General features: G+C 68.0%; 56 protein-coding genes and 1 pseudogene (1 of these 57 cut by a window edge). 24 read left to right on the top strand and 33 right to left on the bottom strand.

The window, feature by feature from the left end; translation table 11 throughout:
- From C447_RS07620 to C447_RS07615, 3 genes are all read right to left on the bottom strand, one after another.
- Window positions 1-848: the 5' portion of a pentapeptide repeat-containing protein gene (locus C447_RS07620; protein WP_007692552.1), read on the bottom strand. Its footprint begins 196 nt before the window's first position; the window shows 848 of its 1,044 coding nt (coding positions 1-848); its start codon is at window positions 846-848; its stop codon lies off the left edge, out of view.
- Between the two features lie 136 nt (window positions 849-984).
- Complete coding sequence (locus C447_RS17905; RefSeq protein WP_153300716.1) at window positions 985-1,155, bottom strand: hypothetical protein; 171 nt, start codon at window positions 1,153-1,155, stop codon at window positions 985-987.
- 115 nt (window positions 1,156-1,270) lie between these two features.
- Window positions 1,271-2,611, bottom strand: coding sequence for an NRAMP family divalent metal transporter (locus C447_RS07615; protein WP_049904422.1), 1,341 nt, complete (start codon window positions 2,609-2,611; stop codon window positions 1,271-1,273).
- A gap of 361 nt (window positions 2,612-2,972) precedes the next feature.
- Between C447_RS07615 and C447_RS07610 the strand changes: the two genes are divergently transcribed.
- Window positions 2,973-3,446, top strand: coding sequence for a universal stress protein (locus C447_RS07610; RefSeq protein ID WP_007692550.1), 474 nt, complete (start codon window positions 2,973-2,975; stop codon window positions 3,444-3,446).
- A gap of 43 nt (window positions 3,447-3,489) precedes the next feature.
- Here C447_RS07610 and C447_RS07605 read toward each other — a convergent pair whose 3' ends face one another.
- Complete coding sequence (locus C447_RS07605; protein WP_007692549.1) at window positions 3,490-5,208, bottom strand: formate--tetrahydrofolate ligase; 1,719 nt, start codon at window positions 5,206-5,208, stop codon at window positions 3,490-3,492.
- Window positions 5,209-5,534: 326 nt separating this feature from the next.
- On the opposite strand from C447_RS07605, the gene C447_RS07600 reads away from it, so the two are divergent.
- Complete coding sequence (locus tag C447_RS07600; RefSeq protein WP_007692548.1) at window positions 5,535-5,810, top strand: 4a-hydroxytetrahydrobiopterin dehydratase; 276 nt, start codon at window positions 5,535-5,537, stop codon at window positions 5,808-5,810.
- Window positions 5,811-5,881: 71 nt separating this feature from the next.
- Here C447_RS07600 and C447_RS07595 read toward each other — a convergent pair whose 3' ends face one another.
- Both C447_RS07595 and C447_RS07590 read right to left on the bottom strand, forming a co-directional pair.
- Window positions 5,882-7,066 carry an MFS transporter gene (locus C447_RS07595; protein WP_010612640.1) on the bottom strand — a complete coding sequence of 395 codons (1,185 nt, stop codon included), beginning with the start codon at window positions 7,064-7,066 and terminating at the stop codon, window positions 5,882-5,884.
- A 232-nt stretch (window positions 7,067-7,298) separates the two neighbouring features.
- Window positions 7,299-9,440 (bottom strand): DUF11 domain-containing protein, encoded by a 2,142-nt coding sequence (locus tag C447_RS07590; RefSeq protein WP_237713448.1) that lies wholly within the window; start codon window positions 9,438-9,440, stop codon window positions 7,299-7,301.
- Window positions 9,441-9,806: 366 nt separating this feature from the next.
- Here C447_RS07590 and C447_RS07585 point away from each other — a divergent pair, with 366 nt between their 5' ends.
- Window positions 9,807-10,247, top strand: coding sequence for a DUF5518 domain-containing protein (locus C447_RS07585; RefSeq protein ID WP_007692543.1), 441 nt, complete (start codon window positions 9,807-9,809; stop codon window positions 10,245-10,247).
- The gene (locus C447_RS18320) at window positions 10,196-10,675 is read left to right on the top strand and encodes a hypothetical protein (protein ID WP_160162922.1); all 480 of its coding nucleotides are present in this window, start codon (window positions 10,196-10,198) and stop codon (window positions 10,673-10,675) included. The genes C447_RS07585 and C447_RS18320 overlap by 52 nt, the downstream gene beginning before the upstream one ends.
- A gap of 206 nt (window positions 10,676-10,881) precedes the next feature.
- Here C447_RS18320 and C447_RS07575 read toward each other — a convergent pair whose 3' ends face one another.
- The 3 genes from C447_RS07575 to C447_RS07565 form a co-directional block, all read right to left on the bottom strand.
- On the bottom strand, window positions 10,882-11,049 hold the full coding sequence (locus C447_RS07575) for a hypothetical protein (protein WP_007692541.1): 168 nt from the start codon (window positions 11,047-11,049) through the stop codon (window positions 10,882-10,884).
- A gap of 102 nt (window positions 11,050-11,151) precedes the next feature.
- Window positions 11,152-11,424: a hypothetical protein gene (locus C447_RS07570; RefSeq protein ID WP_007692540.1), complete on the bottom strand. Its 273-nt coding sequence runs from the start codon at window positions 11,422-11,424 to the stop codon at window positions 11,152-11,154.
- A 150-nt stretch (window positions 11,425-11,574) separates the two neighbouring features.
- Window positions 11,575-13,908 carry a DEAD/DEAH box helicase gene (locus C447_RS07565; protein ID WP_007692539.1) on the bottom strand — a complete coding sequence of 778 codons (2,334 nt, stop codon included), beginning with the start codon at window positions 13,906-13,908 and terminating at the stop codon, window positions 11,575-11,577.
- 315 nt (window positions 13,909-14,223) lie between these two features.
- Here C447_RS07565 and C447_RS07560 point away from each other — a divergent pair, with 315 nt between their 5' ends.
- Window positions 14,224-14,433 carry a hypothetical protein gene (locus tag C447_RS07560; RefSeq protein WP_007692538.1) on the top strand — a complete coding sequence of 70 codons (210 nt, stop codon included), beginning with the start codon at window positions 14,224-14,226 and terminating at the stop codon, window positions 14,431-14,433.
- Window positions 14,434-14,477: 44 nt separating this feature from the next.
- Here the strand turns inward: C447_RS07560 and C447_RS07555 are convergent, their stop codons facing one another.
- Both C447_RS07555 and C447_RS07550 read right to left on the bottom strand, forming a co-directional pair.
- Window positions 14,478-15,938, bottom strand: coding sequence for a ribonuclease H-like domain-containing protein (locus C447_RS07555; RefSeq protein WP_007692535.1), 1,461 nt, complete (start codon window positions 15,936-15,938; stop codon window positions 14,478-14,480).
- Between the two features lie 681 nt (window positions 15,939-16,619).
- Entirely contained in the window at window positions 16,620-17,966 is a 1,347-nt protein-coding gene (locus C447_RS07550; RefSeq protein ID WP_007692533.1) for an NAD(P)/FAD-dependent oxidoreductase, read from the bottom strand.
- A gap of 120 nt (window positions 17,967-18,086) precedes the next feature.
- On the opposite strand from C447_RS07550, the gene C447_RS07545 reads away from it, so the two are divergent.
- Entirely contained in the window at window positions 18,087-19,043 is a 957-nt protein-coding gene (locus C447_RS07545) for a D-2-hydroxyacid dehydrogenase (protein WP_007692532.1), read from the top strand.
- A gap of 27 nt (window positions 19,044-19,070) precedes the next feature.
- Here the strand turns inward: C447_RS07545 and C447_RS07540 are convergent, their stop codons facing one another.
- The 8 genes from C447_RS07540 to cofD all read right to left on the bottom strand — a co-directional run bounded on the left by C447_RS07540 (window position 19,071) and on the right by cofD (window position 25,780).
- A complete protein-coding gene (locus C447_RS07540) occupies window positions 19,071-20,024 on the bottom strand; it encodes an AEC family transporter (protein WP_007692530.1) in 954 nt (317 codons plus the stop codon).
- Window positions 20,025-20,183: 159 nt separating this feature from the next.
- Window positions 20,184-21,218 (bottom strand): aspartate-semialdehyde dehydrogenase, encoded by a 1,035-nt coding sequence (gene asd / locus C447_RS07535; protein ID WP_007692528.1) that lies wholly within the window; start codon window positions 21,216-21,218, stop codon window positions 20,184-20,186.
- A gap of 68 nt (window positions 21,219-21,286) precedes the next feature.
- Window positions 21,287-21,481: a 30S ribosomal protein S17e gene (locus tag C447_RS07530; RefSeq protein WP_007692526.1), complete on the bottom strand. Its 195-nt coding sequence runs from the start codon at window positions 21,479-21,481 to the stop codon at window positions 21,287-21,289.
- Window positions 21,482-21,534: 53 nt separating this feature from the next.
- Window positions 21,535-22,485, bottom strand: coding sequence for an acetamidase/formamidase family protein (locus C447_RS07525; protein ID WP_007692525.1), 951 nt, complete (start codon window positions 22,483-22,485; stop codon window positions 21,535-21,537).
- Between the two features lie 115 nt (window positions 22,486-22,600).
- Window positions 22,601-23,170 (bottom strand): DUF447 domain-containing protein, encoded by a 570-nt coding sequence (locus tag C447_RS07520; RefSeq protein ID WP_007692524.1) that lies wholly within the window; start codon window positions 23,168-23,170, stop codon window positions 22,601-22,603.
- Window positions 23,167-24,003, bottom strand: a complete 837-nt coding sequence (locus C447_RS07515) for a triphosphoribosyl-dephospho-CoA synthase (RefSeq protein ID WP_007692523.1) — start codon at window positions 24,001-24,003, stop codon at window positions 23,167-23,169. The genes C447_RS07520 and C447_RS07515 overlap by 4 nt, the downstream gene beginning before the upstream one ends.
- Entirely contained in the window at window positions 24,000-24,779 is a 780-nt protein-coding gene (locus tag C447_RS07510) for a tRNA-dihydrouridine synthase (RefSeq protein WP_007692522.1), read from the bottom strand. Before C447_RS07510 ends, C447_RS07515 begins: the two co-directional genes overlap by 4 nt.
- Window positions 24,779-25,780 (bottom strand): 2-phospho-L-lactate transferase, encoded by a 1,002-nt coding sequence (cofD, locus tag C447_RS07505; protein WP_007692521.1) that lies wholly within the window; start codon window positions 25,778-25,780, stop codon window positions 24,779-24,781. Before cofD ends, C447_RS07510 begins: the two co-directional genes overlap by 1 nt.
- Window positions 25,781-25,971: 191 nt before the next feature.
- Here cofD and C447_RS07500 point away from each other — a divergent pair, with 191 nt between their 5' ends.
- The 5 genes from C447_RS07500 (at window position 25,972) to C447_RS07480 (ending at window position 30,114) form a co-directional block, all read left to right on the top strand.
- On the top strand, window positions 25,972-27,099 hold the full coding sequence (locus C447_RS07500) for an NAD(P)/FAD-dependent oxidoreductase (RefSeq protein ID WP_007692519.1): 1,128 nt from the start codon (window positions 25,972-25,974) through the stop codon (window positions 27,097-27,099).
- Window positions 27,100-27,305: 206 nt separating this feature from the next.
- Window positions 27,306-27,806: a hypothetical protein gene (locus tag C447_RS07495; RefSeq protein ID WP_007692517.1), complete on the top strand. Its 501-nt coding sequence runs from the start codon at window positions 27,306-27,308 to the stop codon at window positions 27,804-27,806.
- Entirely contained in the window at window positions 27,760-27,999 is a 240-nt protein-coding gene (locus tag C447_RS07490; protein WP_007692514.1) for a hypothetical protein, read from the top strand. The genes C447_RS07495 and C447_RS07490 overlap by 47 nt, the downstream gene beginning before the upstream one ends.
- Window positions 28,000-28,071: 72 nt before the next feature.
- Complete coding sequence (locus C447_RS07485) at window positions 28,072-28,971, top strand: ferritin-like domain-containing protein (protein WP_007692512.1); 900 nt, start codon at window positions 28,072-28,074, stop codon at window positions 28,969-28,971.
- 72 nt (window positions 28,972-29,043) lie between these two features.
- Entirely contained in the window at window positions 29,044-30,114 is a 1,071-nt protein-coding gene (locus tag C447_RS07480; RefSeq protein ID WP_007692509.1) for a hypothetical protein, read from the top strand.
- Window positions 30,115-30,149: 35 nt separating this feature from the next.
- Here the strand turns inward: C447_RS07480 and C447_RS07475 are convergent, their stop codons facing one another.
- The gene (locus C447_RS07475) at window positions 30,150-31,115 is read right to left on the bottom strand and encodes an aldo/keto reductase (protein ID WP_007692507.1); all 966 of its coding nucleotides are present in this window, start codon (window positions 31,113-31,115) and stop codon (window positions 30,150-30,152) included.
- Window positions 31,116-31,219: 104 nt separating this feature from the next.
- On the opposite strand from C447_RS07475, the gene C447_RS07470 reads away from it, so the two are divergent.
- Window positions 31,220-31,537 carry a cupin domain-containing protein gene (locus tag C447_RS07470; RefSeq protein ID WP_007692505.1) on the top strand — a complete coding sequence of 106 codons (318 nt, stop codon included), beginning with the start codon at window positions 31,220-31,222 and terminating at the stop codon, window positions 31,535-31,537.
- Window positions 31,538-31,579: 42 nt separating this feature from the next.
- Complete coding sequence (gene rimI, locus C447_RS07465; protein WP_007692503.1) at window positions 31,580-32,044, top strand: ribosomal protein S18-alanine N-acetyltransferase; 465 nt, start codon at window positions 31,580-31,582, stop codon at window positions 32,042-32,044.
- A 1-nt stretch (window position 32,045) separates the two neighbouring features.
- Here the strand turns inward: rimI and C447_RS07460 are convergent, their stop codons facing one another.
- Entirely contained in the window at window positions 32,046-33,236 is a 1,191-nt protein-coding gene (locus C447_RS07460) for a 3-dehydroquinate synthase II (protein ID WP_007692499.1), read from the bottom strand.
- Window positions 33,237-33,317: 81 nt separating this feature from the next.
- Between C447_RS07460 and C447_RS07455 the strand changes: the two genes are divergently transcribed.
- Window positions 33,318-33,983, top strand: a complete 666-nt coding sequence (locus C447_RS07455; protein ID WP_007692497.1) for an HAD family hydrolase — start codon at window positions 33,318-33,320, stop codon at window positions 33,981-33,983.
- A 59-nt stretch (window positions 33,984-34,042) separates the two neighbouring features.
- Window positions 34,043-34,216, top strand: a complete 174-nt coding sequence (locus C447_RS17895) for a hypothetical protein (protein ID WP_153300665.1) — start codon at window positions 34,043-34,045, stop codon at window positions 34,214-34,216.
- Here the strand turns inward: C447_RS17895 and C447_RS07450 are convergent, their stop codons facing one another.
- Genes C447_RS07450 through trpC form a run of 4 tightly spaced genes read right to left on the bottom strand, consistent with a single transcriptional unit; the run spans window position 34,217 to window position 37,909 of the window.
- On the bottom strand, window positions 34,217-35,011 hold the full coding sequence (locus tag C447_RS07450) for a 2-amino-3,7-dideoxy-D-threo-hept-6-ulosonate synthase (protein ID WP_007692496.1): 795 nt from the start codon (window positions 35,009-35,011) through the stop codon (window positions 34,217-34,219). It lies immediately after the preceding gene.
- 23 nt (window positions 35,012-35,034) lie between these two features.
- A complete protein-coding gene (trpA, locus tag C447_RS07445) occupies window positions 35,035-35,886 on the bottom strand; it encodes a tryptophan synthase subunit alpha (RefSeq protein ID WP_007692494.1) in 852 nt (283 codons plus the stop codon).
- A complete protein-coding gene (gene trpB / locus C447_RS07440) occupies window positions 35,883-37,121 on the bottom strand; it encodes a tryptophan synthase subunit beta (RefSeq protein WP_007692492.1) in 1,239 nt (412 codons plus the stop codon). The genes trpA and trpB overlap by 4 nt, the downstream gene beginning before the upstream one ends.
- Before the next feature lie 29 nt (window positions 37,122-37,150).
- Window positions 37,151-37,909, bottom strand: coding sequence for an indole-3-glycerol phosphate synthase (trpC, locus tag C447_RS07435; protein ID WP_007692491.1), 759 nt, complete (start codon window positions 37,907-37,909; stop codon window positions 37,151-37,153).
- 94 nt (window positions 37,910-38,003) lie between these two features.
- Between trpC and C447_RS07430 the strand changes: the two genes are divergently transcribed.
- The 3 genes from C447_RS07430 to C447_RS07420 all read left to right on the top strand — a co-directional run bounded on the left by C447_RS07430 (window position 38,004) and on the right by C447_RS07420 (window position 40,601).
- The gene (locus tag C447_RS07430) at window positions 38,004-38,465 is read left to right on the top strand and encodes an MGMT family protein (protein WP_007692490.1); all 462 of its coding nucleotides are present in this window, start codon (window positions 38,004-38,006) and stop codon (window positions 38,463-38,465) included.
- 469 nt (window positions 38,466-38,934) lie between these two features.
- Window positions 38,935-40,338, top strand: coding sequence for an MATE family efflux transporter (locus tag C447_RS07425; RefSeq protein ID WP_007692489.1), 1,404 nt, complete (start codon window positions 38,935-38,937; stop codon window positions 40,336-40,338).
- Window positions 40,339-40,421: 83 nt separating this feature from the next.
- Entirely contained in the window at window positions 40,422-40,601 is a 180-nt protein-coding gene (locus C447_RS07420; RefSeq protein ID WP_007692488.1) for a hypothetical protein, read from the top strand.
- A gap of 57 nt (window positions 40,602-40,658) precedes the next feature.
- Here C447_RS07420 and dpsA read toward each other — a convergent pair whose 3' ends face one another.
- A complete protein-coding gene (dpsA, locus tag C447_RS07415) occupies window positions 40,659-41,216 on the bottom strand; it encodes a DNA starvation/stationary phase protection protein DpsA (RefSeq protein WP_007692486.1) in 558 nt (185 codons plus the stop codon).
- Between the two features lie 329 nt (window positions 41,217-41,545).
- Here dpsA and C447_RS07410 point away from each other — a divergent pair, with 329 nt between their 5' ends.
- From C447_RS07410 to C447_RS07395, 4 genes are all read left to right on the top strand, one after another.
- Window positions 41,546-42,763 carry an ABC transporter substrate-binding protein gene (locus C447_RS07410; RefSeq protein WP_007692484.1) on the top strand — a complete coding sequence of 406 codons (1,218 nt, stop codon included), beginning with the start codon at window positions 41,546-41,548 and terminating at the stop codon, window positions 42,761-42,763.
- Between the two features lie 11 nt (window positions 42,764-42,774).
- Entirely contained in the window at window positions 42,775-43,926 is a 1,152-nt protein-coding gene (locus C447_RS07405; RefSeq protein WP_007692481.1) for a FecCD family ABC transporter permease, read from the top strand.
- Between the two features lie 137 nt (window positions 43,927-44,063).
- The gene (locus C447_RS07400; protein WP_394295083.1) at window positions 44,064-44,981 is read left to right on the top strand and encodes an ABC transporter ATP-binding protein; all 918 of its coding nucleotides are present in this window, start codon (window positions 44,064-44,066) and stop codon (window positions 44,979-44,981) included.
- A gap of 182 nt (window positions 44,982-45,163) precedes the next feature.
- Complete coding sequence (locus C447_RS07395) at window positions 45,164-46,405, top strand: CaiB/BaiF CoA transferase family protein (RefSeq protein ID WP_007692479.1); 1,242 nt, start codon at window positions 45,164-45,166, stop codon at window positions 46,403-46,405.
- 46 nt (window positions 46,406-46,451) lie between these two features.
- Here C447_RS07395 and lonB read toward each other — a convergent pair whose 3' ends face one another.
- Window positions 46,452-48,488 (bottom strand): ATP-dependent protease LonB, encoded by a 2,037-nt coding sequence (gene lonB, locus C447_RS07390; RefSeq protein WP_029601820.1) that lies wholly within the window; start codon window positions 48,486-48,488, stop codon window positions 46,452-46,454.
- Window positions 48,489-48,655: 167 nt separating this feature from the next.
- Here lonB and C447_RS07385 point away from each other — a divergent pair, with 167 nt between their 5' ends.
- Both C447_RS07385 and C447_RS07380 read left to right on the top strand, forming a co-directional pair.
- Window positions 48,656-49,207: a nicotinamide-nucleotide adenylyltransferase gene (locus C447_RS07385; RefSeq protein ID WP_029601819.1), complete on the top strand. Its 552-nt coding sequence runs from the start codon at window positions 48,656-48,658 to the stop codon at window positions 49,205-49,207.
- Window positions 49,208-49,209: 2 nt separating this feature from the next.
- Window positions 49,210-49,971: an SAM hydrolase/SAM-dependent halogenase family protein gene (locus C447_RS07380; protein WP_007692472.1), complete on the top strand. Its 762-nt coding sequence runs from the start codon at window positions 49,210-49,212 to the stop codon at window positions 49,969-49,971.
- A gap of 11 nt (window positions 49,972-49,982) precedes the next feature.
- Here C447_RS07380 and C447_RS07375 read toward each other — a convergent pair whose 3' ends face one another.
- The 6 genes and pseudogenes from C447_RS07375 to C447_RS07350 form a co-directional block, all read right to left on the bottom strand.
- Window positions 49,983-50,585 (bottom strand): SAM-dependent methyltransferase, encoded by a 603-nt coding sequence (locus C447_RS07375; RefSeq protein WP_029601818.1) that lies wholly within the window; start codon window positions 50,583-50,585, stop codon window positions 49,983-49,985.
- 63 nt (window positions 50,586-50,648) lie between these two features.
- Window positions 50,649-52,214: a thermosome subunit alpha gene (gene thsA, locus C447_RS07370; RefSeq protein ID WP_029601816.1), complete on the bottom strand. Its 1,566-nt coding sequence runs from the start codon at window positions 52,212-52,214 to the stop codon at window positions 50,649-50,651.
- Window positions 52,215-52,352: 138 nt separating this feature from the next.
- On the bottom strand, window positions 52,353-53,345 hold the full coding sequence (locus C447_RS07365) for a glycosyltransferase family 2 protein (RefSeq protein ID WP_007692464.1): 993 nt from the start codon (window positions 53,343-53,345) through the stop codon (window positions 52,353-52,355).
- A gap of 66 nt (window positions 53,346-53,411) precedes the next feature.
- Window positions 53,412-53,993 (bottom strand): pyridoxamine 5'-phosphate oxidase family protein, encoded by a 582-nt coding sequence (locus C447_RS07360; protein ID WP_007692463.1) that lies wholly within the window; start codon window positions 53,991-53,993, stop codon window positions 53,412-53,414.
- A 57-nt stretch (window positions 53,994-54,050) separates the two neighbouring features.
- Window positions 54,051-55,379: an aminotransferase class III-fold pyridoxal phosphate-dependent enzyme gene (locus tag C447_RS07355; RefSeq protein ID WP_007692462.1), complete on the bottom strand. Its 1,329-nt coding sequence runs from the start codon at window positions 55,377-55,379 to the stop codon at window positions 54,051-54,053.
- A 113-nt stretch (window positions 55,380-55,492) separates the two neighbouring features.
- Window positions 55,493-55,819, bottom strand: a pseudogene (locus tag C447_RS07350) (methylmalonyl Co-A mutase-associated GTPase MeaB); the annotation flags it as partial.

Genomic DNA, 55,819 nt, shown 5'->3' with positions numbered 1-55,819 from the left:
GGACCGGCCGGCCCGTAGGCGATCACCGTCCCGGTGGCCGGTTCCCGGATCCCATCGGTGAAGGGAAACAGGAGCGCACAGGTCACGATGAGTACGAGGGAACTGACGACCACCCGTGAGGGGCTGGTTCCGTAGTGTGTCACCCAACGGGCCGCCTCCAGACGCACCGCTCGGCCGTAGTGTCCGCTCAGCCAGGCGACGCGGCGTCTGAGGTCCTTCTCGCGGAGGTAGTACCGTCGTTCGACCTCCGGGAGCGCGTTCTGGCCGAAGAGGCGCTGGAGTTCCTTGTAGGTCCAGATCGCCGCCTCCGCGGTCACCACCAGCGCCTCCCCCTCGACCGCTTCGAGGTCGTCGTCGTAGGCGACTCGGTCGCCGAAGCGGGTGTTCCGGTCGACGTGTGCCTCCCGAAAGACCGCCCGGTCGAAGAGCGCGTTCTCGAAACTCGCCCCCTGTACCTCCGTGTCGACGAACTCGGCGTCCTCGACGTTCGCCCCGTCGAAGACCGCCCCGCGTGCATCGGCGTTCCGGAAGTTCGCTCGGCGGACGTCCGTGCCGGTGAAGTCCGTCTTTCGGAGGATCGCTCCCGAGAGGTCGGCACCGATGAGCGTCCCATCGACGAACCAGTCGGCACCGGTGAGGAAGGCCCCGCGGAGAACGGCACCGTCGAGACGCTCGCCACGTTCGGCGGGGTGGGCTTCGAACGCCGCGCGGGGTTTTTCGTCCTCGTCGGCGTGCCAGACACAGCGCTCGCGTCCCGTCCACACCGGACGCCAGCAACACACCGCACCGACGTTCTCCCGTGTTATCACGGGCTGTTCGTAGCCACAGCGGTCGGCCGGTGTCGCCATCGCAACTCGGTTTCCCGCCCGACGGGATAGCCCTGTTCCCGGCGTGTGCCACCCGCGCGTTCGTCGCACGAACCGTTTCTCGCGGCGAAGAACCGAGCAACGCTCCACCGAGGCTCCGTCCCGGCCCGGCCGCTGCTCAGACCCGGCCGAGCGACGTACGCTTCGACGACATCCGGTCGTTCCGGGTCCGATCGGTCTCCGGTTCGGTGTGTTCGAGACGGATGTGGCGCTTCATCGGTCGGGCGTCGGTCGGCCCGATCTCGAAGACGCGGTCACAGAACGGACATCCATGGTACTGTGGCCCCATGACCGAGTGAGACGGCGTACCGGAATACGTGTGTGGCTTGCTCTGGCATGGTGACTCCGGGGGCCCTTCGTCGCTTCAACGGCTCCCTTCCACCGGACGGGGACGGTTGCGGGGATTACAGGCCGCCACCCGTGATGGCACCGACGACGCTCCGGGCCGAGGAGACCGCGAGCACGACCGAGAGAACGACGAGTATCGCACCGACGGCGTTCAGTGCCCGGCCGTTGACGTACTCGTCGAGCAGCGTCGAACTGTTCGCCGCCCAGAGGAGGCAGACCGTCGTGATGGGAAGCCCGACGACCGCGTTGACGGCGGGGAAGAGGAGTATCATGTCGACGACGCTCAACCCGAAGAGTATCGAGACGAGCGGCGACAGGCCGCCGATGGCGGTCCCGACCGCGTAGATCGCCCGGAAGACCTGGTCGGTATCGTCGACCTCGTGCCCGAGCGCCTGCGGGAGGATGTACGCCGGCGTCCACATGATCGGGACGATGCTGTTGAAGGCCGCGACGATCGAGCCGACGAGGAACAGGACGAGCGCCCACTCGCCGAGGATATCCGCGAGCGCGCGTCCGGGCGTGATGTACGTCGTGATCTCGGTGATCCCGGCGGGGCGAAGCACGGCCGCCGTCGCGACGACGATCGCGACCGTGACGATCCCGCCGATGGCGTAGCCCATCCCGAGGTCGCGGCGCATCGCCGGCAGCGCCGATTCGTCGGTCCAGCCCTTCTCCCGAACGAGGATGGATTCGAGGAAGAAGTTGGGCCAGAGCGCGGTCGTCCCGAGGATNTCGTCGGTCCAGCCCTTCTCCCGAACGAGGATGGATTCGAGGAAGAAGTTGGGCCAGAGCGCGGTCGTCCCGAGGATCCCGGCGACGAGGGCGAGCGCGCCGAGCTCGGGGATCCGGGGAACCATCCCGCCCACCATCCCGACGAGGGACGGCGAGCTCCCGCCGGCGACGACCACGTAGGCGATCAGGAGGCCGAACATCAGCGCGACCATCACCTTCTCGACCGCGTCGTAGCCGAGGATGCCGACCACGACGGCGACGACGGCACACAGCACCGCGAGCGGCATCCAGCCGACGGCGTAGCCCGCGCCAGCGAGGAGAACCGAGATACCCTTTCCGACGGCGGCCGTGAGTTCAAGCCCCCACGCGACACACCCCAGCGAGAGCACGACCGCGATGGCGGTGGCGGTCGGGGCTCCGAGCCGGTCGTGGACGAACACCATCAGTGGCTTCCCGAAGATGCCACACCTGGCGCTGATGTACTGGGCGATGAACCCGAGCACGACCGCCGCGACCACCGCCCAGAGCAGTGCGTAGCCGTACTGGACCCCGGCCGAACTCGCGATGAACACCGAGCCCGAACCGAAGTAGCTCGCGACCATCACGAACCCGAGACCGTATTCGTCGAAGAACCCCTCCAACGGCGTGTTCTCCATCACGTTCATGGTATCATCCTGGTTTTCGAGTCGAGAGCCGAACAGAAACGAAGCCGCCATCACTCCGATCCACCTCGTCGGTCGCCGGAGACCGAATAACTCCGGGGCGAACGGATGCGATACCCTCGCATAAACCTTGAGCTTTCGAGCGCGCTTCGCCGTTCCCGACGACCCCCCACGCGAACCGCTCGGGCCCCGACTCCATGGAACAGCCCCGAATCCCCGTTCAGGCCGTGGTCCGCCGAGGGTGCCTGCGCACTCCTGCTCAGCGGTTAAGCATGTGGGACGTGAACGAACCGTACGGAGCGGCTGGCTCGTACTGGCTCCCGAGGGGTCGGTCGCGGGCACACAACGGAGTTACCGATGTCAAATGTCAACTGCCAAAAACATTCTCGTCCCGATGGACGGGTCCCCACAAGCCGAGGCCGCGCTCGTTCACGCGCTCGCATTGCCTGACGTCACCATCACGTTGCTCACGGTCATCAACCCGTTCGACACCAGACCGGAGGAATCCGGCTATCACTCCCCGGTCGGCAGAGCGGGGATGCCGGGATACAGCGAGGAGTGGTACGAACCGACGAAGGAGCGCATCAGGGAGCGATTCTCGCAGGCCCAGGGGCGGGCCGATGCACGCGGCCTCACCCTCGCCACGGTCATCGAGTTCGGCGATCCCGCCCGCTCGATCGTGAAGTACTCGGAGCGAAACGGGATCGACCACATCGTCATGGGGAGTCACGGCCGGTCCGGCCTGTCGCGAATCCTGCGTGGGAGCGTCTCCGAAGCAGTCATGCGCCGTTCGGCCTCCCCGGTGACGGTCGTCCGTGACCAGCAGGCCGACGAGTAACGACACTGCGTGTCCCCGGGATCGACTCCGGGGACGGTCACCTTCAGAACAATCCCGAGACGGTTCCGTCGTCGTCGATGTCCATGTTGGCGGCGGCGGGGTCGTCGGGTAGCCCCGGCAGCGTGAGCACGTCGCTGGTGAGCGCGACCAGGAAGCCCGCGCCAGCGGAGGGATAGACCTCCTGGATTTCGAGGTCCCAGCCCGTCGGCGCACCCTTCTTCGAGGCGTCGTCGCTGAGCGAGTGGAAGGTCTTCGACATCACGACCGGGAGGTCACCGAATCCCAGTTCGTCCATGCGTTCGATGTCGTCGCGGGCGTCGCTCCCGATCGAGACCGAGTCCGCGCCGTAGATCTCGGTGGCGATCGCCTCGATCTTCGTCTCGATCGGGGCCGTCACGTCGTAGAGGAACTCGAACGTCTCCTCGTTCGTCTCGATGGCGGTCATGAGTTTCTCGGCGAGGTCCGCACCGCCCGCGCCGCCCTCCTCGAACACCGTCGACTCGGCCGCCTCGATGCCCAGGTCCTCCCGGCAGTGGTCGAGTACCGCTTCGACTTCTTCGGACGTATCGCCGGGGAACCGATTCACCGCCACTACGACTGGGACGCCGAACCCCTGAAGGTTGCGGACGTGAGCGTCGAGGTTCTCGAACCCCGCCCGCACCGCCTCGACGTCCGCCTCGTCGAGCGCGTCGAGGTCGGCGGGCCACATATCCTTGCCGTGGTACTTCAACGCGCGGACGGAGGCGACGAGCGTGACCGCCGCGGGCTCCATCCCACCGAGCCGACAGACGACGTTCATGAACTTCTCGGCACCCAGGTCCGAGCCGAATCCCGCCTCGGTAATGAGGTAGTCCGAGAGTTTTCGAGCCGCCTCGTCGGCGATCAACGAGTTGGTTCCGTGAGCGATGTTGGCGAACGGGCCGCCGTGGACGAACGCCGGCGTCCCCTCGATGGTCTGGACGACGTTCGGCTTGAGGGCGTCCTTCAGGAGGATCGTGACCGCCCCCGTGGCCTCGATGTCGTCGGCGGTCACGGCGTCCCCGTCCTCGTCGTACGCGACGATGATGCGCCCGACGCGCTCCTCGAGGTCGGCGAGGTCGTCGGCGAGACACAGCACGGCCATCATCTCGGAGGCCGCCGTCAGGATGAAGCCGTCCTCGCGGGGGATGCCCGTCGCCTCGCCGCCGAGCCCGATGACCGTCTCGCGAAGCGCGCGGTCGTTCATGTCGATCGCCCGGGGCCACTGGACCCGGTTGACGTCGATGTCGAGGTCGTTGCCCTGTTTGATGTGGTTGTCGAGCATCGTGGCGACCAGGTTGTGCGCCGAGGTGAGCGCGTGGAGGTCGCCGGTGAAGTGGAGGTTGATGTCCTCCATCGGCAGTACCTGGGAGTAGCCCCCGCCCGCCGCCCCGCCCTTGACGCCGAAGACCGGCCCGAGCGAGGGTTCGCGGACCGCCGCGAGCGCGTTCTCGCCGAGGTGGTTGAACGCCTGCGTCAGGCCGACGGTCGTGACGGTCTTCCCCTCGCCCATCGGGGTCGGCGTCATCCCGGTCACGAGGATCACGTCGCCGTCCTCGCGCTCCGAGTTCCGGAGCCGTTCGATGGCGTCGAACGTGAGCTTCGCGGTCTCGTCGCCGTAGAGCTCGAGGTCGTCCTCGGTGAGCCCGACCGGCTCGACGACCTCGGTGATGGGTCGCGTCTCGACCTGCTGGGCGATCTCGTAATCCGTCGGCACCTCGGTGGGTTCGTCTGACGACGCCATGATCGTCCGTGACTTACGGCGAGCCCCGTTTCAACTTTCGTGTGCAGTGAACCCCGCCTTTTTATAATGTGGTCCGTTCGAGGTCGTCCGCGCTCGGGGCATCGGGGACGTTCAACGCCACCGTGGCGGCGGGCACCACGAGCTCCTCGATACTGCCCATCGGCGACCGAGTGGCTACCGACGGCGGGAGAGACGTTCCCGAATCAACGACGCGTCCCGACCGCTTCGCGTAGTTGGGCTGTCGGTTTCGGTCGCGCGGTTGTCCACCGACGTTGCTTGAACGAGCCTGGCAAACCCTTATTCACCTGCTCCCCGGTTGTGATGACATGGCCGACACCCTCTCGGACGACGAGGTCGACGACCGTGCACCCGACGGATGGAGTCGGGACGGCGAGGCGATCGTTCGGACCTACGGGTTCGACGAGTATCTCGACGGCGTCGACTTCGCGAACGACGTCGCCGAGCTCGCCGACGAGGAGGTCCACCATCCGGAGATCACGATCCGGTTCGACGAGGTCGAAGTGCAGCTGACGAGCCACGAGGAAGGCGGTGTCACCGAGCAGGACGTGGAGATGGCGGAGCAGTTCAACGACCAGTACTGACGAGGTCGACACCGTAGTCCGCCGGGCTACCCACCCCCGTCGAACACGAAAGCGACCTCGATAGCCGGAGCTCAGTTCTCGTCGCTTCGGGGGATCGTCCTGATCGCAAACCAGACCACGCCGATGAGGAACGCGGCGACACCGGAGAGGAACAGCGTCCCTCGGTATCCCACTACGCCGGTGGCGGCGACGCTCAGCGGTGGACCGACCGTAGTCCCGAGCCGGAGCACGCTCGTTCGCACGCTCATGATGCTTCCACGGAAGTCGTCCGGGGCCAGTTCGTTCAGCGCGGTGTCCGTGATCGGTTCCGCGAGCCCCTGCCCGAACCCGAACAGGAGCAACGCGCCAGCGACGGTGGGGAGCGACTGGGCGTGTGCGACGACGACGAGCCCGACGCCGTAGCTCACGAACCCGAGCGCGATGGATTGGAAGCTCGTGAACGTGCGGAGGATCCGCCCGCTCTGTGTCGCGGTGGCTCCCATCGCGAGCGCTGGGAGTCCCAGGAGGAGACCGATACCGGCCGACGAGAGCTGGTAGCTGTCGTCGAGAAGGAAGGGTAGCAGCGTGAGCTGTGCCCCGTAGAGAACGACGAAGATCCCGAATATCGCCGTGTAGAGGACCGCGAACGGTCGCAACGGGGTGGGCCCCGTGAGGAACGCGTACACGCTCGGCTCGGCGTCGCTCTCGCTTCGTTCCGGCTCCTGGAGCACCGTGATCCCGGGGAGGATGATGACGAGCGCGAGGAGGAAGCAGGCGAACGGGACCGACCAGGCGATCGTCGCGAGCGCACCGCCGAGAAGTGGATAGCCGGCGGCACCGATCGCGAGGATCGCGGCGTTGGTCCCGATCAGAACGCGCCGCTCCTCGCCGGTGAAGAGGTCGCCCAGGAGCGTGATCGTGACCATCATGATCGCGCTGCTGGCTGCGCCCTGAATGCCCCGAAGCACGAGAACGAGCGTGAAATCGGGGACGAAGACGATCACACCGCCGCAGAGCCCGAAGACGGCGAGCGCCGGAAGCAGGACGGGTTTTCGACCGATCCGGTCGGCGACGACCCCGATCGGAATCGTGAGGAAGATCCCCGGGAGCGTGAACGCCGACAGCAGCAAACTGGCCTGCCCCTCCGAGATACCCCAGGCCTCCTGGACGGCCGGGAGTGCGGGGCTGATGAGGGAGACACCCATCACCGCGACGAGCGTGCTCGCGAATATCACGACGACGACCGGCGAGGACCGGAGTATCCGCGTCACTCTCATTTACTCTGTTCACCGTTCCGACTCGCGCTTCCTAAGCCATCCGTTGTCGTCCGGTCGATGCCACCTCCGTCTCGGACTGGTACGCTCGCTGGCGGATCCACTCACCATCGGGAGGGTGAAAACGGGATACCGGCCCGAAAGCGCTCGCCGAGAACTCGACCGTTCCCGGTCGGCGGAGACGGTACTATCCGAAACTGGGGAACGAAAAATGGGTCGCCGGTGGTGTCCAGCGTTACCGGTTCTCTCTGAAGAGCACGACGCTCCCCAGGAGTCCGAGCAGGGTCACGCCGCCGACCGCGAGCCCGCCGGTCGAGAGCGGGCCGACCGCGGACTGGGTGTCCGTGGTCGCCGTGGCGGCCGTTCCGTCGGTGCCAGCGTCCGTACTGGATCCAGTGGTGGCGTCGTCGCTGGCGTTGGTATCGCTGTCAGTGGCGTTGGTGGCGTTCTCGGACGTGTCGTCGACCGAGCTAGCACCGGCCGATGCGCCGCCCGAGAGCCCACCGAGGAAGCCATCGAGGTCGTCGCCGTCGATCGCGTTCCCGAGGTCCTCAACCGTGGTATCGTCGTTGTTGAGCGCGTCCCCGATGGACGCGAGCTCCAGGTCGCTCGTCGAGTCGAGCAGCGCCACGAGCTGGTCGGTCGTGAGTTCGGCCTGGAGGTCGTCGACTTGCGCGTCGGTGAACGCGTCGTTCAGCGCGGCGAGCTGGTCGTCCGTCAGCCCACCGTCGAGCGCGCTCACCAGCGTGATCGTCGCGCTGTCGGCGTCGTTGTCGGCGTTCGAGTCCTCGGGCGAGGAGGACGTCAGTTCGACGTCGTTGGTCGCGTTGAGCTCGGCGAGCGAGCCGTCGAGCAGACCCGCATCCGCCGAGACGGCGAGCGCGTCGAACGTCAGTGTCGCGGTCTCACCCGGTTCGAGCGTCCCGACCTCGAAGTCGCCGGTGGCGGCACTGAAGTCGCCCTGACTCGTGCTCGAATCGGTGACGAGGAACGCCGTCGTATCGAGGATGTCGTCGTTCGCGATGTCGGCGATCACGTCGTCGTCGTTGACCACGACGTCATCGGCGGTCGCGTCCCCGTCGTTGGTGACCGTCACGGTGAACGTCGCGGGTTCGTTCGCCTGCAGGATACCGCCGCCGTCGAGCAGACTGACCTCGACTTCGTCCGTATCCGTACTCTTCGAGACGCTGATGTCGGGGGCACCGTCGCCGTCCCCACCGTCAGTCGTCCCTGGCGTGGTGGTTTCGTCCCCGTCGCCGGCGTCGCCGTCGCCAGTGTCGACGTTGCCGGAGCCGTCACCGACCGTCGAGTTCTGGATGATCTGGGTGACCGTCGTGCTGTTGTCGATGTTGGTGACACTGTTGTCGACGTATATGCTGTTCAGGTTGAGCGTCTGGTCGCCGTTGACGGCGTTGTCGACGATCGTGCTGTTGTCGATCGAGTTGTCCTCGATCGCGGTGTTGACCTCGCTCAGGTCGAGGTAACCCAAGTCGAGGAGGATCTGCAACAGGGTGCTGTCGTCAATGTCGCCGACGGTCTGGCTGTTGTCGCCGTCGCCGCCGTCGGTGTCAGATCCGTCGTCGGTGTCCGAACCATCGTCGGTCGGTGCATCGGTATCCGATCCGTCATCGCTTCCGTCCGTTCCATCCGTTCCGTCCGTCCCGTCCGCACCGTCATCGCCATCGCTTCCATCCGTACCGTCCGTTTCATCCGCATCGTCTGCACCGTCCGCACCGTCAGTGCCGTCCGTTCCATCCGTTCCGTCCGCACCGTCAGTACCGTCCGTTCCGTCCGCACCGTCGGCTCCATCCGAGCCATCGGTGCCATCGTCGCCATCGCTTCCATCCGCACCGTCCGAGCCGTCTGCACCGTCAGTGCCGTCGGTTCCATCCGAACCATCCGCACCGTCGCTCCCGTCGTCCGCCGCGTTGAGCGCCTCGACCAGCGCGTCGACGTTGAGACCGCTGGTGTCGCCGCCGTTGATGTCGTTCTCGTCGACGATCCGGTCGATGTCGTCGTTGGAGACCGAGGTCCCCTCGACGTTGGTGACGATCCGGGTGACGGAGTCACGCGCGTCCTGGTTGCTCATCCCGTCGTTCTCCTCGTTCGCGACGTCCTGACCGTTGACGCGAACGTCGCCGTCGTCGACGGTGACGTCCACGCTGGCGCTCTCGTCGGTTTCGGCGCTGTCGCCATCATCGGCGGGGTCGGCCCCCGAATCACCGCCGTCGCCGGTACGTTCGGTGGTGATATCGCTGACCTCGCCGGTCTCGCCGTTGATGACGATCTCGACGGTGTTGTTGTCGCCGTCGATATCGACGACGTCGTTGTCCTCACCGGCACCGCAGCCGCAGTTCGTCGTGTTCTGTTCGGTCATATCGGCCTGGTTGCCGGTTCCTGCCGCGAAAGCGGGTATCATCGTCGTACCGAGAACGACGATGAGACACGCAACAAGGACGGGCCCCATCCCGAGTCGTGGAAGTCTTCTCCCCATCGTGAACATAAATAATCAATAACCACTTAGTTCTTTTCCCAACTTAGTAATTTAGATAATAATACTAACTTCAAAATTACTAGATTTGTCTCTCTTGTTTTTCTCTATTCTGTATTTGTGATAACTCTCTTCATCTGTATTCTTTCAGGGACCGGCCGCTCGGTGCTCGGCGGGCTCTCGCCGCCCGGGTGGGGCCGCTCCACGGGGTAGATTTATATCGCTCAAAGGAAACATTCTGGATAGAGACCCATGGCTACGTCGAGTTCCCGGCGACTCGATGGTATCTGGAAGTACGGACTGCTCGGCGGGGTCGGCTCGATCCCGCTGACGGCCGCGCTTTCGGCGTGGAGGGGCTCGGTCACCACCCTCTCCGGGAACGGGGTCCTCGCCGGTGCCACCCTCGCCGGCTATCTCGCCGCGAACGCTTCGCGAGAGGCGAGTCGTGCCGGTCTGATCGCGGGGGTCGTCGGTGGTGCCCCGTTCACCGTCTGGACGGTCGGGACGCTCCTCGGGATCCCGGACGGCACCGTCGTGGTGTGGTCGAACCCGGTCCCGGAGGTCGCACTGCTTCTTTCGGTAGCTTTCGCGCTGACGTTGCTCTCGATGATCGCGGGGGTCATCGGGGGCCTCATCGGCGGGTGGCTCTCGGGGAAGACCCACCCACGACGAACGAAGAGTGCGGGAAACTGAGGCAGCGCCGGCGGTCCGGTCGTAGCGCGGCGAAATCCTCACTCCACGGATTCGTTTCGAGAGGAGGCGGACCCGACACGTTCCTCGGCCACCGGCTCGTCCGCAGCCGTTTCGTCGACGTCCTCGGTTTCGACCTCGCGGTCGCCGAGCGGGTCGGGAACGTCGGCGGTGTGAGACCCGTCGAAGGCGTCTCGAACCCGTTCGACGAGGGACAGAGCAGCGCCATCGCTAGCAGGTACACCAGATATCCGGGTTCGTCGCCGCCCACCGACTCACGGAGGTTCTCGACGACGTCGATCCCGAACGAATCGAGGAGTATCGAGAGAACACCGAGACAGAGAACGGCGATCAGGACCGATTCGGGATCCGGGAGGGCTCCGCGGAGTCGGTCGACGACGTCGTCCCGCTCCATACCCATCGTATTCTGATGGGAGTGATGTATTTTCCGCCGTATCGCTCGGACGTATTCGGTGGCGGCTGGTTTCCTACGGAACACCGCTGTGAAGCGATTCCGCTCTCGACGATCGAGACGAATGCCGAGATCGTTGCGCTCGTTGCTCCGTTCGCGCTCGTCGGAGACAACGGGGTGCCGAAACCACGACCACGCTGTGGTCCGGTCGAGCCGGACGCCGATTCAGAGGTCGCGCGGCTGGACGGTCTTTCGGTCGTTGTCCTCCGCACGTCGGGCGGCATCGGCGAGGCGGTCCGAGACCGCCTCGTCGAGCGCATCGTAGAAATCCGAGGAGACGTTCATCCCTTCGAGCTGTTCCTTCACGGCCGATTGAACGATCAGGTCTGCCACACCCGGGAGTTCGTGCCGAAGGGGACTTATACCCTATCGAAGCACACTGAAAGTGTGAGTCGTCGAGCGACGCTGGTCCCTCCATGCGCCCCCGGGCGGCGCTCAGTCGTCGGTCGGCGTGATGTAGACGTCGTCCCCGACGTAGTAGATGTGGCCGCGCTGAAAGAGGACTTCCAGTGCGTGTTCCGCGTCGGCTTCAGTGAACCCCTCGTCGGCCACGAGGACTGCTGTGGCCTCGTCCTTCGTGAAATCCCCGCTCGAACGTCCCGCTTCGCTCCCCTCCCCGCTGTCCGGCTCGGTCGAATCCTCGGCCGCTGCCGAGAGGAGTTCGAGAGCGTCCTCGGCGACCGGCGGTAATCGACGCTCCCATCCCATACGTGATATTCGTCTCCAGCAACATGAACCTACGTCCGACGCCCGTCAGACGGGTCTCGGATCGAGGACGGTCGAACGGGTCGTGGGAACCACGGGGACCGGACGGCAGGTCGCGATGGCTTCGTCGGGAAAGCGACGGTCGAATCGTCGTCAGCGGTGGGTCGGTCGTTCGGGGAGGGTCCGCTCCAGCAGCTCGACCGCCATACTGCGATGGAGCGGACTGTTGTCGTCGCCGCAGTTGCTGTCCATCACGCACGCCGGACAGCCGTCCTCACCGTCGCAGTCACAGTCGCGGATCATGTCCCGGGTGTGCGTCGCGATCGTCTCGTAGTGATCGAAGATCGCGCGGCTGAACCCCAGTCCGCCGGCGACACCGTCGTAGACGAACCAGACCGGCCCGTCGAGTTCCGGATGTCGACACTGGCTGAGCCCGCCGAGGTCGCCCTTGTCCAACCTGAGTTCGAGCGGTGCCATCCCGATCGTCCCGTGTTCGGCGGCGTGGAGCCCGCCGAGGAGCACCTCCGGGTCGACGTCCATCCCCGTCCGCTCGTCGAGGTCGTCCATCGTTCCGTCGGGGAAGGCCACCCACACGAGCTGGGTCCGCATCTCGATCGGGTCGAGCCCCGTCGGGATCTGGAGGCCACCATCCCCTCGGCCGTACTCGATCTTCTTGTAGGCGTAGTAGTCGACGGTGACCGTCGCCTCGCCGTAGCAGAGCACGATATCGTTCCCGAGGGCACGCGAGTCCTGTCGGTCGAGATCGCCGATGGTGATCTCCGAGAGGGTCCGGGTGTAGTAGTTCGCGTTCGTCCGTTCCAGAAGGACGTACGGGTGGGCACCCTCCTCGTTCAGCTCGACGATCTCGTATTCGGTCCCCTTGTGCAGGTGGACGGCCCCCTCGTGGAAGTCCCGATAGGCGCGAACCCTGTCGATGGGTTCCATGTCGATGTCGCCGTTTTCGATCCGAACCTCGAACTGCTCGCTCTGCGTCGCGTACATCGAGATGTCCATCTGCGGGCGGTGCGGGCCGTCGTACTGGACACCGGATTCGAGGCGGCCGACCATCCGCCCGGCGCGACGCCACATCTCGACGGCGCGTTCGAGGCGTTCGTCGCCGAACCACCGGCCGTCGTCGTGGGTGAGCGGGATCTCCTCGGCGGCACAGAGGAGATGCCGTGCGTAGACGGGATCGTTCGTGGTGTCGACCACCGCGTCCTCGATGGTGTCGCCGAGGATGTACTCCGGGTGGTCGAGGATGTACTGGTCGATGGAGTCGTAGTTCGCGACGAAGACGCCCAGCGCATCCGAGAGCCCGCGCCCCGAGCGGCCGACCTGCTGCCAGAACGACTGGCGGGTTCCCGGGTAGCCGGTGAGTATCGTCGCGTCGACGCTCCCGATGTCGATACCGAGTTCGAGGGCGTTGGTCGAGACGATACCGTCGAGTTTCCCGCTCTTGAGTCTATCTTCGGTCTGTCGTCGGGTGTCCTTCCCGTGGCCGGCGTTGTAGGCTTCGACGTCGAGCCTGCCGGTCGAAACGAGGTCCTCGTCGGCGTTCCGGACCCGGCGCGCGTCGAGTTCGGTCTGCTTTCGCGACCGGGTGAACATCAGCGTCTGGAGGTCCCGGTCGGCGAGGTGAGCGAGGACGTCGCTGGCCTCCTCGTCGGCCGACCGCTTGACCTCCTCGCCGTTCTCGTCGGTCTCGGTGGGCGGGTCCCAGAAGACGATCTCGCGTTCGCCGTGCGGCGAGCCGTCCTCGTCGACGACCCGGACCGTTTTCGCCGTGAGCGATTCGGCGTGTTCTTTCGGGTTACCGATGGTCGCGGAGGTGAGGGTCACCTGTGGGTCCGCGTCGTACCTATCGAGAACGCGCCAGAGACGGCGGATCACCCACGCGACGTGCATCCCCTGGATCCCCGTATAGGAGTGGCTCTCGTCGATCGCGACGAGGTGCAATCGTGCGTGAAACTCCGCCCAGAGCGCGTGGTCGGAGAGGTAGACGTTCACCCCGGAGAAGTTGCTGATGACGACGTCCGACCCCTCGCGGATGCGCCGACGTTCGTTCGACGGGGTGTCCCCGTCGTAGACGGCGACGTCGATGTCCAGCCCCAGTGTGGCGTAGAGTTCGTCCAACGCTTGCTTCTGGTCGCGGCTGAGCGCTTTCGTGGGATAGACCAGGAGTGCCGTCGAGTCCTCGCCTCGGTAGTGCTGGCGAGCGATGTGCAGCCCGTAGACGAACGTCTTTCCCGAGGACGTCGACGTCGCGACACAGACGTTCTCGCCAGCTTCGAGCAGCGAGAGGGCTTCGGCCTGGTGGGTGTAGAGGTCGTGCGGGAGTCGGTCCGCGAGCCCGGGTTCGAGCACGTCGGCGGCGGGAACCGTCTCGGCGTCGGCGGCGGGCTGGGTGTGGTCGTGGGCGACCTGCCCGGCGTAGCGGGGGTAGGTCCTCGCGAGCGAGTTTGCGTCGGGGTTCTGGCTGTCACTCATGGTCGTGCGATGACGAAGGGGCGACCGGGAGGGAAACGCCGGCGGATGTCATCGACCGTGGTGGCCCGCCGACTGGGGACGGGGTCCGTGCCGATGGATGCGAATACCGGGGTGGGCGTTCCCTCGAAAACCGAACGCTCGCCAGTTGGGCATACGAGCCGTTGGTGATTTCCGGCTATAAAGTATCGGTCGGCCCGCTTCGATTCGCCCATCGGTCGTGAGGGAGGCGGGAATTCGATCGTGACTCCCTCCCCGCCCCGTCGGCTATCCCGATGGCCCCAAGACGTATCGCGTCCCCGATAGAAACGGCACGGTATGGCTCAGCGTACGACGATCGGTGCGGACCGACACCGTTCGGGGTTCGAGTTCGAAACGCGGACACAGCTGGACCTCCTGATATTCCTGATCGCGCTCGTCGGTGCGGGGCTCACCCTCGGTCCGCCGATCGGGTTGCTCGCCGGGCTCGTCTGTCTCGGGGTCGCGCTGCTCACGCTCGCCCGGTTGTACTCCCGCGAGTTCAGGTAGCGGACGGGACGCCGACTGGTCCGGTGAAAGTCATCCTCGAGCCTTCAGTAGATGTCCCCGAGGGTACCCTGTTCAGTGGTTTCACCGACTGGCTGGGACCGATCGTCGTTCGTCGCCGCGAGCCGGTTCGCCTCACGCATCGCCTCGTAGATGAACGCGAGCGAGCGGACGTCGTCCTCGCAGTAGCGCTCGTGGCGCTCCCAGTCGAGTTCGTCGTCCGGACGCCTGGTCTCCATCCAGCGGCGGTAGGCGCGCCCGACGGCGGCCCCCGAGAGGCCCGTGTCGTCGTGCTCCCAGCCGAGCGCGCCGGCGACGTGTTCGAGTTTGTTCGTTCGACCGGGGAGGACGGCGTTGTCGTGGTCGCGGGCCCATCGAAGCGGGTCGCGTTTCGAGGCGCGTTTCCAGGCGTCGAGATGCTGTGGACAGTGGGCGGTGATCTGCTCCCGGAGGACGGGAAAGTCGAAGTTCCAGCCGTTCCACGCGATGAGCGTCCGATCGGAAGCGTTCGCCGTGTACCAGCGCACGAACGCACGAACCGCTTTCCCCGGGTCGTCCGGGTCGGGCTGGACGAACGAGACGTAGTCGCCGTCGATGCCGTCCTGCACGCCGATCAGCCACGCGATCGTCGGGTTGAGCCCGTCCGTCTCGATATCGATGAAGACGGGGTCCCGACCCGGAAGCGGCGTCTCGCTGGTTCGGATGACCCGCCCCTCCGAGAACGCCCGCGCGTTCGAGCGGATCGTCTCGCCCGTCCTCGGGCCGATACCCCTGATCTCGGCCAACTCCTCGACGGGCGTGGTGGCGATGTCGTCGGTGGTGGAGAGCCCCGCCGTTCGGAGTCGGTCCTCGGTCGTCGGCCCGACGCCGTGGATGGCGCGAAGCCCCAGTTTGCCGGGATCGAGTGACTCGGCCGTCGTGTGCCCCGCTGTATCGAGTGTGAAGCAGGTCAGCGGCGGCAATCCAGCCCCGTCCTGGAGGCCGATGCCGCGGACCCGGAGGTCGTCCCAGGTGTAGGCGTAGCCGGCCTCGATCCTCGTGACCAGATGCGTGTACGACCCGTCACGCTCGCTCGGTGAGAGTGCTCTCCGGTATTCGGATCGACCGGTGAGGGTGGTCGAAAGCGCGTCGGTATCGATATCGATATCGAGGAGTCCGCTCACGACGTAGGTCTCCGTGTCGGAATCGAGCGAACCATCCGTCTCACCCTCGTGGAGGGATTCGATATCGGCGGTGGTGTTCGCGAAGACCACGTCGACGCCGTTCGACGTGAACGCTCGGTAGTCGTCGGGGAGGGAGGCGTCGAGCGGGTCGAACACGACGGGGACGGAGTCGTCGGTGAGGTGGTCGAAGGCAACCGTCGTGTAGGCGTGTTCCCGGGGACCGAGGACGAGGAGGGCGTCCGGTTCGAAGTACGAGAGCGCGTCCTCGAACTCCGGTGGTGAGAACTGGAGCGCGACCACGGAGGGGATGACGAGCAGTTTCGCCGTCGAGTGAGCGTGGGGCATGGCGGGGAGGTGAACTCGTTCCGTCTTCGGGCGGGAACGACTTGAGCGTGGCTCCACGTGGACGTCCGCCCTGCCCGCTGCTGGGAGTAACGCACACGCCAACGGACGGGTGGTCGGCGGAAAACACGTCGTGGGCCGCCCTTTCGAGAAGTGACGAGCCGTTCGCTACTGTTAGTGGAGTGTCGCCCGGAACACTAACCACCGGCCTCATCGCGGGCGGTGTGCCGTCTCGGCCGGAAAACCCTATGCCGGGCGGGTCGTCGGCGACCATCCTCGGCCGGCGCGTGCCGGCCTCGCGTTCGGTCGTGCGATGCACGACCTGTGTCGTCGGCTTCCGCCGACTCCACGTTCGGGTGCGCTATGCGCACCCCGTGTCACCGGCTTCCGCCGGTTCCAGGTTCGGTTGCGCGACGCGCAACCAGTACCGACTATCGCACGCCGGGGTTCGCCGCGCGTCATCGCGCCCGTGTGGACGTGCTCGGGCGGGGACAACGGCGTGCAGGGGTCCTTGCCGCCGCCACCTCAAATCCCTTTGCTATCTTAATTCAGCGAGAGAATCCCGTGCCGAGGCGGTAGGCCGACAAAGCGCGAGGAGATTTTCTCCCGCGTGAACAGATGGACTGCGAACTATAATATCCCACCTCGGAAGGGAAACCCTGCCGTTTCACGGCGGGGAGGATGTCATATCGCGTACTCCGACTCCTCGATCTGGACGTAACCGCCGTTGCGGTAGCCGAGCCGGGCGCGTTCGTACTTCGCGAACACCGACAGCCCCGCACGCCCCGCCCGCGGCACGCGCAGCGGGCTGTACCGCCCGTCCTTCATCATCCGACCGACCGCCCCGAAGGTCCGGTCCCAGTCGTCGGGCCCGAACCCGCCGACCACGTCGGCCATCGCGACGTTCCGCCCGAGTTCGTCGCCGACCGCGCGCTTCCACTCGCGGTTGTAGGCCGAGAGCGCGCCCGCGCCGGCGAGCGAACCCGCGATCTTCCCCGTCCGCACCGCGACGTGGTCGCCACCCTCGTGGAACGCGGAGGTGGTGCCCATCGCACCGCCCGCGACGGCGACCTTCGCGCCGACGGGGGAGTCGATCGGCTTCGTCGAGGAGATCGGGTAGGACTCGACGCCCTTTCGCTTCCCACGGTCCTCGACGATCGGGAAGTCCTCGAGGTCGTAGTCGGGGTACTCGCTCTCGAGAAGTCGGCGGATGTACTCCGAACCCGAGGGGATCGAGTCGTCGTCGGGTTCGAGGAGTCGATAGTCCTCCCGGTTCTCGACCGCGTCGATGTCGAGCCCGATCGGCATCGTCAGCCCCACGCGCGCGACGTTGCCGTCGTTCGGGAACACCCACGGGTAGGCGGTGTGGCCGGGCATCGCTCCCCACCAGAAGACGATCCGGTCCTCGGGGAAGAGTTCGGGCGGAAACTCCCGATATTCCTGATAGGCGATGTGGTTCGCCCGGCGCGAGGAGAGCCCCTCCAATCGACTCTCGCCGACGAACTCCGAGAGCACGCCTCTCGTGACGGTACGCTGTGGCCCGTCGGCGAGGATCAGGTATTCGGCCTCGATCTCGTGACCGTTCGCGAGCGTGAGGACGTGTCCACCCCGGGGGTCGACGTCGACGTTTCGGACGCTCTTGCCGACGCGATACTCCGCGCCCGCGGCCTCACAGCGCTCGCGGAGCCAGTCGTCGAAGCGCGCGCGGTGGAAGGTGAACCCGAAGTTCGGGTACGAACTCTTCATGCCCGTCTCCCGGATGGTGATCCGTTCTGTGGGCCCCGCGAAGGTCGCGCCGTCGAGCTCCCGGAGGATCACGTCGTCGGGGACCGGTTCGGGGAGGTCCATCAGGTCGACCCAGTAGTCGAGCATCCCGGCGGCGTCGGTCGAGTCCGGCCCCGGGCGGTCGCGGTCCTCGCGCGGGACCCCCTTTTCGAGCACCACCGTCTCGGCTCCCTGCCTGGCCGCGGCTCGCCCCGCCGAGCTTCCGGCGGGTCCACCACCGACGACCGCAACATCGATCCGCTCCATACCGTCTCGCCCGCCGCCGTGGATAAATGTCTACCCGTTGGCGACGGCCCGCCTGACTTCCGGGAGGTATAACATCCGTAGCCGTCGAAGCGCGTGCATGGAAACAGGAGCGGCCAGCGAATGACGGATCCGGACATCATCGTGCTTCGAAAGGGGATCCACGGGCTGTCGAGCAGCGAGTTGGCGATGGCGCTCCGCGAGCGCCTGCCCGACCACGGGATCGAGTGTGCGGCGACGCCGGCCGAGGAGCGCGACCTCATCGAGGACGCCCCCATCGTGGTCGGCCAGGTCATCGACGAGGAGCTGCTCGACCACGCCGGGAACCTTCGGCTGTTCGCGGGTTTCTCGGCGGGCTACGGCCACCTCCCGATGGACGCGCTCGACGAGCACGACGTCGCTGTGACGAGCGCTTCGGGCGTCCACGGCCCGAACATCGCGGAGGACGTCCTCGGCTTCCTCCTCTCGCTCACCCGTCGCCACTACGAGGGCTGGCGACGACAGCAACAGCACGAGTGGCGTGCCTATCCCACACGGGAGTTCGCCGGATCGACGGTCACGGTCGTCGGTCTCGGCGCGATCGGAAACGCGATCGTCGAACGGCTCTCGGGATTCGACGTCCACACCATCGGCGTGCGTCACTCGCCCGAGAAGGGCGGGCCGACGGACGAGGTCCTCGGCACCGACGAACTGCACGACGCGCTCGCGCGGACCGACAGCGTCGTGCTCGCCGTGCCGCTGAACGAGGGGACCGAAGGCCTGATCGGCGAGGAGGAGTTCGCCACGCTCTCGCCCGAGGCGTTCCTCGTGAACGTCGCGCGCGGGCCGGTGGTCGACACCGACGCGCTGGTGGCGGCGCTCCACGACAACGCCATCGGCGGCGCGGCGCTCGACGTCACCGACCCCGAACCGCTGCCCGCCGACCACCAGCTCTGGAAGTTCGAGAACGTCCTCATCACGCCGCACAACACCGGCAACACCCCGATGTACTACGAACGCCTCGCCGACATCGTGGCGGAGAACGTCGAGCGGGTCGACGAAACCGGCGAGTACGAGGACCTGAAGAACCAAGTGCTCTGAACGGGAGCGCCGCGGACCCGTCGGGGCTCAGAACAGCCAGCCGTTCCGGACCCCGACGACGAGCCCGGTGAGGACGACGACGCTCAGGACGGTGGTCACGAATATCACCGTACTCGTGAACTCGGCGGCCGAAATCCCCTCCTCGGGGGTCTCGCCGTAGGCGATGATGAGCGCGAGCGGCGTGACCGCCGCGGGGGTCGCACACTCGATGACGAAGACGTTGCTCACCCGCGGGTCCGAGAAGCCGACTGCGAGCGCGAGCGCCGCGCCGACGACGGGCGCGACCGCGAGTTTGAGCCCCGCCGGGAAGAGGGTGTGCCGGAGCGCCCCGAGTTCGACCTCCGAGAGCTGGATCCCCACGACGGTGAGCATCAGCGGGATCGATGCCGACCCCACCGAATCGACGGTGGTCATGAACGTCCCGTCGACGGGCGGGACGAGGCCCAGCGCGCGAAACGCCGCCGCGGCGATCACAGCGTAGACCAGCGGGAGCCGGAAGACCTCCCGAACCGCCTCCATGGCGGCGTTCTCGCCCTCCGAGGAGACAACGTAGACCCCGAGCGTGTAGAGCACCACGCTCTGGGTCGTGAGGAAGAGGGTCGCGGTGGTGCGCCCGATGTCGCCGAAGACGAAACCCGTGAGCGGGATCCCGACGAACCCCGAGTTCGGGAACGCGCTCGACAGGGCGATCGCCGGCAGAAGCGCCTCGGGGACGTCGAGCGCCCGCCCGCCGACGTAGGCGATCCCCATCAGGACGAAGACGTAGGCGAGCACGCCCCCGACCAGTTTGACCACCGTGTCGCCGCTCAGGTCGGTGGTGGCGATCCCGTGAAAGACCAGCGCCGGGAGGAAGAACGTCAGCGCCACCGTGTTGAGCGGCTCGACCGAGAGGTCGGTTCGGCGACCGAGGAGGTAGCCGACCGCGGCGATCGCGACGATCGGCAGGATCGCGTCGGTGAACGGTGCGACGACGCCGCTCATGTCGCGCCACTGGTGGCGCGAACGTTCGAGCGGGCGTGTGGGGTCATATCGGTCGTGGTCGGGCCGGCGTCAAATACGGCGTGGATCCGTCGACAACGACCGGTCCGTGCTGGTTCAGGACCGACGGGAACGACGACGGGGCGACGGCGGGAAGGGCGTTCAGACCCAGCCGCGCTCGACGAGGAGTTCGCCGTTCAGCACGCTCGCGCCCGCCGCGCCGCGGAGGGTGTTGTGGGCGAGGCAGTTGAACTGCACACCGCGGGTCGTCTCGCGGAGGCCGCCCGCCGCGACGCTCATCCCGCCGCCGACCATCCGGTCGAGCCGGGGCTGGGGGCGGTCGGGGTCCTCGAAGACCTCGATGAACTGGTCGGGCGAGCTGTGGAGGTCGAGGGCGGGAAGCTCGCGCATCGCGCGGGCGGCGTCGTCGGCAGTGATGTCCTCCCGCGTGTCGGCCCAGACGCTTTCGAGGTGGCCGTCGACCGTCGCGACGCGGTTGCAGGAGGCGGCGATGTCGACCTCGTGGCGCTTGACCTCCGCGCCGTCGAACTCGCCGAGGAGCTTCGTGGGTTCGGTCTCGACCTTCTCCTCCTCGCCGCCGATGTGGGGGAGGACGTTGTCGATGATCTCCATCGAGGTCACGCCGGAGTAGCCCCCGCCGGAGACCGCCTGCATCGTGGCGACGTGGGCGGTTTCGAGCCCGAACTCGGCGAGCGCCGCGAGCGGCGGCACCGCCGTGATGGTCGAACAGTTGGGGTTCTTCACGAGCGCGCCGTCCCAGTCACGGGAGTCGCGCTGGACCTCGATCAGGTCGAGGTGGTCGCCGTTGACCTCCGGGATAGTGAGCGGGACGTCGTCGGCCATCCGGTCGTTCGAGGAGTTCGAGGAGACCACGTAGCCCGCCTCACAGAGCGGCGGTTCGACGCGCTCGCCGACCGCCGACGGGAGCGAGGAGAACAACAGGGGAACGTCGTCGGGGATCGCGTCGGGCTCCGTTCGAGCCACGTCGAGGTCGGCGAGCGCGTCGGGCATCGGGACGTCGATCCGCCAGTTCGCGGCCTCGCCGTAGGGTCGACCGGCGCTGTCGTCGCTCGCGGTCACGCAGGCGATCTCGAACTCGGGGTGGGGGTCGAGGAGCTGGACGAGGCGCTGGCCGACGGCTCCGGTCGCACCGAGAATACCGACTCGCGTTGTCATTCCCCGTGGTAGGACAAACCAGGGGAAAACGGTTCTGATCGGCGTAAATCACGCCGGGCACGGCCGGCTCAGGCGGCCGCGGCCTCGGACTGGCGCTTGCGGGAGACGTAGCCCGCGATCCGGTTGCGGACGCCCTTCGACTGGACGTTGGTGAGCGCGGTGACGCTCTCCTTGTTGTGCTCGAAGTCCGTCGAGAACGCGTCGGGGTACCGTTCGAGCAGCTCGTTCGCCGTCTTCTTGATGTAGGCGGGTTTGATGGCCATGGGCCGACTTTTCTCGCGCGGCGTATAAACGACGCGCTCTCGACCGCGGAACCCTACTCGAAGAGGCTGTCGGCGACGAACGCCGTCACCGTCCAGTTCGGCGCGTCGACGACCTCGCTGATCTTGAGGTCGACGGCGGCCGAACACAGGATGTAGGCCTCGCCGCGAGTGAGACCCCGCTCGGCTTCGAGGTGGTCGATCATGTGGCGGACCGCGAGCTTCGTCGCGTCCATCAGGTCGGGCGCGATGCCGGTCGTGCCGTGCATCGGCTCGTCGCGTCCGGTCGGCGTGTAGGGGTGGTCGGACCGCACCTGCGGCTGTTCGATCTCCATGTCCGTTCGCACCTCGAAGCGCGCGGTGACGAACATCGGTGCCTCTATGCCCGTCACACATACCTCACCGTCGCCCTGGGCGGCGTGACAGTCCGCGGTCGAGAACAGCGCGCCCGGACACTCCACGGGCAGATAGACCGTCGAGCCCGCGGTCATCTGTTTCACGTCCATGTTCCCGCCGGTGTCGCGCGGCGGGAGGGTATCGTGTTCGCCCGCGTCGCCCGGTGCCGTCCCGATGATCCCGGGGAAGGGATCGAGCGGAACCTCGATGCCGTTCACGAACGCTCCCACCCCGTCGGCGAGGTCCCAGATGTGGAGCCCGGGGTCGGGGAAGTCCTCCGGAAGGAGACCGAGCCCCATCTCGCCGGGCATGAAGCCCGTGAAACCCCAGCCCTTGTGTTCGAAGTCGAGGAGTTCGACCGCGAGGACGTCGCCGGGTTCGGCACCCTCGACGTAGACCGGCCCGGTCAGCGGGTGGACCGGGTCGAAGCTCGCATCGCGCATGTCCTCGACGCCCGATCCCGGTATGACTTGGCCGTCGAGCGCGTCCCGGCACTCGAACCCGACGACGTCGCCCGGTTCGACCGTGAGCGCCGGTTCGAGGGAGTTGTCCCAGACGTGATGGACGTTCTCGTCGGCGTCACTCAACTCGTCGTCGACCGAATGTGACATGCGTCACCTATTGGCTCGGGTCGGCATAACTCCCGATGGTCGTTCGGACGACTGGGGAGGGGTTCCGAGAGCGGTGCGACCGGACGTACGTATCGGCTGCCGTTCGGTCGTCGTGTTATCCGGTTCGGTCGCGGATCAGCGCCATTGCGGCCCGCTCGCGCTCGCCGCCGCAGGTCTCGACGACGTCCTCGAAGAACGCCAGTCGGTCCCGGAGTTCGGCGGTGTCGTAGCCCGGGACGTCCAGTCGAGAGGCCGCGACGGTGGCCTCGACGACCGCTCCGTAGCCACGGTTCGTGGTCGGGACGGTCGTCGATTCGACCGCCGATTCCGTGGGCACGAGTTCCCAGTCGACCCACTCGGTGCCCCCGGATTCGCCCGTTTCGGCGCGCTCGACGTCGACGCGCACCCACGCCGCGGCCGCCGGGTGGATCGGCGAGTCGCGTTCGAGCACGGAGAGCGCGCTCCGGGTGAACACCACCGGGTCGTGGACGAACTGAACTATCCCACTACCCTCGCGCTCGACGTTGCGGCGGGTTCGCGTGCGACCCCAGGTTCGCGCCGTCACGGGATCGCCGGCGTGGAGCCCGAGCGCAGCGAAGTTCCACGTTCCCTCGGGGCCCCGGGTCGCTACCACCGACTCGGTGACGCCGTCGAGGTCGACCGGCCACTCCCCAGGTTCGGTCATACGTCGAGCCCGCGTTCGAGCGCGACGAACAGCCCGGCGGCGACGAGGTCGGCGGTCGTCCCCGGGTTCACGCCGGCCGCCACGAGCTGGTCGGCGAGGGTCTCGGGGCTCGTCTCGCCGCGGCGCACCGCCCGCGCGGCCTCGCAGACCTCGCGCGCGGTCGCCTCGTCGTGAGCGGTCGCCACGAACGTGTCGGGTTCGCTCGCGAGGAGTTCGAGGTACGCGCGTGCGGCGCGGTCGGGCACCGGCCCGTCGCCCGACTCGATCCGCTCGGCGGTCTCGAAGCTCCGCGGGAACCGCGAGACCCACTCGCGCGCGAGGCCGTCGCGTTCGACGCTCGCCGCGAGCACGTCGTAGAGCGTCAGTTCACGGTCCCTGAGCGTGGGGATCGCGTCCGCCCCGTGTCGAACGTCGAGCGCGTCCATCCCGTCGGGCGGGTCGTCGACGGCGACGTCGACGTGTTCGAAGGCGCGGTAGAACCCCGCCGCGTCCTCGACGGTGGTCGATTCGACGACGTTCGCGGCGCTCTCGGGCGTGACCCCGCCCTCAGCGCGTGCCGCCGCGACCAGCGGGACGAGGGTCAGCAACGCGCCGAACTGGGTGTTGCCGCCGCGCTGGTTCGCCATCCCCTCGACGGCGCGCTCGAACGCGGTTCCGACCGGCTCGCCCGCCGCCGCCATCCGGAGGCCCTCGCTCGCGCCAACCGCGCCCGCCATGAAGTGCTCGAAGCGGAGGTCCTCGTGGTCGTGCGCCCGGTCGACGTTGCCGGGTTTCGGGGTGCTCGTGACGTCGAGCAGGAGGGCCAGTTCGGCGTTCTCGGCGGTCGTCCTCATCCGCCGGTCCCCGCCGTCAGGTCCGGTTCGTTGGCCGCGAACCACGCGTCGGTCGCCTCGCGGACCCGCCCGAGCACGGCCGGCCGGTCGCTCGGCCGCCCGACGCTCACCGCGTCCGCACCGTAATCGAGGTACTCCGTGACGGTCGCCGCGTCGCGAACGCCGTTGTTGGCGACCACGAACGCGTCGGTGGCCTCCGAGACCTCTCGGACGACGGATTCGGAGTCCATCGCGTCGACGTGGAGGACGTCCGCGCCGGCGGCCGCGACCCAGCCGGCGGTCTCGGGCAGCGAGACCCCGGGCACCTCCGCGCGGAGTTTGACGCTCACGGTCGCGCCCGTCGCGGCGGCGGTCTCGACGTACTCGCAGAGCCGGTGGGCGTCCCTGAGGAGCGTCTCGCCACAACCAGCCGCGCAGAGCTCCTCCTGACGGCAGTGGGCGTTGATCTCGACGATGGCGTCGTGGTCGGCACAGAGTTCGGCGGCGTTCCGGATCGGGGCACGCGTCGCGCTCCGGACGTTGACCCCGGCCCGGAGCGGGCGATCGTCGAGCGCGCGGAGTTCCCGCTCGACGAACCCGAAGGGGTCCGTGGGCAGGAACTCGTTCCGACCGCGCTCGACCAACCGTTCCGCCGCGCGCCGCGAGCCCTCGTCGAGCGCGATCCCGCCGAGGAACGCCAGCCCGGCGTGGTCCGCGCCGCGCGCCGCCCACGCCGCGTCGGATTCGCCGCTGAGGCTCGCCAGCGCCACGCGCGGCTCGAAGTCGGGGTCGGCCATCACGCGGCCTCCCGCCCGAGTTCGAGCGCGTCGTCGACCGCGCGCGCGACCCGCGTCGAGTCCTCGGGCATGTCGATCGTGATGTCGGTCTTCACCGTCGGTCGGCCGAGCGGCGTGTCGTCGCCGTCGTCGAGCACGAACGCGTCACAGAACGGGTAGGCCTCGGCGACCCCTGCGGTGCTCGCCTCCAGTCCGACCGCCTCCATGAGCTTCGCCGCCGGCCCGGAGAAGACCTCGTCGCCGACGAACGGCGAGACCGCGACCACGGTGGTCTCGGCGAGGGCTTTTCGAACCCCGTCGAGCGCGAGCATCGGCCCGATGCTGGTCACGGGGTTCGAGGGACCGATCACGACCGGTTCGGAGAGCGCCTCCAGCACCGCGTCGGTGGGTGCAGCGCGCTCCTCGCCCCGGAACTCGACGTCCTCTACTGGGGGTTCGCCGCCCTCGGCCACCCAGAACTCCTGGAAGTGGATCTCGCGCTCGGGGGTGTGGACCATCGTCGCCACCGGCTCGTCGCTCATCGGCAGGAGGTCGAGGTCGACCTCGTAGGCGTCGGCGAGCCGGCGGGTCGTCTCGGTGAGGGTGTGTCCCTCGTCGAGGAGGCTCGTCCGGAGGAGGTGGGTCGCGCGGTCGCGGTCGCCGATCAGCATGAACTCACCGACGCCCGAGAACCGCCGCCAGCGCGCGAGGTCGCGGCCCGCGGTCTGTTCTTCCGGGGGCAGGTAGCGCGGCCCGGGTTCGAAGCCCGCCGCCGTCGAGCGTTCCTGGAGTTCGTCGTGGGTCGCGGTCGTGTCGTCGGCCACCGCCCACCACCGCTCGCGGTCGAGCACGCCGCCGCGGTCGTAGAGCACCGTATCGAGGTCGGGCGAAACCAGCAGGCCACCGAGTTCGACGTCGTCGCCGGTGTTGGCGACCACCGTGGTCTCGTCCAGGGCGAAAACCGCGTCGGCACCGGAGAGGAGCTTCGGCGTGCCGGTGCCGCCGGAGAGAAACGTCACCATGCCCGGGTTCGACCGGCTTCGGGCTAAACCCTTCTGCTCCCGTGCCGGTAGCCGTTCGAATCCGTCTCGAAAGACACCGTTCCGAGCGGGTCGCCGAACGGTCGGACTCGGCTCCACGACCGCCCGTCGAGTCCGTACTCCGTGCTTCGGTATTCTCAAACGATTTAGCCCTGCGAAGCCAAGCCTCGCGCATGAACGTCGCCGTTCTCGGTGCCGGCTACGCCGGGCTGATGCTCGCCCGCCGGCTCGAACGGAACCTGCCGTCGTCGGCCGACCTCGTCGTGGTCAACGACCGACCCGACCACCTCGTCCAGCACGAACTCCACCGGGTGGTCCGCCGACCCGCGCTCGCCGACCGGATCACCGTCGACCTCGACGACGTCCTCGACCGTGCCGAGGTCCGCGTCGCTCGCGTTACCGGGGTCGACCACGAGGCCGGAGTAGCCCACCTCGAAGACGAGACGGGTGAGTCGGAGCTCGACTACGACGTCGGCGCGGTGTGTCTCGGGGCCGAGACCGCCTACTACGACCTCCCCGGCGTCGAGGAGCACAGCACGCCGCTCAAGCGCCTTCCGGACGCCGCACGCATCCGCGAGCGGTTCCTCGAACTCGGGCCGGGGGATCGAGCCGTGGTCGGCGGCGCGGGGCTGTCGGGGGTCCAGATCGCAGGTGAACTCGCTGCGCTCGTCGACGAGGAAGGGCTCGGCTGTGAGGTCACCCTCCTCGAACAGGCCGACGCGGTCGCGCCGAACTTCGGGGTCGACTTCCAGAACGCGGTCCACGACGAACTCGAATCGTGCGGGGTCGTGGTGAAGACCGGACGGACGGTCGAGCGGGCGACCGAAACGAGCATCGAGTTCGCGGACCGCGAGGCGCTCGACTACGACCAGCTGGTGTGGACCGGCGGGCTCCGCGGGCCGGACGCGCTCGGCGGCGAGCGCCCCCTGACTCCCGACACCCTCGAACTCGGGGACGGGACCTTCGCGGTCGGCGACGCCGCACGGGTCACCGACACCGACGGGGCGGCGGTGCCCGCGAGCGCCGCGTCGGCGGTCCGCGAGGCGCTCACCGTGGCGAAATCCATCACCCGGATCGTCGAGGACGACCGCGACGGCGTGTTCGAACCCCGGCCCGAGCGGTTCCGATTCGACGCGCCGGGCTGGCTGGTGAGCGTCGGCGACGGCGCGGTCGGCCAGGTCGGCCCGCGCGTCGTCCGCGGTGCGGCGGCGAACGCGCTGAAGAGCACCGTCGGCGCGACGTATCTCTCGGTGGTCGGCGCGCCGAGCAACGCCGTCGGTCTGGTCCGGGACGAACCCTGACCACGTCACGGCCGAGTTCCACGACGGGCGACCGGGTTCGGCGGACCGCCGATTTCGTCGGGATCGGCCGATCTCGGTGCGATGGACGTTGGAAACGGCCCGTTTCTCCTATCGGGGGAGTTATGGTCGAGAAGCTAGCTGGTTAGGGGCATGAGGCAACGAGCCGTCATCGCCGTCGTGTGTGTCGCGCTGCTGTTACTCGCGGGGTGCTCACAGCTCGCGTCGGCACCCGCGGACCAGACACCGGCTCCGACTGCCGGTGGATCCGGAAACGGGACGGGAACCGCGACGAGTTCGCCGACCAGCGCGCCGGCGGCGAACACCACGACGGAGGCATCGACGACGACCGCCGGTTCGACCGCGACGGACACCGCGACGTCTACGGCGACGTCCACTGCAACGTCGACCGCGACGGCGACGGCCACCGCGACGCCAACCCCGACCGCGACATCGACGCCGACGGCCACGCCAACACCGACGGCCACTCCAACACCAACCCCGACCACGACGGCAACGCCGACGCCGACACCGACGGAAACACCGACACCGACCTCGACGGCAACTCCGACCGCGACATCGACCGAGACACCGACCACGACGGAGACCACCCCGCAGGAGGAGCACGACGTCGTCCTCATCGGCGGGTCCGTGGAGGACAGGGTGACCTACCAGCTGACGGTCTCGGGGTCGATAGAACGCCGCGGTGAGAGCTACGGCGCGCCGATCGACGACAGCGGCGTGACCCAGGACCCCGACATCGACGTCATCAGCGGGTCGACGGTCGACGGACGGCTCGGCGGCGGCGGCGACGCCTACCACATCACCGGCGAGATCACGAGCTTCGAGGCCGACGGCAACGTCTCGGTCTACGTCGACGGCGAGGAGACCGACCTCGGGTAACCCGGGACGCGCCCGCCGATTTTCGGCGAGAATTTGGCATAACCTTTTATCCGTCATCTGTCTGTCGTCGGTATGGACGGACCCGACCCGAGCGATGTCGACGTATTGAACTACGCGCTGGGACTCGAACACCTCGAAGCCGCCTTCTACAACGAGTTCCTCGCCAACCACACCGAGGGCGACGTCGAGGGTTCGGCGGTCGCGAACTACTTCGCCCGGCCCACCCTGCAGTACTCGGTCTACCAGCAGATCGAGGACGTCCGGGACCACGAGGAGGCCCACGTCGCCGCGCTCACGGAGACCATCGAGAAACTGGGCGGGACGCCCGTCGAACCCGCCGACTACGAGTTCCCGTACGACTCGATGGAGGAGTTCGTCGCTCTCGCCGACCGGATCGAGGCCGTCGGGGTCTCGGCCTACGCCGGCGCGGCACCCATGATCGACAACGAGGACGTGCTCTCGGCCGCGCTCTCGATCCACAGCGTCGAGGCCAACCACGCGACCTACTTCCAGCTCCTCCACCTCCAGCGTCCCGCGCCGAACGCGTTCGACCCGGCGCGGAGCGAGGACCAGGTGGGCCCGATCGCAAAGCAGTTCGTCGCGGGTGCGGACGGTGACGAGAGCGACGACGCAGGGGAGGGCGAGCTCTCGGTGGCCGGGCTGAGCGCCGACGCCGACGGCACCGACGCGAACGACCTCAACGACGAGTACGTCACCTACGAGAACACCGGCGACGCGGGCCTCGACCTCTCGGGCTGGACCGTCACCGACAGCTCGGGCACGACCTACACCTTCCCGGACGGCGTCTCGCTCACGCCGGGGGCGCAGGTCACCCTCTACACCGGGAGCGGCACCGACACCGCGACCGAGCGCTACTGGGGCCGGGCGAACGAGGTCTGGAACGACGGCGCGGACACCATGACGGTCCGCGACGCGAGCGGAACGGTGGTCCTCCAGCGGTCGTATCCCTGACCCCGCCGTGAGACCGACCGAACCAACCGCGACCATCACCGACGAACGAAACCCACGCCCAGGAGACGAATAATGGCCAACGACGACGACCGAACGGGACCCGACGACGGACGGTTCGTCTTCGGCGACGAGGGACCCAGCGAGACGAGCGACAGGAGCCTCGGTGCCGAGACCGTCGTCGCCAGCATCGTGGTCGTCAGCGTGCTCGGCGCGGTGCTGTTCGTCATCGGGTTCCCGTTCCTCGGCGGTCTGGCGGACGGCGGTGCGGGGGCCGAGGACGAGCCCGCCGGCCCGACGACGAGCACCGCTGGCGGAGCTACCGAGCGACTCACGACCGTCGCGGGAACCCGGACGACCGTCGGAAGCGCCACGACCGACCTCAGCACGGCCCGGACGACGGCTACCGCACCGCCGAACGCGACGACGACAGCGACCGCAACCCCGACGCCGGAATCCCTCGCGGAGTCGGAAGCGCCGTCGGCACCGGACACCCCGACGGCAGCCGCCTCCGGGACCCCGACCGACACGCCTGCGTCGGGCGAGGGGGATACTCCGACCGAGGCGAATGCGTCGGGCGAGGCGGACACCCCAACCGAGGCGGATACGTCGGATGAGGCAGATGAATCAGGCGAGGCGGGCACACCGACCGAGGCGGCTGCAGACGGTGATGGGGACACACCGACTGACACGCCTACGGCGGACGAGGGGGATACTCCGACTGACACGGCTGCATCCGGTGACGCGGACACCCCAACCGACGCCGACGAGTCGGGTGCGGGGGACGGGGACGAGAGCCCGACCGCGACCCCGGGGTCGCGGTCGCCGGTCGTCGAGTCGTTCGACGTCGCCGACGGGTCGAACGACACCGTGGCGGTCTTCGACGTCTCCTGGACCGTCGCCGACCCCGACGACGACCTCTCGGGAGTCACCGTCGGCCTCGTCGCCGACCCCGACGGGGACGCCCGGACCGTCGCCGAGCGGTCGTTCGACGCGGGCGGGAGCGAATCCAGCGCCGGGACGAGGTTCGCCGTGCCGGACGGCGCTGGCTCGACCTACGAACTCCGGATCGAGGCGACCGACGCCGACGGCAACACGGTCTTCGAACTCACCCGCGCGGTCGCGGACGGCGAACCGGACGGCTGACCCGCCGTCCCGATCGAACCCGGGAGGACGAACGACTACTCGTGACCGAGGACCGCCATCGGCTCGTAGGGTTCTTCGAGGTACTCGACGTCGCTCGCGGCGAGGTCGAGTTCGACCGCCTCGACGGCGTCCTCGAGGTGTTCGACGCTCGACGTGCCGTAGATGGGTGCGGTCACGCCCTCCTTCGAGAGCAGCCACGCGAGGCCGATCTGGCTCATGCTCACGCCCTCCTCGTCGGCGACCTCCTGGACGCGCTCGTTGACCTCGCGGGCCTGTGGCGTGTCGTATCTGTCCTCGGTCATGTCGCGCATCTCGTCGGCCCGTTCGTGCGGGCGGGCGAGGTAGCCGCCCGCGAGCGGGCTCCAGGGGATCACCCCCACGTTCTCCTTCGCCGCCAGCGGGTTCATCTCGCGTTCCTCCTCGCGGTAGACGAGGTTGTAGTGGTTCTGCATCGTGACGAACCGTTCGAGGCCAAGCGAATCGCTGGTGTGGAGCGCGTCGGCGAACTGGTGGGCCCACATCGAACTCGCGCCGATGTACCGTGTCCTGTTCTGCCGCACGGCGTCGTCAAGCGCGCGAAGGGTCTCCTCGATCGGTGTCTCGGGGTCCCAGCGGTGGATCTGATAGAGGTCGACGGTCTCCATTCCCAATCTATCGAGGGAGTTGTCGAGCTCCTGGTCGATGGTCTTTCGCGACAGACCGCCCGAGTTGGGGTCGTCGTCGCGCATCTCGCCCCAGACCTTGGTGGCGACCACCTGTTCGTCGCGGTCGTACTCCGAGAGCGCGTTGCCGAGGATCCGCTCGCTGTCGCCGTGGGAGTAGACGTTCGCCGTATCGAAGAAGTTGATCCCCAGGTCGATCGCGCGGTCGATCACCTCGGTGGCTCGCTCCTCGCCGACGGTCCAATCGAACATCCCGTCGCCGCCCTCCCCGAAGCTCATACAGCCGAGGCAGATCTTGCTCACGCTCGTCCCGGTGTCGCCGAGTGTCGTGTATTCCACTCCCCGAGTTGGGGGGCGAGCCGAATAGTGCTTGTGTGGCGACGAGCCGATACGTCGATCCACGAACAAAATGCGTATTCATCCGCGGTGTCTCACAGTCGGTGATGTCGTACACCAAAGTCAACTACGAGGAGACCGAATCGACCCAGGGGTTGCACTTCCTTCGCGACCCGCTCGGCTGTGAGGACCACGGCGTCAGCGTGCTCGACGCCGAACCGAACTGGGACGGCTTCGAACACGACCACGCCGACGAGGGCGAGGAGGAGGTCTACGTGCTCGTCGACGGCGCGGCCACGATCACCGTCGACGACGAGGACGTCGCGATGGACGTCGGCGACGCGGTCCGGGTTTCGCCCGGGACGACCCGGCAGATCACGACCGGGGACGAGGGTGCCCAGTTCGTGATCACCGGCGCGCCCTGACCCCGCAGTGGCCATAAATACGCTCGCGCCGTACGGCCGTCGATGACGACGGCGACCGATGCCGACGGACCGGCGGTGCGGACCCGCGAGACCGTCCGGGCCGACCTCCTCTCGGTGTTCCGGATCGAGAAGGCCTCCTTCCCCCAGCCGTGGCCGTTCCGCGCGTTCGAGCGGTTCCTGGGGACCCCGGGCTTTCTGGTTGCGTACACCGACGAGGTGGTCGGCTACATCGTCGCCGACGACGTGCCGAACCACGGCCGTCGGCTCGGCCACGTCAAGGACCTCGCGGTCGACCCCCACCACCGCGGGCGTGGGGTCGGTGCGACCCTGCTCGCACGCGCGCTCGACGTCATGGACGAGCGGCGTGCCACCGCGGTCAAGCTCGAGGTCCGTGCGAGCAACGAGAGCGCACAGTCGCTCTACCGCCGGTTCGGTTTCGTCCACCGGAAGACCGCGCCGGGCTACTACGCCGACGGCGAGAACGCGCTGGTCATGGTCCGGGACTGACTCACTTCTCGACGATCCGCTCGTCGACCGCCTCGCCGAAGTGGCGCGCCGTCTCCTCGTGGTAGACCTTGACCTCGTCGCCGACCTCGAGGTCCGTCACCGCCTTCGGGCCGTCCGGCGTGGCGACCTTGATCGTCTCGGCGTTCTGGAGCAGGGTCTCGATGTGGTCGCCGTCGACCTCGCCGCCGCTCTCGGCGTCGTCGACCGCCGCGCCGACCGTCGCCTCGACCCGGAACATCGGCCGGCGCTCGATCTTCGCTCTCCCCACCAGCGCCTCGCGGGTTCGGCCCTCGGTGTCGACCACCTGGACCTCGTCGCCGCTCTTGACCTCGGAGAGATACTGGGTGCCCCCGTCCGGCGTCCGGACGTAGGCGTGGACCGCGCCGGCGTTCACCCGGAAGGGCCGCGAGGCCACGTAGGGCGATTCGGCGGTCTCGGCGTGGACGAAGAACAGCCCTCGACTCATCGAGCCCACGAGCATCCCCTCGTCGTCCGAGAGCAGGGAGCCGGTGTCGACGCAGACCCGGTCGGCCGAGCCGACCTGTTCGATCCCCGTGACCTCGGCCCACTGGAGGTCGAGGTGTTCGCGCTCGGCCTCGTCGCGGATCTCGACCGTACGCCGGATCTCGTCGGGGTCGTCGGAATCGAGCAACACACCGTCGGAGCCGGTTTCGAGCGTCTCGAACGCCGTCCGGGCCTCGTCGGCGGTCTCCACGCCGGCGACGAGGTGGGTCTCCTCGCCGATGCGTGCGATCAGGTTCTCGAGCGGGATGATGGTCCAGTCCTCGCCGATGATGAAGGTGTAGTCGGCCTCGCCCGCGGCGGCCTCGGCGAAGGACTCGTAGTCCTGGTTGAACACCCGGACGTACGCCCCGTCGGCGTCGTCACGGCGGATCGCCGAGAGGTCGGCCGACCCCGAGAGGTCGGGTGGCAGGTCGGCCGTGCCGTCGCCCTCACCGCCCTTCCCGACGACCGTCGCGTCGGGGCCCTCGCTCTCGCCCCCGATGGTGTCGATGCCACCGCCGACGAACGCCGCGACCGACACCGCGCCGAGGTCGCGCACCTTCGAGACGTCGGCCGCGTCACAGAGCACCCAGTCGACGCCGGCTTCGAGCCCCGCCGTGATCCGCTTTTTCCGCTGCTCCCAGTCGCCAACCGAATCGTCGGCTTTGAGCCAGACCGTACGTGTCATACGGGGCGCTCGAAGCCGTCGGGCTTGAACGTGGCGGAAACCCCGGAAGGTTTTCGGATGCGACGACCCATCATCCGCATAATGAAGCCCGACGCGGTGCTGTTCGACCTGGATGCGACCCTCTGTCGACGGCGCTGGTCGCCCGAGACGGTGCTCTCGGGGGCGTTCGACGAGGTGGGTGTGACGCCCTACACCACCGCGAGCGAGATGAGCGCGGTCGTGAACGACGTGCCGACCGCCGAGGACGACGTGGCGTTCTACACCAACTGCCTCGAAGCGGCCGCGGCGCGAACCGACGCGACACCCGAGCGCGCCGAGGCGGTCGCCCGCTCGTACCACCGCGCCATCGACTACGCGGACGTCGAGTTCGTCCCCGGTGCGGAGGCCGCCCTCCGCGAGACCGACGCCCCGCTCGGGCTCGTCACGAACGGCAGCGAGGCAACCCAGCGCGCGAAGCTCGACGCGCTCGGCATCGCCGACCGGTTCGACGTCCGGGTGTTCGCCGACACCGGCGGTATCAAACCCGATCCAGCACCCTTCGAACACGCGCTCTCTGAACTGGATGTCGACCCCCAGGGAACGGTACACGTCGGCGACTCCCTCCAGGCGGACGTCGCCGGTGCGAACGCGCTCGGCATCCGGTCGGTCTGGATCTCACACGGGGAGGCCGGACCGGTCGATGAGGTTCGACCGGATCACATCATCGAATCGCCCGTGGGTCTCCCCGACCTCCTGCGGACGACGTGAAGCACGCTGCACGTCGGTTTCCGGAATAGATTCATGCTATCACATCGCATACACAAATCGTGTCGAGCCTGCTACAGCGCCTCCCCGGCCATCTGATCCTGTTCGTGGGAGTCATGACCGTCGGGATATCCGCTCTGTTCGTCTTCGTGGGCGCAACGAATCTGCTCGCGTGGGGGGCGCTGACCTACGGTGTAGTCTCGGTGGCGGTCGGACTCGCCGTCGTTTATCGATAACTATGCCTCGACCGCGAGGCCCGCCCGGTCGAGCGCCTCCTCGACGGTGCGGTCGTCGTGGACCACGCCCGAGACCGCGCGGGTCATGGCTTCCGGGTCGTCGTGCTGGAACACCGTCCGTCCCATCGAGACGCCCGACGCGCCCGCGTCCATCGCGCCGCGGACCGCTTCGAGGGACGCGCTGTCCCCTGCGGGTTCGCCACCGGCGATCAGGACGGGCAGTCGGGTCGCGTCGACGACCTGGGTGAAGCTCTCGGCGTCGCCCGAGTAGCCGGTTTTGACGACGTCCGCGCCGAGCTCCTCGGCGAGTCGGACGGCGTGGGCCAGTCGTTCGGGGTTGGCCCCGTCGACGCCCGGGCCGCGGGCGTAGGCCATCGCGAGCACCGGGATCCCGAGCTCCGAGGCGCGCTCGGTGAGCTCGCCGAGGTCGGTGATCTGCTCGGGTTCGGATGCGCTGCCGACGTTGATGTGGAACGAGACCGCGTCCGCGCCGGCCTTGACCGCCGCCTCGACGGTCCCGGTGATCCGTTTGTCGTTCGCGTCCGGGCCGCCGGCGGTCGAGCCGTTGAGGTGGACGATGTAGCCCGCGTCGTTCTTGTTCGCGTGGACGCGCGGGGCGATCCCCTTCTGGGTCAGGACCGCGTCGGCCCCGCCGCGCGTCACCGCGTCGATAGTTCCCTCGATGTCGACCAGCCCCCGGACCGCGCCGAGGGTGAGCCCGTGGTCCATCGGGATGGTGAGGAACTTGCCGTCGGTGCCGATACGGTCGAGCCGTGCGTGGATGCCCGCGGTCATACTGTCACTCCGTCCCACGATGGTTATGGACGTTCCGGTCGCGGCGCACGTTGCGTGGCCCCCGCAAGCGCGCCGTCCTTCAGTTCACGGGCCTTGGCTTCGAGCCGTTCGGCGACCGCCGTGGTATCGTCGCCGTTCTCGTGGCCCTCGGCTACGATGTCGACCAGCGCGCTCCCGACGATCACGCCGTCGGCACCCGCCGCGACCACCTCGCGGGCGATCTCGCCCGAACTGATCCCGAACCCGACCGCCTTCGGGATGTCGTACTCGGCCAGCCGGTCGAGGCTCTCGGTGGTCTGGTCGGAGACGTCGTCGCGGGCGCTCGTGACCCCGAGGCGGGCCTGGACGTAGAGGTAGCCCGAGGTTCGCTCGACGGCCGCCGTGAGTCGGTCCCCACGCGTCGTCGGCGCGGCGATGAACACGAGGTCACAGCCGTGCTCGTCGCACGCGGTTCGCAGCGGTCCGCTCTCCTCGACGGGAAGGTCGGGGATCACGAAACCGTCGATGCCGGCCTCGGTCGCGCGCCGCACGAACGGTTCCGGTCCAGGGTCGCCACCCTGTGACCGTCCATACTGATAGACCAGATTGTAGTAGGTCATACAGACCAGCGGCACGTCGACGTCGAGCCGTTCGACCACCTCGAAGAACGTCTCGGGCGTCATCCCGGCGTCGAGCGAGCGGACGACCGCGTGCTGGATCGTCGGCCCCTCGGCGATCGGCTCCGAGAAGGGGAGGCCGAGTTCGATGACGTCGGCCCCGCCGCGCGCGAGCGCCTCGATGTACGCCACGCTGGATTCGACGTCGGGGTCGCCGACCGCGAGGTAGGGGACGAACGCGGCCTCGGTGTTCTCGAAGGCCTCGTCGATGCGGCTCACTCGAAGACCCCCATCTCGGGCGCGCTCTCGATGTCGCGTTTCTCGGTCTCCTCGACGACGCTTTCGAGGTCCTTGTCGCCGCGCCCGGAGAGGTTGACCACGACGTGCTCACCGAGGTCGTCGGGGTCGGCACGTTCGAGGTAGGCGATCGCGTGGGCGCTTTCGAGCGCCGGGATGATGCCCTCCAACTGGGAGAGCCGGTGGAAGCCTTCGAGGGCGGCATCGTCGTCGACGGCGGTCGGGGTCACACGTCCCTCGTCCACGAGGTTCGCGAGCTCGGGCCCCACACCGGCGTAGTCGAGCCCCGAACTCACGCTGTGGGATTCGAGGATCTGGCCCGTGGTGTCCTGGAGGAGTTTCGTGCGCGCGCCGTGGAGCACGCCCTCCTGGCCCGTGGCGAGCGAGGCCGAGTTGGGTGCGACGCCCGCCTCCTCGTCGACGTCGAGGCTGCTGCCGCCCGCCTCGACCGCGATCAGCGAGACGGACTCGTCGTCGACGAACGCGTCGAACGCGCCCATCGTGTTCGACCCGCCGCCGGCGCAGGCCACCACGCTGTCGGGCAGCCCACCGATCCTTTCCTCGGCCTGCCGACGAGCTTCCTCCCCGATCACCGACTGGAAATCCCGAACCATCGCCGGGAACGGGTGAGGGCCGACCACCGAGCCGATGACGTAGTGGGTGTCCTCGACGGTCGTCGCCCACTCGCGCATCGTCTCGTTGATCGCCTCCTTCAGGGTGCCACGACCCGTCGTCACCGGGTTGACGGTCGCGCCGTTGAGCCGCATCCGGAAGACGTTGGGGCGCTGGCGGTTGATGTCGCGCTCGCCCATATAGACCTCACACTCCATCCCGAGGTGGGCGGCGGCCATCGCGGTCGCGGTGCCGTGCTGTCCAGCCCCGGTCTCGGCCACGATCCGGTCCTTCCCCATGTACTTCGCGAGCAGACACTGGCCGAGCGCGTTGTTGAGCTTGTGCGCGCCGCCGTGGAGGAGGTCCTCGCGTTTGAGGTAGACATCGAAGCCGTAGCGCTCGCTCAGTCGGTCGGCGTGCTGGAGCGGGGTGGGTCGGCCCCCGAAATCCCGAAGACGTGCGCGAAACTCGTCCATGAACCCGTCCTCGTTCTCCAGGACGTAGCGCCGGTAGGCGTCGTCGAGCTCCTCGACCGCCGCCATCAGCGCTTCGGGGACGTACTGGCCGCCGTACCGACCGAACTTTCCGTTCTCGTCCGTTGCCATTGGCTTGTTCGTCCCTCGGTTCGTCCCACTCATTGGTCTTGCGTCGTGAGTCGCCGGGCGTTCGTCTCCGGGTCGCCGTCCATGATCGCCGTGCCGACCAGCAGCGCGTCGGCCCCCGCCTCGCGCATCCGTCGGACGTCGGCCTGGTTCGTGATGCCGCTCTCGGCCACGAGGGTGACGTCGTCCGGAACCCGCGGCGCGAGTTCCTCGAAGGTCGAGAGGTCGACCTCCAGTTTCGTGAGGTCGCGGTTGTTCACCCCCACGAGGTCGGCCCCCGCATCGAGCGCGGCGTCGAGTTCGGTCGTCGAATGTACCTCCACGAGCGGCTGGAAGCCGCGGTCGCGGGCGGCCTCGATAAGGCTCGGAAGATCGTCGACGAACCGCGCGATCAACAGGACGGCGTCCGCCGCCACGGCGTCGAGTTGGTCCTCGCGGAGCACGAAGTCCTTCCTGAGCACCGGCACCGAGACCGCTTCACGCACGGCCGTGAGCGCGTCGGGCGAGCCGCCGAAGTGGTCAGGCTCGGTGAGCACCGAGATCGCCGCCGCGCCGCCGGCGACCATCGACTCCGCGAGCGCCACGGGGTCCTCGTCGTGTTCGCCGTCGGTCGTCGGGCTGGTTGGCTTGACCTCGGCGATCACCGGCACCCGGCCCTCGGATTCGGCCGCGGCGAACGCCTCCGGGAACGACCGCGCCGAGACGGCGAGCCGACTGGTGCCGCCCTCACGTTCGGCTGCGGCCGCCAGGATCGATTCGACCTCGGGAGCCACCCCCTCGATTTCGTTCATTAGTGTACAGTGATGGACTGTTCTGTACATAAGGCTTGCGTCACCCGGCACGAGCCGACAGAATGTTAAAGACCCGCACAGTCCTACGAACACCATGAGCGAGGTCGCCGGAATCTACGCGCGGGAGTCGGGATATCTCGACCGCTGCGTCCAGGTCGGGGTGGCGAGCGACCGCGTCGTCTCGGTGTCGTTCCCACGGAGCCTCGCGTCCGAGGCGACCCCCGACCACGAGGTGCTCGATCGGATCTTCGACTACCTCGAAGGCGACCGCGACGAGTTCACCGACGTCGAGATCGGTCTCACCGTTCCCACCGACCAGCGGTCGGTGCTCGAGGCCGTCCGCGAGATCCCCTACGGTACCCAGACCTCGGTCGAGCAGCTCACCGGCCGCGTCGCCGGTTTCGACCCCGCCGACGACGACGACCGCGACCGGGTGCGCACCGCGCTCGACGAGAACCCGATCCCGGTCATCATCCCCGACCACCGCGTTCGGGACGGCCCGAGCGCCGCTCCCCCGAAGGTCGAACAGAAGCTGCGATCGCTCGAAGGGCTCTAAAACCCACCTTTTGCTGCGGTCGGCCGCGAAGCGGCCTCCCTGGCAAAATGTGGATCAAAAGCCTGCGTCACCCCCTCCGGGGGTTCCTTGGCCCGCTCACTCGCGCTTCGCGCTCGTTCGCGGTACGAACACTAACTGCCTCCGCAGACCGCCACCGCACAGCACCGCAGAAGCCCTCCGGCGCTCGCTTCGTTCCCGTGAGCGGAGCGAACGGGAGCACGGAGCGCGCGAAGCGTGCTCCGGAGTTCGCGCCGTCGCCCTTCATCCACCAAGGACCGCACCGCCACCGCCCCACCGCCACCGCCGCCCCGCGGCCGCGCCGCACCGCACGCCAGCGCGTCTCACACGATTATTTTCGATAGTTAGAACGGCTGAAAAACCAGCCCGAACTGCCGATGACACAAGTCATTTTATCCCGTGACGGCAACGCGCAGGAGTCTTGGAACGAGTCCCGAATCCGGTCCGACTGGTGGTCTCCTGGGTGGGAACGGCGCTGGTTCGGGCGGACCTCATCGAGCCCGAACGCGCGCGCCGGACCACCGACCTCGCCTGGCCACGGATCGTCACGGGCCTCGCGCGGATGTCGAAGAACGCCGCCGACACCGCGATGGTCGGCCTCGCAGTGGGGACGGCCGCGATCGCGGGTGTGGGGTTCGTCGCCCCCTACTGGGGGATGGCGTTCGCGCTCGGCGGCGGCCTCGCCAGCGGCACCATCGCGCTCGTCTCCCAGCGCTACGGCGCTGACGAACCCGTCGGCCAACCCGTCCGGTCGAGCATCGTGGTCGTGCTCGGCCTCACGCTCCCGGTCGCCGCGCTGTTCTGGTTCCTCCCGACACAGCTCCTCGGCCTCCTCAGCGACAACCCACGCGTGGTCGAACTCGGCGCGAACTACCTCCGGCTCATGGGCCTCGGCGTGCCGTTCGCGGGTCTCAACCTGATCGCGAGCCGCGCGCTCGTGGGGGCCGACGACGCCTGGACGCCGATGGTGGTCCGGGCCGCCGGCGCGGTCCTGAACATCGCCGTCAACGCGGCCCTGATATTCTGGCTGGGCTACGGCGTCGTCGGCGCGGCGGTCGGCACCGTCCTCGCGAACGTCGCCGTCACGGCCGCGTTCATCTACGGGCTGACGGCCGGCCGGCTCCCGGGCGTCGGGCGACTCCCCATCACCGTCGACCCGCTCGGTACCTACGTCCACGGCGAGACCACCCGCCAACTCGTGACGATCGGGACGCCCCTGATCGGCAAGAACGTCGCCTGGCGGCTCGGCGGTTTCGCCATGCTCTGGATCGTCGGACTGTTCGGAACGACGGTGGTGGCGGCGTTCGTGGTCGCCCAGCGCGTTCGGGACCTCCTCAACACCCCCGGCTGGGGTTTCGGGCTCGCCTCCTCCAGCCTCGTCGGCCAGGAACTCGGCACCGGCGACGAGGACACCGCCGAGGCCTACGGCACCGAGGTGATCCGTTTCGGCGTCGCGGTCTACTTCCTGCTCGCGGCCGCGGTGTTCGTCCTCGCCGATCCGATCGCGCTCGCGTTCGTCGGCGACCCCGCGAGCGACGCGCTCCCGATCGCCACGCTGCTCGTCAGGGCGACCTGCGTCGGGATCGTCTTCAAGGGTCTCTCGCGAACCGCGACCGGCCCGCTCCGCGCGAGCGGCGACACCCGGTGGCCGTTCTACGGCCAGGTCCTCGGCTACGTCGTGGGGCTCCCGCTCGCGTACCTCGGCGCGACGACCGGGCTCGGTCTCCCGGGGCTCGTGGTCGCCGTCGTCGCCGTGATGGTCGCGCCCGCCGCGGTCAGCTACTACCGCTTCTCGACGGGCCGGTGGAAGGTGATCGCCCGGAACTACCGCCCCGCGACCCAGCCCAGCGACTGAGGCGAGACCGCGGGATCGACCGGTTCCGAAACCGATTAGGCCGACCAAAATACTTATGACTTTAGGGCTGCCTAACACGGGTAATGGCCGTTCCCTCCCACCGACCGGGCCCCGACGCCACGACCGACGACGACCACGGCGGATCGCGACTCCGCGACGGCGTCTCGGTTCACACCACCCGCCCCGGCCGCCGCGTCTTCGTCGAGGCGGGGAACACCGACGGCTGGATCGCGACGGACCTCGCCGTCGACCTCGAACGCTGAACCGCCGGGCCGGTGGCTACTGAGGGAAGTTAAAAATTCGTTTTCGTGGACCGCGTCTCAGTGCGTCGCTTCTTCGAGCACGAGGGTGTCGTCCTCGAGGTAGTGCTCCAGGTGGTGAGCGTACTCCTCGTAGTCCGTGATCGCGTGGCGCAGGACCTCCTCGGAGGTGTAGTCCCCGAGGTTGTTGGCGAGCTCGATGTGGTCGCGGAATCGCTCGACGATGTCGGCGAACATCACCATGTCGTTCGCGACCGAGGTCCGGACGTCGTAGACGTCCTCGCCCTCGAACTCGACGTAGCTCCGCTCGTCGAGGTTGACCGGCCCCGCGACGGGAACGCCGCCGAGCGCCTGGGCGCGTTCGGCGATCGCGTCGGCGTGCTCCTCGACGGCCTCGTAGGCCTCCTCGAAGAAGCGGTGGAGTTCGAGGAACTCCGCGCCCTCGACGTTCCAGTGGTGCTTCTTGAGCTGGTGATAGAGCACGTACGACGCCGCGAGGTCGGCGTTGAGCGCGTCGATGACCTGTTCGGCGCGCTCGGCCTCGATGCGGGTCGCCGGCGATTCGTCGACCGTGCCGAACTCCTGTTGGAGACGGGAGTCGGATTCTTGGAGACTCATCACCCCAGTATAGGACGACAACCCACTTAAACATTCCCCTCACGAGAAGTTTTCTTTGGGATCCCGAAAATCCGATTTCCGGATCGGAATATGCGATGGCATCGCACGGGGGATCGCCCGACGGAACGGGACTCGACGACGGGTTCGGCCGGTGAAGCAGGACCGCGGGAAACGGTTCAGGCGGTCGGTCGTCGGGTGAATCGGGAAAACGGAGCGAGTGAGCGATCGTTACACTCAGCCTTGGTTGAAAGAAGTATGAACGGAACGGAATTCGATTTAGGCCGACCGAAATCGGAAGGCTTTAGCTTCTTTCGGCGGGCCTAACTCGTATGCGACGACGACGATTCCTCGCGACCACGGCGGCCGCCGGCGGACTGCTCGCCGGCTGTACCGGAAGCGACGGCGGAAACAACGGGAGCACCGCCGGTGCCGGCGACGGGACCGCGACGTCCGCGAGCGACGGAACGACCGGCGCGGGAGCCGCGACCGAGTCCGGGTCCACCGCGGCCGAGGCGACGGGCTCGGAAGCCACCGACGGAGCGGGAACGACGTCGGGCGGGTCCTACAGCGTCACGATGCCGCCCGTGGGCACGGTGAGCTTCGACAGCGTTCCCGAGACGTGGGTCGCCAACAACGGGAGCTGGGCCGACATGGGGGTCGCGCTCGGCAAGCAGCCCCCGAAGGCGGTCTGGCTCACCGAGCGGTACCACACCCAGTACTACGACGATATCCCCGGCGTCTCGGTCGACAAGAGCGGGATGCAGAGCCTCTACAGCGACGGGGTGAGCAAGGAGCTGTTCTACGAACTCGACGGCGACGTCCACGTCATCGACCCCAACTTCCTCCTGAACCGGTACAAGGGCTGGGGACAGGCCGACGTCGACGAGATCGAGAGCGAGATAGCGCCCTTCTTCGGCAACAGCATCTTCTCGCGGGGCTACGACTGGCACGACGACTACCCGTACCTCTCGCTCTACGAGGCGTTCGAGAAGCTCGCGCAGGTGTTCCAGGAGACCGAACGCTACGAGGCCTTCGCGAAGCTCCACGACGACTTCCAGTCGAACGTGAGCGACGTCGTCCCCTCGGGCGAGAAACCCGCCGTGGCGATCATGTGGGCGGGGAGCGACGAACCGGATACGTTCTCCCCGTACCTCATCAGCCCCGGGACGAGCTTCAAACAGTGGCGCGACCTCGAAGTTCGGGACGCGTTCGCCAACACGTCCGTTCGGGACTTCCACGCGGACCGGAGCGAGGTCGACTTCGAGACGCTGCTGGAGGTCGACCCCGACGTCCTCCTGCTTCGGGGCCACGAGGACAAGACCCGAAAGCAGTTCCGGAACACCGTGGTGTCGTACCTCGAAAGCAACGACACCGCGAGCGCGCTGACCGCGGTCGAGAACGGCGACGTCTACCGCGGCGGCCCGCTCTATCAGGGGCCGATCACCAACCTCGTGCTGACCGAGCGCGCCGCCCGGCAGGTCTACGGGGCCTCGGCGCAGCTCTTCGACCGACAACGCGTGGCCGACATCGTCACGGGGTCGTCGTGAGGGGAGCGTAGATGGCCGGGAGCGGTCCGACGACGACCGTCGGCGAGGACGAGGGCTGGTTCGAGTGGGTCGACGGCTCGCTGGTCTCGCTGATCCTCGCGAGCGTCGCGATCGTGGCGGTCGCGGGGCTGGTCCAGGTGAGCTTCGGGTCGTACTCGATGACCATCGGCCAGGCGTGGGGCGCGGTGTTCGACCCGGTCGTCTGGACCAACCCGCAAGTGATCGCGACCTTCCTGCTCGGCGAGGGGCTCGCGAACGGTCTCTTCTCGACGCTCGGCCTCTCGACGGCGGCCGTCGACCTCCCCCAGCGCGCGCTGATCGTCTGGAACATCCGCCTCCCGCGTGTCCTCGTCGCGGCGTTCGTGGGGACGAACCTCGCGATCTCGGGGGCGATCTTCCAGGCCGTCACCCGCAACGAACTCGCGAGCCCGTTCATCCTCGGGGTTTCGTCCGGTGCGGGGCTCGCGATCCTCCTCACGCTCGTCGTCTTCTCGGGCCTCACGGCGCTGTTGCCGGTGACGGCGTCGCTCGGGGGCGCGGTCGCCTTCCTGATCGTCTACGCGATCGCCTGGCAGAACGGCACCTCGCCGGTCCGGCTGGTCCTCGCGGGCGTGATCGTCAGCACGGTGTTCCAGTCGCTCCAGACGGGGCTGTTCTTCTTCGCCGACGACCTCGGGATCGTCCAGCAGGCGATCTCCTGGACCACGGGCTCGCTCACGGGCACCGACTGGGAACAGGTCCGGATCGCGCTGCCGTGGACGATCCTCGCGACGGTGCTCGCGCTCGCGGGCGCACGCCAGCTCAACGTCCTCCTCCTCGGCGAGCGCACCGCGAAGTCGCTCGGGATGTCGGTCGAGCGGGTCCGCTTTGCGCTCTCGGGCATCGCGATCCTGGCGGCGGCGGCGAGCATCTCGGTCGCCGGGATCGTGAGCTTCGTGGGCCTCATCGTGCCCCACGTCGTCCGCAACCTCGTCGGCAGCGACTACAAACGCCTCATGGTGGGCTGTGTGTTCGCTGGCCCGGCGTTGATGGTTGCCGCCGACGTCGGCGCGCGCCTCGCGCTCAACCCCGTCCAGATCCCCGTCGGGATCGTCACCGGCCTCATCGGCGGGCCCTACTTCCTCTATCTGATGCGGAAACAGGGCTCGATCGGCGAGGTCTGAGTCGAGGATCTCGCCCCAACGAAAACGTTTATGCGTTTTAGGAGTGCCTAAACAGATATGGAAGCGAGCGCTTCGTGGCGGGCGAACACACGGTCGGCGTTCGGCACACGACTGCGACCGACGGAGGGCGAGCCCCGATGACCGACGACGACCCGCTCCGGACGGACGGCGGCACGCTCGTCGAGCGTGGCGAATCGGCTGGGCTCACGGACGAACCCGACGTTCCCGCCGACCGGGACCCAACGCTCGAATGCGAGGAGGTCGTGCTCGGCTATCCCGAGGGTGAGCCGGTCATCGACGGCGAGTCGGTCTCGATCCCGCAGGGCTGCGTGACGGCGCTGGTCGGCCCGAACGGCTCGGGCAAGAGCACGCTCCTCCGGGGGCTCTCGAACCAGCTCACACCCGACGACGGCGTCGTCAGGCTCGACGGGCGGGCGATACAGAACCTCGACACCAAGGAGCTCGCGCGGAAGCTCGGGTTGCTCTCACAGGAGAACGTCTCGCCGTCGAGCATCACGGTCGAGGACCTCGTGCTCCACGGCCGGTACCCCCACCGTGGCTTCTTCGACTCGCTGACCGACGAGGACGAGTGTGCCGTCGCGGACGCGCTCAGCCTCGCGGGCGTCGACCACCTCAGGGACCGCGAGGTCGGCGGGCTCTCCGGCGGCCAGAAACAGCTCGCGTGGATCGCGATGGTACTCGCCCAGGACACCGACGTCCTCCTGCTCGACGAGCCGACGACCTTCCTCGACCTCCACCACCAGCTCGAAGTCATGGAGATCATCGAGACCCTGAAGGCCGACTCCGAGGTCACGATCGTCCTCGTCCTGCACGACATCGACCAGGCCGCCCGGTACGCGGACCACGTGCTCGCGCTCGACGACGGGTCGATCTACGCCCGCGGCCCCCCCGAGGAGGTCATCACCGAGGACCTCCTCCACGACGTCTTCGGGGTCGCGGCCACCGTCGAACGCACCGACCGCGGCCCACGGGTCACCGCGCACAACGCGGTCCACGACGCCGACGGCAACGACCTGAACACACCGCCGAAGTAGCCCTCGTTCTCGCGACCGACCTCGGGCGACGACGTATGCACTTTTCACGCCGGCCAGCCATGCGACCGTATGCACACCGGCGCTCGATCCGGCGACGAGATCGGTCCCGAACCCTCGACGTGGTCCGGGGACGGTAGCGTTCCGTCGCACCGATTCGACGCACCGCTTCGGGGGACGAACCGATGACCGGCGAGGCGCGCGAGGCCGAGGGCGAGACCGGCCCGCTCGACGGGCTCACGGTACTCGACGCCTCGCGGGTACTCGCGGGGCCGTTCTGTACGATGCAGCTCGGCGACCTCGGCGCGGAGGTCATCAAGGTCGAACGACTCGACGGCGGCGACCAGACGCGAGGGTGGCAACCCCCGTCCTACGGGGAGAGCGACGAGAGCGCCTACTACATGAGCATCAACCGGAACAAGCGCTCGATCGCGCTCAATCTCGCTTCCGAGGACGGCCGCGACGTGTTTCGGCAGCTCGCGCGCGAGGCCGACATCCTCGTCGAGAACTTCCGGGTCGGGAAGATGGACGAGTGGGACCTCGGCTACGACGACCTCGCCGAATCGAACCCGGACCTCGTCTACTGTTCGCTCTCGGGCTACGGCGAGTGGGGACCCGATGCGGACCGCCCGGCCTACGACATCATCATGCAGGCCGAGGGTGGGCTGATGAGCATCACTGGGGAGGAGGGCCGAACCCCAGTACGAGTGGGGGTCGCGCTCGCCGACATCGGTGCGGGGATGTACGCGACGCAGGGCATCCTCGCGGCGCTGCTCGAACGCGAGGTCGGCGATAGCGGCGGGCAGAAGGTCGACATCAGCCTCTTCGACGGCCAGGTGGCCTGGATGACCTACATGGCCTCGAACTACTTCGCGACCGGCGACCCGCCGACCAGGATGGGCAGCCGACATCCGACCATCGCGCCGTACCAGGCCTTCGAGACACGGGACAGCTACGTCGTGGTCGCGGTCGGCTCCGAAGCCATCTGGACGCGCTTCTGTGCCGCGCTCGACCGTGAAGACCTCGCGAACGACGACCGTTTTTCGACCAACGCCGACCGGGTGGCGAACCGCGACGCGCTCGATTCCCTACTGGCCGACGAGTTCGCCGAGTACGAAACCGAGGAACTCCTCTCGGTGTTCGACGACCACGACGTGCCCGCGAGCGACGTCCACGACATGGCCGACGTCTTCGAGACGCCGCAGGTCGAGGCGCGGGGGATGCACCGCGAGGTCGCCCATCCCACGGCGGGCACGGTCGAGATGCCGGGCAGCCCGATGCATTTCTCGAACACCCCGACGACCGTTCGTCGGTATCCGCCGCGGCTCGGCGAACACACCCGCGAACTCCTCGGTGAAGCGGGCTACGACGGGGAAGCGATCGAGGATCTGGTCGAGGACGATATCGTCGCGCCGCTCGACGAGTAGGACGAATCGGGGAGATCGAACAACGATTTCGGGAAGATCGGGGCTTCTACTGCGGTCTCGGGCTGCCGGAGCCCTGCTGGTTGACCGGCTGGCGGTCGAGCGCCTGGCCCGTGATGGACTTGAGGCGGTCGACCAGCCCGTCCTTCTCGCCCTCGCCGGCGAGGGCGACTTCGAGGACTTCCGAGATGTGCGAGACCGGGATGATCTCGATCTGGTCCTCGTACTCGTCCTCGATCATCACGTCCTGTTCGTTCGCCGCCGGGATGATGACGCGTTCGAGCCCCGCCTTCGCGGCGGCCTCGATCTTGTGGGTCACGCCGCCGACGGGCAGTACGTCGCCCCGGACCGAGAGCGACCCGGTCATCGCGAGGTTCTGGTCGACCGGGACGTTCTCGAGCGCGCTGATGACCGCCGCGGCCACCGTGATGGATGCGGAGTCGCCGTCGACGCCGCCCTCACCCACCTGCACGAACTGGATGTGGATGTCCTTCTCGGAGATGTTCTGGTCCGAGAACTTCTTGATGATCGCCGAGACGTTCTGGACGGCTTCCTCGGCCATCTCCTTGAGCTGGCCGGTGGCGATCACGCCGCCGGGACCCTGCGAAGGCGTGACCTCGGCCATCACGGGCAGGACGATGCCCGAGTCCTCGCCCATCACGGCGAGGCCGTTGATACGGCCGACGACCTCGCCCTGGGCCACCGTCATCTCGTAGTCCTTCCGGCGCTCCATGAACGTGTCCGCGAGCTGCTGTTCGATCGAGCGCGAGCGGCGCTTGGCCTGGAGCACGTGGTCGCGGGTGGTGTGTTCCGCGTCCTCGGCGCGGGCGATGTCGCCCGCGACCCGGACGAGACCACCCAGGTCACGCATCTTGAGCGTGAGGTGGCCCTTCCGGCCCGCACGGCGGCGGGCTTCGAGGATGACCTCCTCGACCGCCTTCCGGGTGAAGTGGGGCAGGCGGCCGTCCTTCTCGACCTCCTGGGCCACGAACCGCGAGTACTTCCGGCGCATCTCGGGTTCGTCCTCGATGGTGTCGTCCATGTAGACCTCGTAGCCGTAGCCCTTGATCCGCGAGCGCAGCGCGGGGTGCATGTTCTCCATCGCGTCGAGGTTGCCCGCCGCGATCATGATGAAGTCCGTCGGGACGGGTTCGGTCTGGACCATCGCGCCCGAACTGCGTTCGGACTGGCCGGTGATCGAGAACTCCCGTTCCTGGATCGCGGTCATCAGCTTCTGCTGGTTGCGGATGTCGAGCGTGTTGATCTCGTCGACGAACAGCACGCCCTTGTTGGCCTTGTGGATCGCGCCGGCCTCGACGCGGTCGTGGCTCGGCGTCTCCATCCCGCCCGACTGGAACGGGTCGTGGCGGACGTCGCCGAGCAGCGCGCCGGCGTGGGCACCCGTCGCGTCCTCGAACGGCGCGGTCTGGTCCTCGGCGGCGTTGATCAGCAGGTTCGGGATCATGGCGTCCGTGCTCCGCGAACTGTACTTGAAGGCGAGGTAGATCAGGACCGCGAGCACGCCACCGATCAGGAGCTGGTTCGCGATCAGGAAGGAGTAGCCCAGCACGATGGCGATGATGATCCACATCAGGAACTGGCGCATCTGGTTGCGCTTTTGGGCCTCCTCCTTGTGGGCGTCGATGATCTGTTCGCCCTTCCCGGCCGGAACGGTTCTGACCTTCGGCGCGTTGCCGTCGTCGGGGTTGTGGTACACCAGCACGTCCTGGAGGTCCTCCTTCGGGAGGAGCTGGCTCATCGCCTTCGCCAGCATCGACTTCCCCGTGCCGGGCGTGCCGATCATCATGACGTGGCGGCGCTGCTTCGCGGCCTTCAACACCACGTCGCGGGCGTGGTCCTGCCCGATGACCTGGTCGACGAGGCGGTCCGGGATCTCGATGTCGTCGGTCGACTCGATATCGAGACCGCCGAGCAGCCCGTCCTCGTTCTCCTCGATGATCGCCGCCTCGGCGATGTCGCTTCCGAGGTCCTCCTCGAACGGCGCGTCCTCCGCCTCAGGGTCCGACTCCGACTCCGCCTCCGACTGGGTCGGGAACGCGTCGTCGGCGTCCATTTCATTACTCATGTGACTGGCTCTAACAGCCAAACGGAGGGCACGTTTACTGATATACTTTCTCCCCTCGGCGACCGGTGTCACACCACCGTCCTCGGCCCCGACAGCCCCGCTCGATGGAGTCCCCGCCCCGACCGACAACTGAACGAACTTAAATACGCGCCGTCCCACGGACGGATATGAGACGGGGCTTTTACATCGGCCGATTCCAGCCCTACCACGACGGCCATCACCGGATGGTCGAACACATCGCGAGCGAGGTCGACGAACTCGTGCTCGGGATCGGGAGCGCCGACGACTCCCACACCCGCCACGACCCCTTCACCGCTGGCGAGCGGATCATGATGGTCACGAAGTCGCTCGCCGACTCGGATCTCGTGATCTATCCGGTGCCGATCGAGGACCTCAACCGTAACGCGGTCTGGGTCTCGCACGTCCGGAGCATGTCGCCGACCTTCGACGTCGCCTACTCCAACAACCCGCTCGTCGTCCAGTTGTTCTCGGAGGCCGGTGTGGAGGTCCAGCAGTCGCCGATGTTCGATCGCGAGAAGCTCGAAGGCTCCGAGATCAGAGAACGGATGATAGTCGAGGCGGGCTGGCGCGAACTCGTCCCGCCCGCCGTGGTCGACATCGTCGAGGAGATCGACGGTGTCGAGCGCATCCAGCGCGTCAGCGACACCGACGGGGCCGCCGCACAGCCCAACCCAAGCGGCTCCACCGACCCCGAGTAACCGTGATCACGCTGAGCTCCGATTTCGGCTCGCCCTACCCGGCGGCGATGAAGGGCGTGATCCTCGATCGAACGGACGCACGGCTCGTCGACGTCGCCCACGACTTTCCACGGCAGGACGTTCGCACGACCGCCTTCTGGCTCCGCGAGGTGCTCCCCACCTTCCCGCCCGCCGTCCACCTCGTGGTGGTCGACCCGGGCGTCGGCACCGACCGCGCGGCGCTCGTGGTGCGTGCCGGCGACCACGCACTCGTCGGGCCCGACAACGGCGTGCTCGTGCCCGCCGCCCGACGGCTCGCCGGGGAGGGAGCCGAACTGGAGGCGTTCGCGATCGAGTCCGACGCCGCGAGCGCGACGTTTCATGGACGTGATGTGTTCGCGCCCGCCGCGGCGGCGGTCCACGAGGTCGGTACCGACGCCATCGAGAGCCTCGACGGCTACGAGCCGGTCGACGACATCGAGTCGCTGACGTTTCCCGAACCGGCGGTCGACGACGGAACCGCGAACGGCGAGATCCTCGTGGTGGACGGCTTCGGGAACGCGGTCACGAACGTTCCAGGAACCGTGCTCGACGGCCGATTCGGCGAGGCGATCGAACTCGATGGCGAGTCGGTGCGGGTCGAGCGGTCGTACGCCCACGTCGAGCCCGGTGAACGGCTCGTCACCGTGGGCAGCCACGAGAACGTCGAGCTCGCGGTGAATCAAGGAAGGGGTGCGGAGGCGTTCGGCGTCGGGGTCGGCGACGACGTGGTACTCACCCGGTGAGAGGAACGGTTTCAGGGCTTCCGGTAGAGTGCCTGTTCTGCGGCGTGTCGATGTGGCTCGCCACCCGAATCGTCCTCGAAGACGATCGTCTCGCCACCGAGACGCACCCAATCGGAGTAGTACGAGTCGAGTTCGCCCTGCTCGTAGCGGTGCTCGTTTTCGCTCCAGTCCGGCGCGAGCGGGACCTCGGGATGGGAGACGAACGCGAACAGCGCGTGGATACCACCCCCGTTCGTCCGTCGTCGTAGCTGCTCGAACCGCTCGCGCCGTCCGTTCGGGTGGAGATACTGGATCGTCCCGATCGAGTAGATCACGTCCACCGAGTCGTGGAGCTCGAACGTGTTGATGTCGCCGACGCGCGTACGGATCTCGACACCGCGCTCGTCGGCGAGTCGTTCGGCCTTCTCGAGCCCGTTCGAAGCGATATCGACCGCTACCACGTCGAATCCCCGTTCGGCGAAGTAGACGGCGTCGCGTCCCTCCCCCGCACCGATGTCGACGACGGTTCCGTTCTTCGGTGCGTGGTCTGCGGCTCTGCGAGCGAAGTCGTTCGGCTCCGTTCCCCAGTAGAAGTCCTCGCGGCCGTAGCGCTCTTGAAGTTCGTCGTACTCCATCGAGACCACTCTATCGGGCTCGAAAATAACGGTTGGTGATGGGGTGTCGGTCGTCGACGCGCCTCAGTTGTCGGCCGAGATCACGTCGTCGATCCGGACGATCATCGTCGCGGCCTCGGTGGCGGATTCGAGCGCCTCGTACTTCACGGCCGCGGGGTCGAAGACGCCGGCCTCGACGGGGTCGGTGACCTGGCCGGTCTGGCCCTCGGAGATGATCCCCGCACGGCCCTCGCTGTCGTGACGCGAGCGGAGGTCGACGAGCGCGTCGATCGGGTCCATCCCGGTGTTCTCGGCGAGCGTCCGGGGCAGGACGTCGATCGCGTCGGCGAACGCCTCGACCGCGAGCTGGCGACGGCCCTCGATGCTCGCCGCGCGGCCGCGGATGTGGTCGGCGATCGCGATCTCGGAGGCACCGCCGCCGGGGACGACACCGCCGGCGTCGAGCGCGGCGGTGACGACGTCGAGGCCGTCGTTGAGCGCGCGTTCGAGTTCGTCGGTGACGTGGTCGGTGCTACCGCGGGCGAAGACGGTGACGGACTCCGCGGCCGCGCCGCCCTCGACGAACGCGAGGTCGTCGTCGCCGTAGGACTCGACGCTCACCGACTCGGCGTTCCCGAGGTCGTCGCTTTCGAGGTCGTCGATCGCGCCGACGCGGCTCGCGCCGGTGACCTGCGTGATGGACTTCGCCTCGTCGTCGCCGACCGACTCGAACGCGAGGATGCCCTCCTCGGCGAGGTAGGCCGCCGCGCGGTCCTCGATGCTCTCGGTGACGAACGCGACGTCGACGTCGAGGTCGGCGAGCTTCTCGGCGTACTGCTTGAACTGGCTCTCCTCGGCGTCGAGCGCGGCGTTGAGCTGGTCGATGTTCGTGACGTCGTACTCGGCGTCGACGCTCGACTCGCGGATGTCGAACTCGACGTCGAGCACCGCGATCGAGGCGTCCTCCACACCGGTCGGCATGTCCTCGCGGACGCGCTCCTCCTCCGAGATGACCCCCTCGACGAGTTCGGTGGCGCTGGAGGCCGCCCCGGTCTGGGTTCGGACGGCGATCTCCTCACGAGCGACGCCGTCGTCGCTCTCGACCTGGCGAACGGCGTCGACGACCGTCTCGGCCAGTGCGTCCGCGTTCACGTCGCCGGTGCCCTTCCCGGTCATCGAGGTGCGGGCCACGGCCCGGAGCCGGTCGTCGTCGAGGTCGTCGGCGTCGAGCACGAGCTCCTCGACCGCCTCGCGAGCCAGCACGGCGGCCTCGTTGTAGCCCTCGACGATCGTGGTCGGGTGGACGTCGTCGTCGAGCAGGCTCTCGGCCTTCGCGAGCAGCTGGCCCGAGAGCACGGCCGCCGTCGTCGTCCCGTCGCCGACCTCGTCCTCCTGGGTCTCGGCGACCTCGACGATCATCTGGGCGGCGGGATGCTCGATGTCCATCTCGCCGAGGATCGTCGCGCCGTCGTTGGTGATGACGACGTCGCCGGCGTCCGAGACCAGCATCTTGTCCATGCCGCGCGGGCCGAGCGTCGTGCGTACCGCCTCCGAGACCGCCTTGCCGGCGGTGATGTTCGAACTCTGGGCGTCCTGTCCGCGGGTGCGCTCCGTGTCCTCGCTCAGGATGAACATCGGCTGTCCACCCATTCGCTGTTGCTGTGCCATGATGGAATCCTCACCAGTGGGTCGTTTGCGGTTCTATATAAATTTTTTCAACCCGGCTCGAAAAAGCGCCGGACGTGGACGGGATGGTGTGACATGGTGCGAGGCGTGAGTGCCCCGCCCTCACCGGCGGTCGTAGACCGCCACCGCGCGGTCCGACCGCGAGGAGACCCCGCGGGGGTTCCGGCGGCCCCGGTCGCGCCACCGGGCGAGCACGCCCCCCGCTTGCCCCCGGGCGGTGCCCGTTATCACGTCCCGGCCGGTGGCGGCCCAGCCGGAGGGGGTCGCCTCGCCCCGGACGATGTCGCGGAGCTCGGTGGCGGCGTCGCTCCCCGCGTGGCTCAACAACCGTCGCGCCGTGGTCGGGCGGAGCCCGTAGTTCTTGGCGAGGCGATAGGCGAGCGCCCGGTACTTCCAGTACCAGTCGCGCTCGGCCTGCCCGCCGTCCGAGAGCGCGTGCGGCACGGGTGTCCCCGGGTCGCCACGCTGTGGGGCTTTCACGCCCCGGCGGACCGCCATGCCGTCGCGCCAGGCAACGTCGTAGCCGGCGGCGGCGAGCCGGTGGGCGAGGTCGCGCGAGCCGCCGGTTTCGAGGTACTCGTCGAAGCCGTCGAGCGCGTCGAGCGCCTCCCGCGAGAACGCCACGTTGAAGCCGTCGAAGTAGGTCACCTCCCGGCCCGCGATGGCGCGGGTCTCGGGGGCCGGGCCCTCGGTCGGCAGCGTGGGACCCGTGACCGCCCCTATCGAGGAGCGTTCGGGGAGCGAGTAGCCCTCGGCGAACGTGTGGTTTCGCGGGTGGACGTGGTCGCCGGTGAATCCATCGGCGAGCGCGGCGAGCCAGCCCGGGTCGACCGTGCGACCCTGGCCGACGAGCGCGATCCGGTCGCCGCTCGCGTGTTCGATCCCGGCGTTGCGCATCACGTTGACGTTCCGGTCGGCGACCTCCACCAGCACGTCGACGTCCTCGCGTTCGCGTACGATACCGGTGGTTCCGTCGGCCGACGGGCCGTTGACGACGACCACCTCGCTCTCGGGGGTCACCGCAGCGAGCGCGTCGAGACACGCCACGAGCCGTCGCCGAGCGTTGAGCGTCGGCACGACCACCGAAAGCTGCATGAACGACCGATACCCCGTCTCGCTATAAAAACCCCTGTTTTACCCGCTACACCCGGGAACGAGGGGTCAGTCGATGTCGGCGAAGAACCCGGTCCGTTTGGCGCTCGGATCGTCGGTGCCCCACGGCGGGTCGAACTCCTCGATCGATAGCCGTGGAACGTGTTTCGCACAGTGGATGTAGGCCTCCTCTATCTCGAGTTCGACCCACGTCTTCGTGCGGTTCACGTCGGTCGGGTCGTGGGCCCCGTCGACCTCGTCGTGGAGCGTCGCTTCGCCGTTGACGTGGAGCCCCACCGTCGTATCCCACCAATCGACGAACAGAAAGGTCGCGTGGGGGTTCTCGTGGATGTTGCCGAGCGAGGCCTGGACCCCGTTGCCCCGGAACTCGGGGTAGGCGAGGTGGCGGTCGTCGAGCACCGTCACGAAGCCCCGGGGACCGATCCGGGGCGAACAGTCGGTGTTGCCCTCGCTGTCGGCCGTCGAGAGGAAGAACATGATCCGCTCGCGGACGAACGCCGTCATCACGTCGTTGAGCCGGTCGTGGACGCTGCCGTCGTAGAACGCGAGCGCGCGGGCCTTCGTGCCGAACCGCTCCTGGAGGTCGCGTTCGCCGTCGCTTCCCGGGCGACCGTCGGCGTCGTCGCGCATATGAGAGGGACGGGAGCGACGAGCAAAGCCCTGACGCTCCGAACAGGGTCGAGGTCCTTACTCGATCGCCTCACACAGCAGGCTCACGCCGAGGTCGATCTCGCGGGGCGTCACGTCGAGCGGCGGGAGGATCCGGAGCGCCTTCCGCCCGCAGGCGAGCGTCAGCAGACCGCGTTCGAACGCCGCCCCCAGAACGTCGTCGCGGCGCTCGGGAGTGTCGAACTCGACCGCGAGCATCAGGCCCTTGCCGCGAACGTCGACGACCCCCTCCGGGTCGGCGTCCGAGAGGTACTCCACGAACTGTCGACCGCGTTCGGTCGCGTTGTGGAGGAGGTCGTGTTCGTGGATGGCGTCGAGCGTGAGCGCGCCCTGGAGCGAAGCGATGACGTCGCCCGCCCCCCAGGTCGAGGAGATCCGGCCGCGTTCCTCGGGGAAGACGTCCGAGCGGGAGATCGTCGCCCCGACCCGCAGCCCCTTCGCGGCGGTGATCACGTCGGGTTCGATCGGGTAGTGGTCGGCGGCCCACATCTCGCCCGTTCGTCCCATCCCCGACTGGATCTCGTCGGCGACCAGCGTGAGGTCGTGGGTCTCACACACCTGCGCGACCTCGTTCATGAAGGCCTCGCTCGGGAGGCGATAGCCGCCCTCGCCCTGGATCGGTTCGAGTATCAGGTAGGCCACGTCGTCGGGGTCGACGAACCCGCCGGGACCGACCATCCGTTCGAGCCCCGTCGTCCCGCCCCCGAAGAAGCCACACGAACACGTCTCGGCCTCACAGTGCCGGTCGTCGCAGAACGGGATCGTGTGAACGCTCGGTATCTCGGGGTAGTCGCGGCGGTAGACCGACTTCGAGCGGTTGAGCGAGAGCGCGCCGAGCGTCCGGCCGTGGAACGCGCCCTCGGTGGTGATCCCGTACTTCCCCTTCGTGTGGTCGTAGCAGATCTTGATCGCGTTCTCGACGGCTTCGGCCCCGCTGTTCGAGAGGAAGACCTTGTCCATCCCGTACTGCGAGGTGACGTCGAGCAGGCGGTCCATCAACCCCGTGGGGCCCGGGAGGTCGGGGTTCTCGGGCGACCCGCCGCCGCTGACGTAGAAGTCCTGGCCCGCGATCTTGAGCGGGTCGACGAGGTCGAACTCGCGCATCGGGTCGAGGATCAGGGGGTTGTTGTAGCCGAGCGGTGCGGCTCCGACGTGGCTCGTGAAGTCGAGGAGGACGTTGCCGTCGACGTCGGTGCAGAAGGGGCCCTCGGCGGGGGCGGTGCGGTCCCAGACGAAATCGTAGACGTAGGTGCTCGGCGCGGCGCGCTCGGTGTGGTACTCGACCCACTCGCGGGCCCGTTTCCCCGGGAGGTCGTCCACCCGCGGTTCCGCCGTCTCGCGGTTCATGTCGTGGGTACGGCCGAGGGGTTCTTAATGAATGCTACTCCAGCGGCCGTAAGGCAACGAATGTCACCCAAACGGGGCAGAACGTTCCGTTTCGTCACTCCGGCTGGGGTTCGTCACGCGTCCGTGTCCCGACCCCGACGAGCGTACTCGGCGATCGGGTCGAGGAGGTCGTCGGCGATCTCGTAGGGGTCGGTCTCGCCCGCCGCGACCGCCGCGGCGAGGTCGTCGATCCCCCCACGGGCGTCGATCTCCTCGGCCAGGAGGTCGGCGGTGTCCTCGCGGAGCAGGGTCCGGATCTCCTCGGCGTAGCGGGCGCGGCGTTTGGCCTCGATCTCGCCGGTCGATTCGAGGTGGGCGCGGTGGTCGGCGAGCGCGTCGACGAACTCCTCGACCCCCTCACCGCGGGTGGCGACCGTCTCGATTATCGGCGGGGTCCAGCC

The sequence above is a fragment of the Halococcus hamelinensis 100A6 genome (assembly GCF_000336675.1).
GTDB classification, from domain to species: Archaea; Halobacteriota; Halobacteria; order Halobacteriales; family Halococcaceae; genus Halococcus; species Halococcus hamelinensis.
This window is presented reverse-complemented; position numbering and strand designations above follow the sequence as displayed.

Bases quoted from the DNA above. Each gene is read 5' to 3' on its own strand.
- C447_RS07405 (WP_007692481.1), top strand. From the start codon at position 42,775: ATGGCCGGGAGCGGTCCGACGACGACCGTCGGCGAGGACGAGGGCTGG.
- C447_RS07540 (WP_007692530.1), bottom strand. From the start codon at position 20,024: ATGAGCGGCGTCGTCGCACCGTTCACCGACGCGATCCTGCCGATCGTC.
- C447_RS07600 (WP_007692548.1), top strand. From the start codon at position 5,535: ATGGCCGACACCCTCTCGGACGACGAGGTCGACGACCGTGCACCCGAC.
- C447_RS07500 (WP_007692519.1), top strand. From the start codon at position 25,972: ATGAACGTCGCCGTTCTCGGTGCCGGCTACGCCGGGCTGATGCTCGCC.
- C447_RS07470 (WP_007692505.1), top strand. From the start codon at position 31,220: ATGTCGTACACCAAAGTCAACTACGAGGAGACCGAATCGACCCAGGGG.
- C447_RS07510 (WP_007692522.1), bottom strand. From the start codon at position 24,779: ATGGCCGACCCCGACTTCGAGCCGCGCGTGGCGCTGGCGAGCCTCAGC.
- C447_RS17905 (WP_153300716.1), bottom strand. From the start codon at position 1,155: ATGGGGCCACAGTACCATGGATGTCCGTTCTGTGACCGCGTCTTCGAG.
- C447_RS07365 (WP_007692464.1), bottom strand. From the start codon at position 53,345: ATGCAGCTTTCGGTGGTCGTGCCGACGCTCAACGCTCGGCGACGGCTC.
- trpC (WP_007692491.1), bottom strand. From the start codon at position 37,909: ATGAACGAAATCGAGGGGGTGGCTCCCGAGGTCGAATCGATCCTGGCG.
- rimI (WP_007692503.1), top strand. From the start codon at position 31,580: ATGACGACGGCGACCGATGCCGACGGACCGGCGGTGCGGACCCGCGAG.
- C447_RS07480 (WP_007692509.1), top strand. From the start codon at position 29,044: ATGGCCAACGACGACGACCGAACGGGACCCGACGACGGACGGTTCGTC.
- C447_RS07595 (WP_010612640.1), bottom strand. From the start codon at position 7,066: ATGAGAGTGACGCGGATACTCCGGTCCTCGCCGGTCGTCGTCGTGATA.
- C447_RS07450 (WP_007692496.1), bottom strand. From the start codon at position 35,011: ATGACCGCGGGCATCCACGCACGGCTCGACCGTATCGGCACCGACGGC.
- C447_RS07545 (WP_007692532.1), top strand. From the start codon at position 18,087: ATGACGGATCCGGACATCATCGTGCTTCGAAAGGGGATCCACGGGCTG.
- C447_RS07560 (WP_007692538.1), top strand. From the start codon at position 14,224: ATGGCTCAGCGTACGACGATCGGTGCGGACCGACACCGTTCGGGGTTC.
- trpB (WP_007692492.1), bottom strand. From the start codon at position 37,121: ATGGCAACGGACGAGAACGGAAAGTTCGGTCGGTACGGCGGCCAGTAC.
- C447_RS07520 (WP_007692524.1), bottom strand. From the start codon at position 23,170: ATGACCGAACCTGGGGAGTGGCCGGTCGACCTCGACGGCGTCACCGAG.
- C447_RS07585 (WP_007692543.1), top strand. From the start codon at position 9,807: ATGGCTACGTCGAGTTCCCGGCGACTCGATGGTATCTGGAAGTACGGA.
- C447_RS07565 (WP_007692539.1), bottom strand. From the start codon at position 13,908: ATGAGTGACAGCCAGAACCCCGACGCAAACTCGCTCGCGAGGACCTAC.
- C447_RS07610 (WP_007692550.1), top strand. From the start codon at position 2,973: ATGTCAACTGCCAAAAACATTCTCGTCCCGATGGACGGGTCCCCACAA.
- C447_RS07420 (WP_007692488.1), top strand. From the start codon at position 40,422: ATGGCCGTTCCCTCCCACCGACCGGGCCCCGACGCCACGACCGACGAC.
- C447_RS07375 (WP_029601818.1), bottom strand. From the start codon at position 50,585: ATGGAGTACGACGAACTTCAAGAGCGCTACGGCCGCGAGGACTTCTAC.
- C447_RS07455 (WP_007692497.1), top strand. From the start codon at position 33,318: ATGAAGCCCGACGCGGTGCTGTTCGACCTGGATGCGACCCTCTGTCGA.
- C447_RS07430 (WP_007692490.1), top strand. From the start codon at position 38,004: ATGAGCGAGGTCGCCGGAATCTACGCGCGGGAGTCGGGATATCTCGAC.
- thsA (WP_029601816.1), bottom strand. From the start codon at position 52,214: ATGGGTGGACAGCCGATGTTCATCCTGAGCGAGGACACGGAGCGCACC.
- C447_RS07410 (WP_007692484.1), top strand. From the start codon at position 41,546: ATGCGACGACGACGATTCCTCGCGACCACGGCGGCCGCCGGCGGACTG.
- asd (WP_007692528.1), bottom strand. From the start codon at position 21,218: ATGACAACGCGAGTCGGTATTCTCGGTGCGACCGGAGCCGTCGGCCAG.
- C447_RS07515 (WP_007692523.1), bottom strand. From the start codon at position 24,003: ATGAGGACGACCGCCGAGAACGCCGAACTGGCCCTCCTGCTCGACGTC.
- C447_RS07395 (WP_007692479.1), top strand. From the start codon at position 45,164: ATGACCGGCGAGGCGCGCGAGGCCGAGGGCGAGACCGGCCCGCTCGAC.
- dpsA (WP_007692486.1), bottom strand. From the start codon at position 41,216: ATGAGTCTCCAAGAATCCGACTCCCGTCTCCAACAGGAGTTCGGCACG.
- C447_RS07530 (WP_007692526.1), bottom strand. From the start codon at position 21,481: ATGGCCATCAAACCCGCCTACATCAAGAAGACGGCGAACGAGCTGCTC.
- C447_RS07605 (WP_007692549.1), bottom strand. From the start codon at position 5,208: ATGGCGTCGTCAGACGAACCCACCGAGGTGCCGACGGATTACGAGATC.
- C447_RS07550 (WP_007692533.1), bottom strand. From the start codon at position 17,966: ATGGAGCGGATCGATGTTGCGGTCGTCGGTGGTGGACCCGCCGGAAGC.
- lonB (WP_029601820.1), bottom strand. From the start codon at position 48,488: ATGAGTAATGAAATGGACGCCGACGACGCGTTCCCGACCCAGTCGGAG.
- C447_RS07385 (WP_029601819.1), top strand. From the start codon at position 48,656: ATGAGACGGGGCTTTTACATCGGCCGATTCCAGCCCTACCACGACGGC.
- C447_RS07360 (WP_007692463.1), bottom strand. From the start codon at position 53,993: ATGCGCGACGACGCCGACGGTCGCCCGGGAAGCGACGGCGAACGCGAC.
- C447_RS07570 (WP_007692540.1), bottom strand. From the start codon at position 11,424: ATGGGATGGGAGCGTCGATTACCGCCGGTCGCCGAGGACGCTCTCGAA.
- C447_RS07555 (WP_007692535.1), bottom strand. From the start codon at position 15,938: ATGCCCCACGCTCACTCGACGGCGAAACTGCTCGTCATCCCCTCCGTG.
- cofD (WP_007692521.1), bottom strand. From the start codon at position 25,780: ATGGTGACGTTTCTCTCCGGCGGCACCGGCACGCCGAAGCTCCTCTCC.
- C447_RS07460 (WP_007692499.1), bottom strand. From the start codon at position 33,236: ATGACACGTACGGTCTGGCTCAAAGCCGACGATTCGGTTGGCGACTGG.
- C447_RS07590 (WP_237713448.1), bottom strand. From the start codon at position 9,440: ATGACCGAACAGAACACGACGAACTGCGGCTGCGGTGCCGGTGAGGAC.
- C447_RS07400 (WP_394295083.1), top strand. From the start codon at position 44,064: ATGACCGACGACGACCCGCTCCGGACGGACGGCGGCACGCTCGTCGAG.
- C447_RS07525 (WP_007692525.1), bottom strand. From the start codon at position 22,485: ATGTCACATTCGGTCGACGACGAGTTGAGTGACGCCGACGAGAACGTC.
- C447_RS07355 (WP_007692462.1), bottom strand. From the start codon at position 55,379: ATGAACCGCGAGACGGCGGAACCGCGGGTGGACGACCTCCCGGGGAAA.
- C447_RS07485 (WP_007692512.1), top strand. From the start codon at position 28,072: ATGGACGGACCCGACCCGAGCGATGTCGACGTATTGAACTACGCGCTG.